This window comes from Aeromonas hydrophila subsp. hydrophila ATCC 7966 (genome assembly GCF_000014805.1).
Taxonomy (GTDB): Bacteria; Pseudomonadota; Gammaproteobacteria; order Enterobacterales; family Aeromonadaceae; genus Aeromonas; species Aeromonas hydrophila.
Genome location: NC_008570.1, coordinates 4,625,086 through 4,681,473, shown reverse-complemented (window position 1 = coordinate 4,681,473; position 56,388 = coordinate 4,625,086). Strand labels below are relative to the sequence as shown.

Genomic DNA, 56,388 nt, shown 5'->3' with positions numbered 1-56,388 from the left:
CCTCGAGCTGGTGTGCAGCCAGCGCAACCAGCTGCTGGCGGCGTCGGTCGCCGGGATCGATGAGTGTCACGTGATCACCCTGAACGACACCCTGTGGTCGTCGAGCATGTGGTGCAAGCTGCGTGAACTCAGGCAACGGCAGTATGATCTGGTGATCAATCTATTTGACGAGCCCGACGATATCGCCATGGCCAAGTTGTTGTTGCTGGCCAACGGGCGCTTGCAGTCGTTGCCCCTGCGCTTCAAGAGTGACGGGCAGCAGAAGTTGCTGCCGCTGTTCAACAAGAAGGCCTGCATAGTGTCGTCACGCCCAGTCAGGGATCACTTCGTCTATCGCATGCTCAGCGTGGCAGGTGATGCGGCTGGCGTGCCGGCCACAGTACCGTCACCCTGCAATGAGCAGCTCGATACCAGCGCGTATGGCCGCTATCTGCTGGTCAACCTGACGGGCAGCCAGGTCGGCAACTCGATGACGGAGGCGCAGATCGACGGGATCCTGACCCAGTTGCCGACCTATCCGGAGATCTCCTACCTGGTATTCTCCAGGCAGCCCGTGGCGTGCCCGCGGCAGGACATGAGAGTGCTGTTTCCCGACACCATTCTCGATGCCGCCAAGATCATCAAGGATGCGCGAGGGGTCATCTCGACCGATACCTCCATCATCCATATCTCCTCTTCCTTCGGGGTGCCCACCCTGGTGTTGATGAACAACGAGCGCTGGCGCGATGCCTTCATTCCGCTGGCGGGTCGCAATATCATCCTGCGCTCGACCACGGACAAGCTGGCGGCCCTATCACCGGCGGAGATCAGCCGCCAGGTCGATGCCCTGATTGCGCTCTAGTCGCGTCAGGCTGTTATCATCCTTTTTCCAACTCAACGGCCCTTCTGGTGGATTCATGTCATTAATCAACGATCTGCAACTCCAGCGTGACATTCTTCGCCGCAAGCTGGGGCAGCTGCTGTTCGATCGCAAACGGCCGGCCCCGCTGCATGAGCGCAAGGGGAAGATAGTGTTGCTGCGCTGGGATGCCAAGCTGGGCGATGCCATCGTCTCATCCTGGGTGGCCCGCGAAATCAAGCGCGCCAGCCCGGAGCGGGAAGTGTGGATCGTCACGACTGCGGCCATGGCTCCCCTGTTTCGCGATCATTTCGGCATGGACAAGGTGATAGAGGTGCCCAAGCGGCCTGGCTATGGCCAACTCAAGCGGCTGGCACACTCGCTGGGGGAGGTGGAGTGTCTGGTGCACTTTGGCAAGATGCTGAAAATGAAGGACATCTACTTCATCAGTCAGGTGAGGGCAGATTGGGTCGCCGGCATGGACGATGCCTTGCAGGCGGTCAACCTCAAGCTGGGCAAGGCCTCCAGCGGCATGCACTTCTCCGACAAGTTTGCCCTGCTGTTGCAGCGGCTCGGCGTGAGCAATCCGGACCAGCAATACATAGTCCCGACCATGAGCCCGCCCGATGCGCTGGCCAGCTGGTGGCCGGCCGAGCCGGTCCTCTGTTTCAACCCTTACGGCAGTGGCAGCTCTCGCCGCCTGCGGACCGAGCTTATCAGCCAGATGCTTGAGCCGACCGGATCGCCTGCTGCTGTCACCGGATGCACCCTCGCTGGCCGGGTTGTTCGCCCAGCTGCGCCAGTGTCAGGGGCTGATCTCGGTGGACACGGCGACGGTGCACATCGCCGCCGGGCTGCACAAGCCCATTCTTGGCCTCTACAACCCGGACATAGGGGGCGGCAACGAGAACTTCCTGGAGTGGCACCCCAACTCCCCGTCAGCCACCGTGCTGTTCTCGACCAATACTCGGGAGCAGGATATCAACTCCCTCGACCTGGCCGAATTCGAGCGTACTTTCAGGGCGTGGCTGCTTGCCAACCAGGCAGCGCTGTCAGCCGCTCAATCACCAGCTCGGGCGTGATGGCGCGCAGCAGGGCTTCGTCGATGAAGTCCTTTTCCGCGTTTTGTGGCAGTTGGAAGTCGGGTCCCTTGGCATCGAACACATCGATGGCCTGATAACGGGGGTGGTTGACCGGGTTGGCGATGATCTTGTCGCCGCCCGGGGCCACTATGGTCAGCAGGGGCAGGTCGATGGCTTGCGCCATGTGACGGGGACCGGTGTCATTGCCGACAAACAGCCGGCAGTGGGCGAACAGCCCCACCAGTTCCCGTACCGAGCGGGTCTTGATGTGGTCGAAGACGCTGGCTTGCAGGGCTGCGGGCAGCAGCGGTTTCAGGCCGCGGTTGTACTCCTCTTCCCCCGGTCCGCAGTAGATCAGGATCTGGGCGTCGTGCTGCTCGATCAGCCACTGGGCGACCTTGGCGAAGCAGTCGATGGGCCAGCGCTTGTAGTGCCCGAGCGAGTTGACGCCCATGGCGATCAGCGGGCGGCTCAGGTCGACGCCGGCGGCCAGCAGGGCATCCTTTCCTTGTTGCTTCTCTTCTTCACTCAGCCAGAGGTAGTAGTTGCGATCCTCGCTGGCCAGCTTGAGCGGCTTGAGCAGCGAGAAGCGATCGTCGACCAGGGTGCTGTTGCCCTGAAATTCGGTGTCTTTGCGAAAATGCACGATGCGGTTGTGGCCGAGCCGCCAGGGGAAGGAGTCAAACCCGATGCGCAGGCGGGCGCCGGAGAAGAGGCAGCTGAGCAGGCCGATCATCTGGCCCTGGCTGTTGACCACCACATCATAGCGCTCGCGGCGAATGGCCAGCAGCAGATCCTTCATGTAGCGCCACTGGTTGCGCCTGGCCTTCTCGATGATGATGAGCCGATCGATATTGGGATTGCCCTGCGCCATACCCGCGCAATAATCCATGACCAGATAGTGAACCTCGCCGCTTGGGTCATTCTGCTTGAGGTTGTTGCACAGTGCGGTGGAGATCAGCACATCCCCTATCTGTTTGGTTTGAACTACAAGGTATTTCATAAGGCAGGCCTCAACAGAGGTCATAGTTGATCGTCAGCGTGACAGCATACCGCACAAGTGAGTCAGATGCTGTCGGTGCAACGTGAAAATCCGATCTGGCGCAGGCCGCCAACCGAGCGCATTGTTAAATGAAAGAAGCCCGTCGTTGACGGGCTTCTTGTATCGATTACTCGATGTTCTGAATTTGTTCGCGCATCTGCTCGATGAGCACCTTCAGCTCGACGGCGGACTGGGTCACCTCGGCGTTGATGGACTTGGAACCGAGGGTGTTCGACTCGCGGTTGAACTCCTGCATCATGAAGTCGAGACGACGGCCACAGGCGCCACCCTTCTTCATGATCTTGTTGGTCTCGCTGATGTGCATCTCCAGGCGATCCAGCTCTTCGGCCACGTCGATCTTCTGGGCAAGCAGCACGATCTCCTGCTCGATACGGGCCGGATCCAGCTCCACCTTGGCTTCGGCCAGCCGGTCGGTGAGCTTCTGGCGCTGCCACTCGATGATCTGCGGCAGGTGCACGCGCACCTTCTTCACTTCTACCTGAATGCCGGCCAGACGCTGTTCGATCAGGGCCTTGAGGTTGGCCCCTTCGCTGGCGCGGGAGGCGAGGAAATCTTCCATGGTCAGGTCAAATCCACCCAGCAGCTCGGTGGCGACCGCATCCATGTCCTGCTCGGCGGCAGCCATCACGCCCGGCCAGCGCAGCACGTCGACCGGGTTGAGCTGACCCTGTCCCGCCTCTTTCATCACCCAGTTGGCGCTGTCGATGATGAGCTTGGCCAGCTCTTCATTGATGTGCAGCTGGCTGGCAGCGGCCTGCGCGGCCTCAAAGCGCAGGTTGCACTCCACCTTGCCGCGCTGCAGCTTGGCGCGGAAGCGCTCACGCAGAACCGGCTCCAGGCTGCGCAGTTGTTCCGGCAGGCGAATGTAGGTCTCCAGATAGCGCTGGTTGACCGAACGAATTTCCCAAACGGCTGTGCCCCAGTCGCCCTTGAGTTCCTTGCGGGCGTAGGCGGTCATGCTGTGAATCATTGATTGTTCCGGGCTTGATGAAGTGTGGGGCCAGTATACTCAGCCAGCCCTGCTCCGTCAGCCGACAGCGTGGTTTTAGCGGCTGATATTTGGGCTGGGATCACTTATACTCCTGCGCCAATTCAGCCAGCCCAGAGGTCCGTCCCATGTCACGTCCCAGCGATCGCACTGCCGCGCAGCTTCGTCCGGTCACCATTACCCGCCACTTCACCAAGCATGCTGAAGGGTCCGTGCTGGTGGAATTCGGCAACACCCGCGTGCTCTGCACCGCCAGCGTCGACACCAGCGTGCCGCGCTTCCTGAAAGGGAAGAATCAGGGCTGGGTGACCGCCGAGTACGGCATGCTGCCGCGCTCCACCCACTCCCGGATGAATCGCGAAGCGGCCTCCGGCAAGCAGAGCGGCCGCACTCTGGAGATCTCCCGGCTGATCGCCCGCTCCCTGCGCGCGGCGGTAGACCTGACCGCGCTGGGCGAACACTCCATCACAGTTGACTGCGACGTGCTGCAGGCCGACGGTGGCACCCGCACCGCCGCCATTACAGGTGCCTGCGTGGCGCTGGTGGATGCGCTGAACTGGATGGTCGAGAAGGGCATGCTCAAGCAGAGCCCGCTCAAGCAGATGATCGCGGCCGTCTCCGTCGGCATGTATCAGGGCGAAGCCATCTGCGATCTGGAGTACATCGAAGACTCCGCCGCCGAGACCGACATGAACGTGGTGATGACCGAAGATGGTCGCATCATCGAGGTGCAGGGCACCGCGGAGGCCGAACCCTTCACCCATGAAGAGCTGCTGGAGATGCTGGCGCTCGCCAAGGGCGGCATCGCCGACATCATTGCGCTGCAGAAGCAGTCACTTGCATGATTTTAAAAACGCGGCATTGACCGCGTTTTTTTATACCCCACGAAAGTAAACGACAAGCCAAGCAAGGAGCCAGAATGAAAGCCTACCAGCGTCAATTTATCGAGTTCGCCCTGGAGAAGCAGGTCCTCAAATTCGGTGAATTTACCCTGAAATCCGGTCGTAAAAGCCCCTACTTCTTCAACGCCGGTCTGTTCAACAGCGGCCGCGATCTGGCCCGTCTCGGCCGCGTCTATGCCGCCGCCCTGATGGATGCCGGCATCGAGTTTGATGTGCTGTTTGGCCCGGCCTACAAGGGGATCCCCATCGCTTCCGCCACCGCGGTACAGCTGGTGGAGCAGCACGACGTGGACGTGCCTTGGTGTTTCAACCGCAAGGAGGCCAAGGATCACGGCGAGGGCGGCAATCTGGTGGGCAGCCCGCTCAAGGGGCGGATCATGCTGGTGGATGACGTCATCACTGCCGGCACCGCCATCCGCGAATCCATGGATCTGATCCAGGCCAACGGCGCCTCCCTGGCCGGCGTACTGATCGCGCTGGACCGTCAGGAGAAGGGCAAGGGCGAGCTTTCCGCCATTCAGGAAGTGGAGCGTGACTACGGCGCCCACATCATCGCCATCATCCAGATGAGCGATCTGATCCAGTATCTGGAAGAGAAGCAGGCCGAGCAGCCGGAGTTGGCGGCGCAACTGGCCGCCATGAAGGCTTACCGCACCCAGTACGGTATCTGAGTCACCGCTCACACCGCACAATCGTTGAAGGCGGTGCCCGTTTGCTCTCTGGCAGCAAACGGGCACCGTTTTTTTCATCCGCAAAAAGTGGATCATGTGGCTTGAGTTTACCCTTACAGTAAAGGTTAGGGTTTGTTGGTCGGCGCTCATTCTGGCCGACTGGTTCCGGGGAGGAACAACATGACCACTCATCTTCAATCACCCATTCATCTGCAGTTGCCGCTCAGCGGCATGAGCTGCGCCAACTGCGCCGGCCGCATCACGACCGCCCTCAACAAGCTCGACGGGGTGCAGGCGACCGTCAACTTCGCACTGGAACAGGCCGCCATCGACCTTGCCAGCCCCGACCGTTTGCCGGCGGTGCTGGAGAGCATCAAAGCGCAGGGTTACGACTACGGCAGCGAGACCATACTGTTTCAAATAACCGGCATGACCTGTGCCGGTTGCTCGGCCCGCCTGAACAAGATGCTGGCGGCGCTGCCCGGCGTCATCTCCGCCGACGTCAACTTCTCCATCGAGCAGGCCCGTATTGTGCTGGTACCCGGGATGCAGACGCCCGCAGGCCTGCGCGAGCAGATCGAGGCGCTCGGCTTTGGCGCCCAGCTGGCGCAGGGCTCGGCCAGCGGCCGCCGTCAGCAGTTGCTGGAGCGGGAAGCGCAGGAGGCCGCCAGCGCCCGTCAGGCGCAGACCCGGGTCATCGTCTCGGCCCTGCTGACCCTGCCGCTGCTGGCGGGCATGCTGGCCATGGCCGGTCTGCTGCCCTGGCATCTGCCTGCCTGGCTGGAGCTGGTGCTCGCCACCCCGGTGCAGTTCTGGATCGGCGCCCGCTTCTATCGCGGTGCCTGGCTCGCCATCAAGAACCGCTCCGCCAACATGGATGTGCTGGTGGCAACCGGTACCAGTGCGGCCTACTTCTACAGCCTCTATCTACTGTTGACCCTGGGGATGGCCGCCAGCGGCCAGCTCTATTTCGAGGCGAGCGCCATCATCATCACCCTGATCTCTCTCGGCAAGTTGCTGGAGGCACGGGCCAGACGCAGCACACAGTCCGCCATTCGCGAACTGATGGCGCTGCGGCCGGAAACGGCCACCGTCTGGCGTGGCGAGAGCTGGCAGAGCGTGGCCATCGACGAGGTGCTGCGCGGCGATCGGTTGCGGGTACTGGTGGGTGAGCGGGTGCCGGTGGATGGCAGAATCGTGAGCGGCGCCAGCGAGCTGGACGAGTCGATCCTCACCGGCGAGAGCCTGCCAGTGCCCCGCGGCGAGGGCGACAAGGTGCTGGGCGGCGCCATCAACCGCTCCGGCGTGCTGGAAATTGAAGCCACTACCGTGGGGGAGGACTCCAGCCTCAGCAAGATCATCGCACTGGTGGAAAACGCCCAGATGGGCAAGGCGCCGCTGCAGCAGCTGGTGGACAAGGTCTCCGCCGTGTTCGTGCCGGTGGTGATGGCCATCGCCCTGTTCACCCTGCTGGTGTGGTACGCCATCAGCAACGACTTCGGTCAGGCGCTGCTGGCGGCGGTGGCTGTGCTGGTGATCGCCTGTCCCTGTGCGCTGGGGTTGGCGACGCCGGCGGCCATTGTCACCGGTACCGGGGTGGCGGCGCGCCACGGCATTCTGATCAAGGATGTCGATACCCTGCAGAAGGCCCACGCCATCAAGGCGCTGATCTTCGACAAGACCGGCACCCTGACCCAGGGCCGGCCGGTGCTGGCCAGCTGGAGCGGCAACGACGAGCAACTGCGCCTCGCCGCCGCCCTGCAGCAGGCGAGCGAACACCCGCTGGCGCTGGCCATGCGCGAGGCAGTCGGCAAGGAGGCTACGCTGCCTCAGCCGGAGGCGGTGGAGGTGCGGGTCGGGGCCGGTATTGTCGGTCAGGTCGCCGGCCACAGGGTCGCCATCGGCAATGGCTCTTTGCTGGCCCAGCTCGGTATTGAACCGCCACAACAGGATGAACAAGCCGCCGACGGCGCGACCCGGGTCTGGGTGGCCATCGACGGCGTGGTGGCCGGCATAGCCGCATTGGCGGATACCCTGCGCCCCGAGAGCCCGGATGCCATCGCCACCCTGCGTCAGCGCGGCATCGCCAGCTGGCTGGTGAGCGGTGATGCGCCGGCACCGGTGGCCCATATCGCCGCCAAGCTGGGGCTGGACGGGGCCTTCGACTCAGTGCTGCCGGCCGGCAAGGTGGAGAAAGTGGAGGCGCTGCGGGCGCAAACCAGCGGGCTGGTCGCCATGGTGGGGGACGGGGTGAACGACGCCCCGGCGCTGGCGGCGGCGGATGTGGGGATCGCCATGGGCTCCGGCTCCGATGTGGCGATGGAGACCGCCTCCATCACCCTGATGCGGTCTGACCCGCGGCTGGTGGCCGATGCCATCGACATCTCGGCAGCCACCTGGCGCACCATCCAGCAGAACCTGTTCTGGGCCTTCGTGTTCAACATTATCGGCATTCCGCTGGCGGCGCTGGGTTACCTCAGCCCCGAGCTGGCGGGGGCGGCCATGGCCTTGAGCAGCATCACAGTATTGAGCAATTCCCTGCTATTGAAACGCTGGCAGCCGCGGGCTCTCGCCCATGTCAGCACAGAATCGAACCGTTAAGGAGTCATCCATGAACATCAGCAAGGTAGCCAAGGCGACGGGACTGACCGCCAAGACCATTCGCTACTACGAGAGCATCGGCCTCATCTCGGCGCCGGTCCGCAGCGACAACGGCTACCGCAGTTACACCGAGGGGGCGCTGCGCGAGCTGCGTTTCGTCAAGCGGGCGCGGGAGACCGGCTTCAACCTGGAGGAGTGCCAGGAGCTGCTGGCGCTCTATCGGGACGAGCACAGAACCAGCGCTCAGGTGAAGAAGCTGGCGCAGGAGAAGATCGTCGATCTGCGCGCCCGCATCGCTGGCTTGCAGGCCATGCTCAGCTCCCTCGAGGGGCTGGTCGGCTGCTGCCACGGGGATGAAAACCCAGAGTGCCCTATCCTCGACGAGCTGGAGCGCGGCTGAGCCGTCTCTGCCGGCAGGCTGGGGCCTGGCATCATCGACTGACTAACCGCTTAATAACGGACGTTTTATTGTTGGCTCCGAAGGGGTAGTGGTAGACTGTGCGGCTCTTGTACAGGGAGTACGCAGTTGACCCAGAGTGTGACACGTCAGGTGAAGCAGGCCATCATGGCCCAGCTCTATACCCACGCCTCATTCAGCCTGCCTTGCTTGGGTCTGCTGGCGCTTGGCTGGAGCCTGCTGTTCCACGACTACCTGCCCGCCGCCGAGGCGCTCGGCTGGCTGGCCGGGGTGTTGCTGCTGCTGATCTGCCGAGGTTGGCACCTGCGCTGGCGCCAGCCCAGGCTGGCCCAGATTCCGCTGCCGGTGCTGGAGCGCGAGCTCTTCATCGGGGTGACCATCACCTCCATCATCTGGGCCCTGGGCGTGCTGCTTTATATGGACAAGCTGCCCGATACCTATCGCGCGGCCATGATGATGCTCTCCAGCCTGATCCTCACCGGCAGCGCCATCATGCTGTTTGGCAGCCGCCGCTCGCTCTACGGCGCCGTCTTGCCGCTCGGGCTGGCCATGCTGTTCGAGCTGGGGGCGGGCAACGAGCAGGAGCGGATCGTCTCCTGCATGCTGGCGGGCTACCTGTTCGTCTTCCTGCCGACCCTGCTGCGCCGCCTGCGGCGGGATCAGGTGGCCTCGCTTTATCACCGTTTCTCCAACGCCGATCTGGTGGCCGAGCTGAAGGCGGTCTCCGAGCACCTCAAGCTCACCTCCCGCTTGGACGGGCTGACCGGCATCGCCAACCGGGCCCACCTCGACTACTGCCTCGAACGCGCCTGGCGTCGCTGTCACCGGGCCCGGGCGCCCCTGTCACTGGTGCTGGTGGATGTGGACTACTTCAAGCAATTCAACGACCTCTATGGCCATCAGCTGGGTGACGAGTGTCTGCAGCAGGTGGCGGGTCTGCTGGCCGAAGTGCAGCGGCGCGAGGACGATCTCGCCGCCCGCTATGGCGGCGAGGAGTTCGCCCTGTTGCTGCCCTGTACCAGCATGCAGGGGGCGCTGCAGATCGCCGAGAACGTGCGGGTGGCGCTGAAGGATTTGAGCATTCCCCATCAGAAATCCCTGGTTTCCGGCCGGGTCAGCTGCAGCTTCGGGGTGGCGACCCTGGTGCCGGATCAGAGCCTCTCCATCAGCGAGCTGATTCAAAAAGCGGATGCGGCCCTCTACCAGGCCAAGCATAATGGGCGGGATCGTATCGAAGTAGCCTTGATGGGTAAGGTTGCCTGAGTTTCACAAGACAGATTAAAGAGGTCGTCTATGCAATGTCATCGTATCGAAGAGCTGCTGGAGTTGTTGCAGCCTGCCTGGATCAAGGAACAGGATCTCAGCCTGGTGCAGTTTGTTGCCAAACTGGCCGAGGAAGCGGGATTTGAAGGTCCTCTGTCCGAGCTGACCGACGACATGCTGATCTATCACCTCAAGATGCGGGAATCCGACAAGCAGGCGATGATCCCCGGCCTGGCCAAGGATCACGTGCCCGACTTCAAGGAAGCCCTGCTCAAGGCTCGCGGCATCAAGTAAAAATTGCTCCAGGTGGAGCCTTTGTTGGTGTTCAAAAGAATCTCTCAAAAAGGCGTTTCGTCAACTGGCGATACGTCTTTTTTGTTGCTTGAAATTGCGACGCCACTCGAACATTAGATACATTTTACCCACACAATTAGCAGGCTGTTTAAGATATAATCCGCTCCATAACAATTAATGAGTGGAGCGAAGTGTTGCAATGGCCGACCAGGACAAGATCGATATCAAGGATGTCACCGGCGATGTAACGGGGACATACAACCCCAATACCTTCAAAGCGAGCGATGACAGGTTCAATCCCGGCAACCGCATCTACGTGAGGGCCCAGACCGGCTACTGGCAGCGGGTGCGCAAGGCCATGGGCTGGTTCTTCGTGGTGCTCTTCGTCGCCATTCCCTGGTTGCGCTATGACGGTCGCCAGGCCGTGCTGTTCGACATCGGTCACCAGCAGTTCCACATCTTCGGTGCCACCATCTGGCCGCAGGATCTGACCCTGCTGGCCTGGATCTTCATGATCGCCGCCTTCGGGCTCTTCTTCGTGACCACCTTCCTCGGCCGGGTCTGGTGTGGCTATCTCTGCCCGCAGACGGTGTGGACCTTCATGTTCATCTGGTTCGAAGAGAAGCTGGAAGGGGCGGCCAACAAGCGCCGCAAGCTGGATGCCTCGCCCTGGAACGCCGAGAAGCTGGCCCGCAAGGGGGCCAAGCATCTGGCCTGGATCCTGCTGTCGCTGGGTACCGGCCTCACCTTCGTCGCCTACTTTCAGGATGTGTTCCAGCTGGTGCCGGACTTCTTCACCCTGCAGGCCAGCGGCTGGGTCATCTTCTGGGTGGTGCTGTTCGCCGCCTGTACCTACGGCAACGCCGGCTGGATGCGCGCCATCATGTGCATTCACATGTGTCCGTATGCTCGCTTCCAGTCCGCCATGTTCGACAAGGACACCTTCATCGTCGGCTATGACGCCAAGCGCGGTGAAACCCGTGGCGCCCGTGCCCGCAAGGCCGATCCCAAGGCGCTGGGGCTGGGGGACTGCATCGACTGCGACCTCTGCGTGCAGGTCTGCCCGACCGGCATCGACATCCGCGACGGCCTGCAATACGAGTGCATCAACTGCGGCGCCTGCGTCGATGCCTGCGATCAGACCATGGAGCGGATGGGCTATCCGAAGGGGCTCATCAGCTACACCACCGAGCACAAGCTGGCCAACGACTCCACCCACGTGGCGCGGCCCAAGCTGATTGGCTATGGCCTGGTGATGGCGGTGATGCTGGGGGTGTTCGTCTACAACGCCATGTCCATCATGCCGATGGGGCTCGATATCCTGCGGGATCGCAACCAGCTGTTCCGCGAGAACAGCGAGGGGCTCATCGAGAACACCTACACCCTCAAGATCCTCAACAAGACCCTGCATCCCCAGACCTATCAGCTGGATGTGGAGGGGCTGCCGGAGCACGAATGGTTCGGCCCGCGCGAGGTGACTCTCAAACCAGGGGAAATCTTCACCCTGCCGGTGAGCGTAGCGGTCGACCCCTTCAATCTGAAGAAGCCGACCCTGGACATCCGTTTCGTGCTCAAACGCGAAGGGGTGGCCGCGGACGACAGCAAGGGGATCCTGCGCCAGCCCAGCAAGTTCATCAGCCGGCTGTGACCGCTGCCGCCATGGCCGGTTTTAGCCGGTCATCGGGCGCGGCAATGATAAGCAGTAGTGATAGAATGGGGCGCAACGGCGCCCCTTTCTCATGGTGGATGACATGCGTTTCAACTATTCCGACCTCAATCCCGATCTCATCATGGATGCGCTGGACCTCAGCGGCCTGCGTATCGACTCCGGTCTCATCGAACTCAACAGCTACGAAAACCGGGTCTACCAGTTTCAGGATGAAGATCGTCGCCGCTACGTGGTGAAGTTCTACCGTCCCGGTCGCTGGAGCCGGGCCCAGATCCTCGAAGAGCACGACTTTGCCGCCCGCCTCAATGAGGCGGAGATCCCGGTTGCCGCCCCCATCGCCTTTGCCGGCGAGACCCTGCTGGAGCATCTGGGCTACCCCTTTGCCATCTGGCAGAGCGTGGGAGGACGCCAGTTCGAGGTGGACAACCTCGACCAGCTGGAGTGGGTGGGGCGCTACCTCGGCCGCATCCACCAGATAGGGGCCAGCCGCCCCTTCCACCACAGAGTCCGGCTCGATGTGGAGAGCATGCTGCACGAGCCGCGTCAGCTGCTGGCGTCCGGCGAGTGGCTGCCGAGCGGGCTGGCCAAGTCCTTCTTCGGGGTACTGGACGAGCTGATCAAGCATGTCAGTGACGCCATGACCCTGGACGTGGCCCAGATCTCCCTGCATGGCGACTGCCATCCGGGCAACATCCTCTGGCGCGATGGCCCGATGTTCGTCGATCTCGATGACTGTCGCAGCGGCCCCGCCATCCAGGATCTCTGGATGATGCTGAGCGGCGAGCGTCACGAGCAATTGATCCAGCTCGATACCCTGCTGGCGGGCTATGAAGAGTTCATGGAGTTCGACCCGCGCGAGCTGGCGCTGATCGAGCCGCTGCGGGCCATGCGCATCGTCCACTACATGGCCTGGCTGGCCCGGCGCTGGGAAGACCCCGCCTTCCCGCGCCACTTCCCCTGGTTCAACACCGATCACTACTGGCGCCAGCAGATCGCGACCCTGCACGACCAGCTGGAAGCGCTCAAGGCACCGCCCCTGACGCTGACGCCTGGCTGGTGATGAGGGAAAGAGAGCGGGCGGCGGGCGGGACTCGCGTACCCAGCTTGACCATTGACTGCGCAGTGGTGACGCAATAGGCTTGGCACTGCTTCGGTTCGCCGGGCGTGCCTCACAGTGATCCCTTAACAGGAAACGTCATGAAAAAAGTACTATTTTTCCTTGCTGCCATGCTGATGATCCCCATGGTTCACGCCGCCCCCGAATTCAAGGAAGGCGTCAACTACGATGTGGTCAAACAGACCGGTAGCGCCCAACCGGAAGTGCTGGAGTTCTTCTCCTACTACTGCCCCCACTGCGCCAAGTTCGAGCCGATTGCCGAGGATCTGAAGAAGAACCTGCCGGAAGGCGTGCCGATGAAGAAAAACCCGGTGGCCTTCCTGGGCCGCGAGATGGGTCCGGAGATGCAGCGTGCCTACGCCGTTGCCAGCCTGCTGAATGTTGAAGGCAAGCTGACCCCGGCCATCTTCGACAAGATCCACACCCAGCGTCAGTACCCGCAGAGCCGTGCCGACGTGAAGCAGATCTTCGTGGACAACGGCGTACCGGCCGAGGAGTTCGACGGTGCCGTCGACAGCTTCGCCGTCTCCGGCATGGTCTCCCAGTTTGACCGCAACACCGAGAGCTACAACATCCGCGGTGTGCCGGCCTTCCTGGTCAACGGCAAGTACATGGTGAAGATCGAATCCATTACTTCCCAGGAGCAGTTCAACCAGCTGGTGAAATTCCTGCTGGCCAAGAAAGACTGATCCCGCCAGACCCGATGAAAAAAGCCCGCCGGTGCAAACCGGCGGGCTTTTTGCTTTTTGGGGCCTGAGCCTGGTCAGCATGACATCGACCAGGAACCCGGCCTCAGATCTGGCAGTCCCGCTGGGAGGGTGCGGGGCGCGGCAACCGGGTGCGTCTGCTGATGGCCTCCGCCAGCCAGACCAGCAGCAGGATGGCCAGGATCAGGGTGGCAGCCTGATCGTAACGGAACAGGCTCAGCGACACATAGAGCTGCTGCCCCAGCCCGCCTGCACCCACCACCCCGAGGATGGTGGCGGCCCTCAGGTTCATCTCGCCGCGATAGAGGCTGTAGGCCAGCCACTGGCGTGACACCAGCGGGAACAGCCCATACCAGAAACTGGCCGTGGGGCCGGCGCCGCTCAACTGCAGGGCGAGGCGAGGGGCCTGATCCGCATTCTCCAGTGTCTCCACGAACAGCCGGGCAAGCACCCCAGTAGTGTGCAGGGTGAGCGCCAGTATGCCCGCCACCGGCCCCAGCCCGACCGCGATCACCAGCAGGCTGGCGAAGATGAGCTCGGGCACGGATCGCAGCAGGTTGAACAACAGCCGCAGCGGCCAGCAGTGGCGGGCGAGGCAGGCCAGCGGTAGCGCCAGCAGGGCGCTCAACAGGGTACTCAGCAGCGCCATCTGCACCGTATCGAGCAGGCCGGTGCCGACCGTCAGCAGGAAGGGGGGTGACCAGTCCGGTTGCAGAAACTCACCGATGAACTGGCCCAGTCCGCCGAGGGAGAAGCTCAGCATGCGCCAGTCGAGCTGATGCAACGCTATGGCGCTGGCCAGTCCCAGGCAGGCCAGCAGTTGCAGACCGGGGGAACGGGTGTGGCGCAGCCAGGCGCTGAGGCCATCCGCCAGGGTCACCAGCAGGATGAAGGCCAGCAGCAGGGTCACCACCTCGCCGCCGGCAAACATGCGCAACGAGAGTTCGAGCTGCTGGCCGAGCCCGCCGGCACCGACGAAACCCATGATGACGGAGGCGCGCAGGGCACACTCCCAGCGATAGACGGTGTAAGAGAGCAGCTCCTGGCGCACCGCAGGTAGCACGCCGTACCAGAGCGCCTGCAGCCGGCTGCTGCCACCGAGCAGCAGGGCGCGGGCCGGTTGCAGGGCGCCGCTCTCCATGATCTCGTTGTAGACCTTGGCCAGCATGCCGCTGTAGCTGACGGCGATGGCCAGGATGGCGGCCAGGGGGCCTAGCCCGGACAGGCGCACGAACAGCAGCGCCCAGATGAGCTCGGGCAGACTGCGCAGCAGGATGGCGAGGAACCGACTGAAGGCGCGCAAGGCGCCGCGCAGCGGGTTGGGGATGGGGCCCAGCTCGGCCAGCGACAGGGCGCGGGAGCCGAGCAGGGCAAACGGGATGCCGAGCAGCAGGGCGCCGGCCAGCCCTAGAGTCGCCACGGCCAGACTCTCCAGGGTGGCGGTCAGGGTCAGGGCGAGAAAGTCCTGATCCAGCCGGGGTGGCCAGCTGGCGGCGAGAAAATTGCCCATCTGTCGCCAGCTCTGGCCTTCGAGCAGGCCGAGCCAGCCGTCGGCCTGCTGCCACAGGCTGTAGCCGACCAGGGCCAGCAGCCAGGGCAGGGGATGGCGCCAGCGGTTCATCAGCCGATGCACGGCAGCGCCTCTTGCTCGCCGGCATAGAGTTCGGCCAGCATGGCCGGGGTGACGGCGGTGGCGGGGCAGTCGAACTGCACCCGCCCCTCGCGCAGACCTATGATGCGGGGAAAGCGATCGAGCGCCAGTTCGACCGCGTGCAGGCTGGCGATCAGGGTGCTGCCACGGGCGCGTGCCTGCGCCAGCAGGGCGTCCAGGCTGCTTTTGGCGAGCACGGGATCGAGGGCGGAGACGGGCTCATCGGCCAGCATCAGGTCCGGCTGCTGATAGAGCACCCGGGCGATGCCGACCCGCTGCAACTGGCCACCTGAGAGCTCGCCGCAGCGCTGCAGCCACTTGTCGGCGAGGCCGAGGCGTGCCAGTTCGGCCCGCGCCCCTGCTGGGTCGCAGGGGCGCAGCAGGGAGAGCAGGGCGCGGCCGAGGGACCACTGGCCGAGCCGACCGGCCAGCACGGCGGTCACCACCGACTGGGAGGCGGGCAGCGGCGGTTGCTGCCAGACCATGCCGATCCGGCTGCGCAGCCGCTGGCGGGCCCGGGTGGAGAGGCTCCAGGGATCCTGCTCCCAGAGGGCGAGCCTGCCTTCACCGCGCAGTTCGGTACCGATCAGCCGCAGCAGGCTGGTCTTGCCTGCGCCGCTCGGCCCTATGATGGCGACACACTCTCCCGCCTCGATCTGCAGGCAAAGCGGATGCAGGATGCGATTCTCGCCGAGCCGCAGCCCTGTCCCGTCCAGCGCAACGGCGATCACTTCAGCAGACCAGCCTGGGTCGCGGCCGCTTCGATGCCCTGGTAGTTCTCTGGTTTGGTCTCGATGAAACGGCTGGCCCGTTGCAGCTTGAGGATCTCGGCCTGGGCCGGGACGGCAGGATCCAGGCTGAGGAAGGCCTGCTTGATCTTCTCCTGCAGGGCCGGGTCCAGGTCGCCGCGCACCGTCCAGTTGTAGTCAAAGTAGGTCGGCGTGGTCCAGATCACCTTGACCTTGGCGGTGTCGACCTTGCCCTCTTCCACCAGCTTGTCCCACACCGAGGCATTGAGCGCGCCGGCCGGTACCTTGCCGGAGGCAACCCAGGCGACGGTGGCATCGTGGGCACCGGAGAAGGCGACGTGGGCGAAGTCACGCTCAGGGTTGATGCCCTGTTCGGCCAGGAAGTGGCGCGGCATCAGGTGGCCCGAGGTGGAGGAGGGGGAACCGAAGGCGAAGTCCTTGCCTTTGGTGCCGGCCAGGGTCTTGATGCCGCTGTCGGCGTTGGCGATGAACTTGGAGGTGAACTGGGCGTCTTCCTGACGCTGTACCAGCGGCACCACCTTGTCGGCCCGGCGATGGGCCTGCACATAGGTGAAGCCCCCGAGCCAGGCCATGTCGAGCTTGCCGGCCGCCAGCGCCTCGACCACGGCGGCATAGTCGTTGACCGGCACGAACACGACCTCGCGGCCGGTCTTCTCGGCCAGGTACTCACCCAGCGGGGCAAACTTGCGCTGCAGTTCGGTGGGGGCTTCGTCCGGGATTGCGGAGACCCGCAGCGGCTCGGCGGCGGTGGCGCCCAGGCAGGTCAGCAGGGTAGTGAGGGCAAATATCCATTTTGAGGTCATAGGCAGTTCCTTGTGGTCTGTCGTGCGGGCAAGAGAAAGGCCCGACACGAGTCGGACCTTGCAAAGGGGTCATGGTAGGGGGCCAGCGGCGCTCTGCGCAAGATGGGCCCCGCAAAAAGGCGCGTTACACCCCGACGTGGAAGGCCTGCTTGAGGTTGCGGATGAAGTCCGCATCCCGGCACAGGGTCTTGCCGGGGCTGTCGGAGATCTTGGCGACCGGGCCGCCGTTGCACTCCATCAGCTTGAAGACGATGTTCATCGGGCTGACGCCGGGCAGATCGCAGGTGAGCTTGGTGCCGATGCCGAAGCTGGTGTTGATGCGGCCGCGGAAGTGACGGAACAACTCGACCGCCTTGTCGAGGTTGAGGCCATCGGAGAACACCAGCGTCTTCTCGGTGGGATCGATGCCGAGCCGCTGATAGTGGCTGATGGCCTTCTCGCCCCACACCACGGGATCGCCGGAGTCGTGGCGCAGCCCCTGATAGCGGCTGGCCAGCTCGAAGTCGAAGTCGCGCAGGAAGGCATCCATGGTGATGCAGTCGGTGAGCGCGATGCCGAGGTGATTGGTGAATTCATCCAGCCAGCTGGTGAGGGCGGCCCGCTGGCTGTGTTCGAGCGGGAAGCCGAGCTGCTGGTGGGCCTGGAACCACTCGTGGGCCTGGGTGCCCACCGCCGGCAGGCCATATTTCTGGGCCAGCAGGTAGTTGCTGGTGCCGCGAAACGCCGGCAGCCGCTCCTTGAGGCGACCCACCACCGCATCCTGCACCGCGAGGGAGAAGCGGCGCCGGGTGCCGAAGTCGATGAGGTTGAACTCGTTCATCTCTTCCCGGCTCAGCTCCCGCTCCAGCTTGTCGATCTTCTGATCGAGCCGCTCCAGCGCCTGAGTGACGCCGAACTGGGGGTAGCGGAAGCGGTTGCGCATCTCGCTGATGATGGCGAGCACCGGGATCTCCCACAGGATCACGTCCTGCCAGGGGCCCTCGACCCGCACGTTGATGCGACCGTCCTGCTCGAACACCTTGAGCAGGGAGGCATCGAGCGGCTTGCGGCGCAGGTGGTCGAGGTAATCGGCGGTAAAGAAGGGGCGCTCGGCCAGGAAGTTGAGCTCGGGCCTGGTCAGCCGCAGCGAGCCGGCAAGGTGCAGCTGCTCCTCGATCTGGCCCATCATGGGCAGCAGATCCTCTTCGTTGCGGCTGTGGAACTCGGCCACCACCTCGGCATCCGGATAGCGATGAAACACCGCCTGCTGCATGTGCAGCTTGTAAGCATCTGTATCGAGCAGGCTGTTGAGTATGGGTGGCATATCAGACTCCCCGCAGGCGGGTGAACGCAAGAGCGCTCCCCTGCCGCTTTTGTAGATTGCAGACGCCGGTATCGGGCAGGCTGATGAGAATGAGGGGCATATCAGGCGTCCAGCAGGCGTTGTACATCGATCAGGCTCTGGGCGAGTTCGGCGCCGGCCTCGATCATCTGGGTGTGGGCGCTGGCAACCGTCTCGGGGGCGATGCCACGACAGGCATCGAGATGGACGATCACCCGGAAGCCGGCGCGGCGCAGCTGCAGCACGCTGGTCTTGACGCAGTAGTCGGTGGCGAGGCCGCCGGCCAGTACGGTAGTGACGCCGCGGGCGTGCAGAAACTCGATGAGTCCGGTGCTGCGGCGCTCGGCCAGATCGTGGAAGCAGGTGCCGTAGGGGTGCAGATCCGGCTCGACCCCCTTCCAGACGAAGAAGTCGTAATCGACCGGGGCCGGCAGGCCGTCGAGCAGTTCGAAGCCGCGGGTACCCGGCACGCAGTGCACCGGCCAGGTGAGGTCGGCGTTGGGCAGGTCCAGCGGCAGCAACATGCCGGCGGGATCGCTGACGGCCCAGGCGGCGTTGGCGGGATGCGAATCCTTGCTGCCGATCCGCAGGCTGGCGAGGGTGGCCTGAGCGTTGAGCGCAGCCACAATATCATCCCCGCCCGCGACGGGCAGTTCGTTCGGGCAGAGGGGGGTAAAGCCCTTCTGCGCATCAATATCCAGGCTGGCGACGGTTCCCATTGAGTGGCTCCTGCACATACTATTCGTGTGATATTATCTACCAAACATTAATCGAAGGCGAGCAGGGCGATCGGCATGTTGAGAATGAGTCTGGATATGGTGGTGCTGCGGTTGAACGAGGAGCGGCTCGAGCTGCTGCTTGAGACCCGCGATCGCCCACCCTTTGCCCACTGCTGGCAACTGCCGGCGCTGCGCATCGACGAGACCCGGGATCGGGATCTGGACGCGGCTCGCCATCGCCTGCTGACCGAGTGGGGGCTGGGCCACTGCTACAGCGAGCAGGTCTGCACCCTCGGCAATCTGGAGCGTGATCCTCGTGGCTGGTCCACCACCCTGGTCTATCTCTGCCTGGTGGACTCCGAGGTCGAAGCCGTGCACGGCTGCTGGCACCCGCTCTGTGATCTGCCGGGGCTCAGCCTCGCCTTCGACCACACCCAGCTGATCGCCCGGGGGCTGGAGCGGCTGCGGATCAAGAGCCGTTACAGCACCTTGCCGCTGCAACTGCTGGGGGCCGAGTTCACTCTCTCCGAGGTGCAGCGCGCTTTCGAGATCATCCTGCAGACGCCGATGAACACGGCGGCCTTTCGCAAGCGGATCCACCGCGCCGGCATCCTGCTGGATACCGGCCGCAAGCGTACCGGCAAGCAGCGCCCCGCCATTCTCTACCGGATGGAGAGCCCCTGCTGCGTGATGTTCGATCAGGTGATGAACGGAGCGGAAGCATGAGTGCGAATCCCATTCGTGTGTTGGTGAGTGCTTGTCTGCTGGGTCCATGTTCGTTGCGCGACGAGGGCCCAGGTTTTAGCCAGCGGGGGAGCAAAGCATGAGTGAGACCAACGTGCACAAGGTGCTGGTCAGCGCCTGTCTGCTGGGCCAGCCGGTGCGCTACGACGGTCAGAGCAAGGGGATCGTCAGCGACTGGCTGCGCGAGCTGGGGGCTGAAGGGCGAGCGCTGGCGTTTTGCCCCGAGGTGGCGGGCGGCCTGCCGACCCCGCGCCCCCCTGCCGAACGGCAAGGCGAGCGGGTGGTGACCGAGAGTGGACTGGATGTGACGGCCGAGTTCGATCACGGCGCCCGGCTGGCGCTGCAACTCTGCCAGGCTCAGGGCATTCGCTTCGCCCTGCTGAAGGAGGGGAGCCCCTCCTGCGGCAGCGGTCGCATCTACAACGGCCGCTTCGAAGGGCAATCCGTGGCGGGCGAGGGCATGACCACGGCCCTGCTGCGCCGCCACGGCATCCGGGTGTTCAGCGAGGATCAGCTGCCCGAGCTGGCCTCGGCGCTCGCCTTGGCTGCCTGTGGCTCGGCCTGAGCCGCTGCATCGGCTGCCTGCCACTGCGCCAGCACGGCGTCCTTCTCCTGCCAGCGCTGGTTCAGCCACTGCTGGAAGCCGCGTTTGAACTGCTTGTCGTTGAAATAATCCCCCACCAGCTGCTCATCAACCGGCAGCTCCTCGATCCGTACCCGGATGCGCTTCATCCGCCCCATCAGGAAATCCTTGAAGGGGGTTTCGGGGTTGTCCGGGTAGCTGATGGTGACGTTGATCAGGCTGTCGAACTGCTCTCCCATGGCCGCCAGGGTGAAGGCTAGCCCTGCCGCCTTGGGTGACATCAGGTGCTGGTAACGGGAGCGGGAGGCGTCGCGCTTCGCCTCGGTGAAGCGGGTCCCCTCCACGAAGTTGATGACGGTGGTGGGGATGTGGCGAAACTTCTCGCAGGCGTTGCGGGTGGTCTCGATGTCCTTGCCGCGCAGATGCGGGTTCCTCAGCAAAAACTCCCGTGAGTAGCGACGCATAAAGGGCATGTCGAGCCCCCAGCAGGCCAGCCCCAGCAGCGGTATGTAGATGAGCTCGTGCTTCATGAAGAACTTGGGCACCGGCAGCCGGTCGCGAAACAGATGACCCAGCACCACGATATCGGTCCAGCTCATGTGGTTGCTGACGATCAGATACCAGCCATCCTTGCGCAGCCGGGTGTCATCCTCCACCTGCCAGTCGATGCGGGTGGTGAGGCGGATCACCAGGGCGTTGCAGGCCAGCCACAGGCGCATGAAACGGTTGTTGAGCCGGCTGCAGGCACGGCCAAAGGCCGGGATCGGCAGCAGCAGCTTGGCCAGTGACACCAGCAGGATCAGGCTGGCGCACAGGGCGGTAAACAGTATGGTCAGGCCGGCGCTGATGAGCAGCACCAGCGGACCCGGGAGCAGGGTTAGCATGGCGTCGTTGAGGGCGTCTTGTCCGCCAGCAGCTGATCCAGGGTCTGGTCTTTCTCGTGCCAGATCCCGTTCAGCCACTGTTGAAACTCTTGTTGGAACTCGGGGTCATTGAAGTAATCCCCCACCAGATTGCGTTCGATCGGCAAAAAGCGGACTCGAACCTTGATCTCCTTGACCCGACCGCACATGAAGTCCCAGTAACTGGGGATGCCGTCGGGATAGGCGATGGTCACATCCACCAGCTTGTGCAGCTGATCCCCCATGGCCGCCAGAGTGAAGGCGATGCCGCCAGCCCGCGGGTGCAGCAGGTGGCGATAGGGTGCTGCCTGTTTGTCGTGTTTGCGGACGGTGAAGCGGGTGCCCTCCACGAAGTTCATCACACTGACCGGAATATGGCGGAACTTGGCACAGGCCTGGCGTGTGGTCTCTATGTCTTTTCCCTTCAGATGCGGCTTCTTTTCCAGCAACTTGCGCGAATATCGCCGCATGAAGGGGAAATCCAGCGCCCACCAGGCCAGGCCGAGAAAAGGTACCCAAATCAGCTCTTTCTTGAGGAAAAACTTCAGGAAGGGGATTTTTTGATTAAAAATCCGCTGCAGTACCAGTATGTCGACCCAGGATTGATGGTTGGCAATCACCATATACCACTCATTCCGGCGCCCTTTGTCCACTCCGACCACATCGAAAGGGGTTCTGATGATGGTTTTCTGGATCAGGTTGTTGAAACCGATCCAGCAGCCGGCACAGCCGTCCAGCAGCGCGTTGCAGAGGGTGCGCCACCCCTTGAGGGGCAGCAACAGCTTGAGCAGGCCCAGCGTGAGGATGGGGATAAACCAGAACAGGGTGTTGAGAAAATAGAGCAGGGTCGAGAGGCTGCCGCGCAGTCGCTCAATCAGCTTGTTGGGCATGGGTCGGGTCCGTCTTGCTGTCGATAAGGGGCCATCAAGTGGTCAGATCTGTGGCCATAATATCAGCCGACGGCCCGCGAGACCATGCAAGGGGCCATCGCGGTCGCTTCCTGCCCCGTATCAGCCGCTGCGCAGCCGCGACAGCAGCCGGTCCATGGCCCGGTAGCCGAGCGCCTCGATCAGGTGTTCCTTCTCGATGGCCTGTCGTCCTGCCAGATCGGCTATGGTGCGCGACACCCGCAGGATGCGGTGCCAGGCCCGGATGCTGAGCCCCAGCTTCTGGATGGCATTCTCCAGAAACTCGGCATCCTGCGGCGATAAGCGGCAAATTTCTTCGATTTCACGGCTATCAAGCAGGTTGTTGAGCTTGCCGTTGCGGCTCAGCATGCGCTCCCGCGCCCCCAGTACCCGCTCGCGGATCTGCTGGCTCGACTCCCCCCGCTCAGCCTTGCCGGTCAGGCTGCCCTTGGGCAGCAGCGGCACCTCCACCGTCAGGTCGAAGCGGTCGAGAAAGGGGCCGGAGAGCTTGCCGAGGTAGCGCAGGATCTGATCCGGGCTGGAGCGGGTCTGGCCATCGCCATAGTGCCCGCAAGGGCTGGGGTTCATGGCGCCGACCAGCTGGAAGCGGGCGGGAAAATCCACCTGCCGGGCGGCCCGGCTGATGGTGATGTGGCCCGTCTCCAGCGGCTCGCGCAGGGAGTCGAGCACCTTGCGCTCGAACTCCGGCAGCTCATCCAGAAACAGTACGCCGTTGTGGGCCAGGGATATTTCACCGGGCCGTGGGTGGCTGCCGCCTCCCACCAGCGCCACGGCCGAGGCGCTGTGGTGCGGCGTGCGATAGGGTCTGTGATGCCAGTGACCGGCGCGCGGGGTGAGGCCGCCGATGGAGTGAATGGCGGCGGTCTGCTGCGCCTCCTGCTCGCTCAGTGGTGGCAGAATGCCGGGCAAGCGGCTCGCCAGCATGCTCTTGCCGGTGCCGGGTGGGCCGATGAACAGCAGGTTGTGGCTGCCGGCGGCGGCGATCTCCAGCGCCCGTTTGGCCTGAGACTGGCCGATCACGTCCTGCAGGTCCGGCACATCGGGCAGGGCCTCCGTGGTCTGGGGATCCGGCAGTGGCAGTTCGTACTGGCCTGCCAGCCAGGCGGTGACGGCCAGCAGCTGATGGGCGGTGCGCACCTCGGCATCCTGAATGAGGGAGGCCTCGGGGCCGTTTTCTCGCGGTACCAGCAGGGTGCGCCCCGCGTCGCGGCAGGCGAGCACGGCGGGCAGTACCCCGAGCACGGGGCGGATCTCGCCGGTCAGGGCCAGTTCGCCTAAAAATTCGTGATCGAGCAGGTATTTTGCGGGTATCTGCTTGGAAGCGGCGAGGATGCCGATGGCGATGGCCAGATCGAAGCGGCCCCCCTCCTTGGGCAGATCGGCTGGGGCCAGATTGACCGTGATGTGTTTGGAAGGGAACTCGAAATTGCCGTTGAGCAGGGCACTGCGCACCCGATCCCGCGACTCCTTCACCGAGGTTTCCGGCAGGCCCACCATGTTGAAGGCGGGCAAACCGTTGGAGAGGTGCACCTCCACCGTCACTTGCGGGGCCGCGACACCCAAGCTGGCACGGCTATAAACCACAGCTAATGACATAAATCCCGTCCTTGGTTTGATGTATGTGCTGGTTAACCGTTTTTTATTAGTTTTTTGTTCCAATCGATGCGTTCGGACTCAGTCAAAATCAGAGTCTTGTCAGGCAAAAAACGCTTGCCCAATAAAAATCACCGTGCTAGTTCTAATAGCCATTCGCGGTAAAAACCGCCCCATTTCACAGGATTTCCGGTTGTAACTATGAACATGGCCTCCCGTTTCGTCAGCATTATTGTGGTCCTAGTGGTGATTATTATCTCACCGCTCGGGGCTCGTTTAGCTGCACGGAACAAGGGATAGACCCACCACCGGACAGAACGAAACAAGCGACCCCCGAGCCTCACAGCTCGGGGGTTTTTTTTCGACCACAGGACAGGATTTTCCAGATGAACGGCGCGCAGTTTTTGGTACAGGCTCTCAAGCAACAAGGTGTGACTCAGGTGTTTGGTTACCCGGGCGGGGCCATCATGCCGGTCTACGATGCCCTGTATGACGGTGGCCTGGCCCATCAGCTCTGTCGCCACGAGCAGGGTGCCGCCATGGCGGCGGTGGGTTATGCCCGCGCTTCCGGTCAGGTGGGGGTCTGCATCGCCACCTCCGGCCCCGGCGCCACCAATCTGGTAACTGGCCTCGCGGAGGCGCTGCTCGATTCGGTGCCGCTGGTGGCCATCAGCGGTCAGGTGCCTTGCGCCGCCGTCGGGACCGATGCGTTTCAGGAGGTCGATGTGCTCGGCATGTCCCTCTCCTGCACCAAGCACTCCTTCATGGTGACCGATGTGGCCGATCTGCCGCAGGTGATCGCCGAAGCCTTCGCCATCGCCAGTGAGGGGCGCCCGGGCCCGGTGCTGATCGACCTGCCCAAGGATGTGCAACTGGCCAAGGTGCCAACCCAGAGCCCGCTGTTTGCGGTGGCAGAGCCCGAGCATCTGAGCCAGGCCGAACTGACGGCTGCCCGTACCCTGCTGGCCGCCGCCGAGCGCCCGGTGCTCTACGTCGGCGGCGGAGTGGGCATGGCCAATGCCGAACAGCAGCTGCGCGAGTTTGCCGCCGCGACCGGCATGCCGGCGGTCACCACCCTCAAGGGGATAGGGGCGCTGGATCCCGACAGCCCCGTTTATCTCGGCATGCTCGGCATGCACGGCACCAAGGCCGCCAACTATGCGGTGCAGCAGTGCGACTTGCTGCTGGTGGTGGGGGCCCGTTTCGATGATCGGGTGACCGGCAAGCTGGAGGAGTTCGCCCCCGAAGCCAAGGTGATCCACCTCGATGTGGACGCCGCCGAGTTCGGCAAGCGCCGCGCCGCCGAGGTGGGCATCACCCAGGATCTCAAACAGGTGCTGCCGCGCCTCGCCATGTCCCTCTCCATCGACCCATGGCGTGAGCACTGCGCGAACATGGCCCGCGAGTATGCCTTTCGCTACGACCATCCCGGTCAGCCCATCTATGCCCCGGCGCTGCTCAAGCAGCTCTCTGCCAGGTTGCCGGAGACCAGCGTGGTGGCCTGCGACGTGGGTCAGCATCAGATGTGGGTGGCCCAGCACATGCGCTTCACCAGCCCGCGCAACCACCTCTCCAGCGCCGGTCTCGGCACCATGGGCTTCGGCCTGCCGGCCGCCATCGGCGCCAAGATGTCGCGCCCGGAGGATGAAGTGGTGCTGGTGAGCGGCGATGGCTCTTTCATGATGAACGTGCAGGAGCTTGGCACCATCCGCCGGGCCCAGCTCAAGGTGAAGATGGTGCTGCTGGACAACCAGCGCCTCGGCATGGTGCGCCAGTGGCAGGAGCTGTTCTTCGACGGCCGCTACAGCGAGACCATCCTCTCCGACAACCCCGATTTCATCGCCCTGGCTGCCGCCTTCGGCATCCCCGGCGAAACCATCACATGCAAGGATCAGATAGCCGGCGCCCTCGATCGCCTGCTGGCCAGCGAGAGTGCCTACCTGCTGCATGTGGCCATTTCAGAGGAAGAAAACGTCTGGCCCCTGGTTCCGCCAGGAGTCGCCAACCACCAGATGATGGAGCTACGCCCATGAGTCAGTTCAATACCTTGCAAATCCATGCCCAGCCCAGACCTGAAGTGATGGAGCGGGTGCTGCGGGTGGTTCGTCACCGCGGTTTCAACCTCTGCGCCCTCAACATGGAGCAGGATTGCCAACAACTGCGGATCACGGTTACTGTCGAGTCGGTGCGTCCCATCCAGCAGTTGTGGAGCCAGCTGGTGAAGCTGGTGGACGTTTCCCGGGTCGATGCACTGGAACAGCAACCCCGGATCAGAGCTTAAGGAGCCAAGCCAATGTCACAGCCTTCCCAATCAGCCACTCACCCGCAATACATCTGGTTCAACGGCACACTGGTGCCCTGGCAGGATGCCCAGGTGCACGTGATGAGCCACGCCCTGCACTATGGCTCCTCGGTGTTTGAGGGGGTGCGCGCCTACGATACCCCCAAGGGGACCTGCATCTTCCGTCTGCAGGAGCACACCCGCCGCCTGTTCGACTCCGCCAAGATCTACTGGATGGATGTTCCCTACAGCGAGGCCGACGTGAATGAAGCCTGCCGCACCGTGGTGCGCGAGAACGGCCTGAAGAGCGGCTATCTGCGCCCGCTGGCCTTTGTCGGCAACGTGGGGCTGGGGCTGCATCCGCCGCTGGATGCCAAGGCCGACCTGATGGTGGCCGCCCTGCCGTGGGGCGCCTATCTGGGGGAAGAGGGGCTGAAAAACGGGGTGGATGTCTGTGTTACCTCCTGGAACCGGCTCGCTCCCAACACCATTCCCACCGGCGCCAAGGCGGGCGGCAACTACCTCTCTTCCCAGCTGATCAGCCGGGAGGCCAAGCGCAACGGCTTCGCCGAGGGGTTGGCGCTGGACGTGAACGGCTACCTGAGCGAAGGGGCGGGGGAGAACCTGTTCCTGGTAAAGAACGGCGTGCTGTTTACCCCGCCCGCTACCGCCGCCATCCTGCCCGGCATCACCCGTGACACCATCATGACGCTGGCCCGCGATCTGGGTTACGAGGTGCGCGAGCAGGCGCTGCCCCGCGAGGCTCTCTATGTCGCAGACGAAATCTTCATGACCGGCACGGCGGCCGAGGTGACCCCGGTGCGCTCCGTCGATCGGATGAAGGTGGGCGCTGGCTGCCGCGGCCCGGTGACCGAGCAGCTGCAAAACGCCTTCTTTGGCCTGTTCAATGGCCAGACCGAGGACAAGTGGGGCTGGCTGACGCCAGTTAACGACTGATTGCAGAGGGGAGGCGCCATGCCTCCCCGAGTCGCTTCCGGTCAGGGCACTGCGCTGTGCCCTCACCAGGATCGATTCCCGATCCGAGAGTCACTTTTCATTTCCAAAGATAATGAGCCCGCTGGGCATTCAGGGAGTAGAGACATGCCGAAGTTGAGATCCGCCACCACCACCCACGGACGTAACATGGCCGGGGCCCGCGCCCTGTGGCGCGCCACCGGAATGACCGATCAGGATTTCGGCAAGCCCATCATCGCCGTGGTCAACTCCTTCACCCAGTTCGTTCCGGGCCACGTTCACCTCAAGGATCTGGGCCAACTGGTGGCCCGCGAGATCGAAGCCGCAGGCGGGGTGGCCAAGGAGTTCAACACCATCGCCGTGGATGACGGCATCGCCATGGGCCACGGCGGCATGCTCTACTCCCTGCCATCGCGCGAGCTGATCGCCGATTCGGTGGAGTACATGGTCAATGCCCACTGCGCCGACGCCATGGTCTGCATCTCCAACTGCGACAAGATCACCCCGGGGATGCTGATGGCCGCCCTGCGCATCAACATCCCGGTGATCTTCGTCTCCGGCGGCCCGATGGAAGCGGGCAAGACCAAACTCTCCGACCAGATCATCAAGCTGGACCTGGTGGACGCCATGATCCAGGGCGCCGACCCCAAGGTTTCCGACGCCCAGAGCGAACAGGTGGAACGCAGCGCCTGCCCCACCTGCGGCTCCTGCTCCGGCATGTTCACCGCCAACTCCATGAACTGTCTGACCGAGGCGCTGGGTCTCTCCCAGCCGGGCAATGGCTCGCTGCTGGCGACCCACAGCGACCGCGAGCAGCTGTTCAAGCTGGCGGGCCAGCGCATCGTGACCCTGGCCAAGCGCTGGTATGAGCAAGACGATGCCTCGGCGCTGCCGCGCAACATCGCCACCAAGGCGGCGTTCGAGAACGCCATGGCGCTCGACATCGCCATGGGCGGCTCCACCAATACCGTGCTGCACCTGCTGGCGGCGGCCCAGGAGGCGGGCGTCGACTTCACCATGGCCGACATCGACCGCATGTCGCGCAAGGTGCCCCAGCTGTGCAAGGTGGCGCCCTCCACCCAGAAATACCACATGGAAGACGTGCACCGTGCCGGCGGCGTGGTCGCCATTCTGGGCCAGCTGGAAAAAGCGGGTCTGGTGCACGGGGATACCCGCAACGTGCTGGGGACCTCGCTGGTGGAGCTGCTGGCCGAATACGACGTCAGCCGCCAGCCCAGTCAGGAGGTGGTGGACTTCTATCGCGCCGGCCCGGCCGGGATCCGCACCACCAAGGCCTTCAGCCAGGATTGCCGCTGGCCGGAGCTGGATCTGGACCGCGCCGAAGGCTGCATCCGCTCGCTGGACAACGCCTACAGCCTGGAAGGGGGCCTGGCCGTGCTCGCCGGCAACCTGGCGCTGAACGGTGCCATCGTCAAGACTGCCGGGGTGGATGAGGAGAACCTCACCTTCCGTGGCCCGGCCCGGGTATTCGAGAGCCAGGACACGGCGGTTGCGGGCATTCTGGATGGCACCGTCAAGGCCGGTGAAGTGGTGGTGATCCGCTACGAAGGCCCGAAAGGGGGCCCTGGCATGCAGGAGATGCTCTACCCCACCACTTATCTCAAGTCCATGGGGCTTGGCAAGGCGTGCGCCCTGATCACCGACGGTCGCTTCTCCGGCGGCACCTCGGGTCTCTCCATCGGCCACGTCTCGCCGGAGGCGGCCTCCGGCGGCACTATCGGTCTGGTGGAGGATGGCGACATCATCAACATCGACATCCCGGCCCGCAGCATGGTGCTGGAGGTGGCCGACAGCGTGCTGGCTGCCCGCCGCGTCGCCGTCGAAGCCCGTGGCTGGAAGCCGCTCGATCGCCAGCGTCAGGTCTCCTTTGCCCTGCGCGCCTACGCCATGTTCGCCACCAGCGCCGATAAAGGTGCGGTGCGCGATCGTTCGATGCTGGGGGAATAAACCATGGTTTCTGCGGCGGATTATCTACGCAAGGTGTTGCTCTCTCCCGTCTATGAGGCGGCACGGGTCACCCCCCTGCAAACCCTGAAGAAACTCTCCGAGCGGCTCGGCAATCACGTCAGCCTGAAGCGGGAGGACCTGCAACCGGTCCACTCCTTCAAGCTGCGCGGCGCCTACCACAAGATCGCCACCCTGACCGAGGAGCAGAAGGCGCGCGGCGTCATCGCCGCCTCTGCTGGCAACCACGCCCAGGGGGTCGCCCTGTCGGCCGCCAAGCTCGGTATCAAGGCGATCATCGTGATGCCCAAGACCACGCCGGACATCAAGATCGACGCGGTGCGCCGTCAGGGCGGCAACGTCATGCTGTTTGGCAACAGCTTCGACGAGGCGTACGGCGAGAGCCGCCGCCTCGCCGAGTTGGAGGGCTACACCCTGATCCCGCCGTTTGACGACGTCGAGGTGATCGCCGGGCAGGGCACCATCGGCAAGGAGCTGCTGGAGCAGGATACCCACCTCACCCACGTGTTCGTGCCGGTGGGCGGCGGCGGCCTGGCTGCCGGGGTGGCGGTCTATATCAAGCAGCTGCTGCCGGATGTGAAGGTGATCGGGGTGGAGGCGGAGGGCTCCGCCTGCCTCAAGGCCGCGCTGGCGGCCGGCGAGCCGGTCAATCTGGAACGGGTCTCGCTGTTTGCGGACGGGGTGGCGGTCAAGCGCATCGGCGAGGAGACCTTCCGCCTGTGCAACCAGTATCTGGATGAGGTGGTGACCGTCTCCAACGACCAGATCTGCGCCGCGCTGAAAGACATCTTCGACGACTGCCGTGCCATCGCCGAGCCGTCGGGGGCCCTGTCGCTGGCCGGCCTCAAGGCCTACAGCGAGCGGGAGCAGGTGAAAGGGGGGCGGATGGCGGCCATTTTGTCCGGCGCCAACGTCAACTTCCACAGCCTGCGCTACGTGTCGGAGCGCTGCGAGATCGGCGAGAAGCGCGAGGGCATGCTGGCGGTGACCATCCCCGAGCGCAAGGGGGCCTTCCTCGACTTCTGCCGTCAGCTCGGGCCGCGCATGGTGACCGAGTTCAACTATCGCTATGCGGATGCCGAGCAGGCGTCGCTGTTCGTCTCGGTGCGCCTCACCGGCGGTGACGAGGAGCTGGGCCAGATCATCGATCAGCTCGGTGGCAACGGCTATCCGGTGGTCAACATGACCGAGAGCGAGCTGGCCAAGAACCACGTGCGCTACATGATTGGCGGCCGCCCGGCCCGGCCCCTCGGTGAACGCCTCTACAGCTTCAAGTTTCCGGAGCAGCCGGGCGCCCTGATGCGCTTTCTGGAGACCCTGGGTTGTCGCTGGAACATCAGCCTGTTCCACTATCGCAACCACGGCGCCGACTACGGCCGGGTGCTCTGTGCTTTCGAGCTGCCGGACGAGGACGTGGCCGCCTTCCACGACTACCTGCACGAGATTGGCTACGGCTGGAAAGAGGTGAGTGACGACCCCGCCTACCGGCTGTTTCTGGCCAGCTAGGTGCGTTGCAAGCAGCAAGAGGGAGGCCATCGGCCTCCCTTTTTCATGGCGCTGGCCGGCACATCCGCGGATACCCCCTGCATGGGGCGTTTTCCTGCCGGGAATGCCGGGTGCTTCACACTCTTGAGTCCCAAGTCATTTGAGGCTGGCAACAGATGGGATAACCTGATGGACGGGGCCGGGTTTGCCCCATCAGGGAAGAGAGGCGCAAGAGCGCCCATCACGACTCATTGCAGAGGCTTTCACCATGAACAAATCGATACTTGCCGTGCTGGTCAGCGGCCTGCTCGTCAGCGGGGCCGTGCAGGCTGCCGCTCAGGACAACACCTGGTACGCCGGCGGCAAGGCCGGCTGGTCCAAGTTCTTCGACGTGGATCAGAAGCAGGTCGTCTCCGACACCCTGGGGGCGCTGCAGAACACCAGCACCAGCAAGGATACGCTCGGGCTGGGCGCCTTTGCCGGCTATCAGCTCAACCCCAACCTGGGCTTCGAATTCGGTTATGACTGGTTCGGCAAGTACACCTCGTCCGGCGAATTGAGCGGGGTGAGGGTGGAAGGGGAAGCCAAGAGCCAGATGATCCAGACCACCATGAAGATAGGGTTCCCGGTCAACGATGCGCTGGATCTCTATGGCCGGATCGGCGGTGGTTACGCCTGGACCAACAGCGAACTGTCGGCCCAGACGGCTACCGACTTCATCAAGGATACCGGCAACAAGCATGGCGCCGTGTTCGTCGGGGCGCTGGGGGCCGAATACGCCATCGACCGTGACTGGGCCGCCCGCCTCGAATACCAGTACACCACCCCGCTCGGGGATACCTCCCTCGATCGTTCCGGCATCGAGATGGACAACGGCATGCTGGCGTTTGCCATGATCTATCGCTTCGGCCAGCAGGGCGGCGAAGTGGCGGCGCCCGCACCGGCCCCGGCTGCGGCGCCTGCTCCCGCCGTGGTGGTGGTGCCCAAGACCTTCAGCCTGAGCTCGGACGTACTGTTCGAATTCAACAAGGCGACCCTGAAGCCGGCTGCCAGCCAGGCGCTCGACAACCTGTTCAGCCAGATCGTGGCGGCCAATCCGAAAGACGGGGTGGCGACCGTGATCGGCCACACCGATCGCATCGGCTCCGACGCCTACAACCAGGCGCTCTCCGAGCAGCGTGCCCGCAGCGTCGCCGACTACCTGATCGCCAAGGGACTGTTTGCCGACAAGGTGCGGGTCGAGGGGCGCGGCAAGTCCTCTCCGATCACCGGCAACAACTGCAGCAGCGGCTCCAAACCGGCGCTGATCGCCTGTCTGGCACCGGATCGGCGGGTGGAAGTGCGGCTGGAAGGGGTTTCCCAACCGGTGCAATGACCACGGTGACAACATGAACGACAAGGGAGGCTCAAGCCTCCCTTTTCATTGCCGCCAGCGGGGGCGGTTATGTGCAGATGCCGATGCCGCAGCCTCCTGATATAGCCAATCGGTGTTAAGCCCCCTTCGGCAGATGGTCGATAACTGACCAGATGTATGGCGCCGAGGGCGAAGATATGCGCATCGATCACTACGACCTCCAGGGGGAGGTACAATACCAGCAGCAACAGGCGCAGTCCCGCAAGGTGCGCCGGCTCGGCCCCGTGCCGGCTGCCAGCCAGGCGCAGTCCCCAGCCACGGCGCCGGCGGACTCGACGCCAGCGGCTGCCGGTGGCAGCCAGCTCACCTTCACCCGCAGCAGCCTGCTGACGCTGCAGATGGCCAGCCGCACTGCTGCCAGCCCGGTGCCAGCGGCCCCCACACCTGCGCCAACCAAGCCTGCCGAGACCGACAAGGGCGAACAGGATGGCATTCCCAACGACGGGCTCGACAACCGCCAGCGGCTCATCAAGCTGATGATCGAGGCGATGCTGGGCCACGAGATAGAGCTGCCGGGCCCGATCAAACCGGCCGACCAGAGCGCGGAGGGAGTCCCCGCGCCGACGGGTGAGGGGACCCCGCCCGCCGCCGAGCCGGATCAGCTGGTGGAGGTGACCGACAGCCTGCTGCAAAAAGAGCAGCTCAACGTGGTGGCTGCGGCGAACTTGCAGACCCAGGATGGCCAGACCTTGCAGCTGGATCTCGGTTTTGTGCTGGACTGGCGCCAGCTCGACATCAGCCAGCGTCGCACCACCCTCAATGCCCTCAAGGATCCGCTGGTGCTCAGCCTGGACGGCAAGATAGCCGGCCTGACCGACGCCCGGGTCAATTTCGACATCGATCAGGATGGCAAGGCGGACAGCCTGCCCGGCCTGAGTGAAGGGAGCGGCTTCGTGGCTCTGGATCGCAATGGCAACGGCACCATAGATGATGGCGGCGAGCTGTTTGGGGCCCGTTCCGGCAACGGTTTTGGCGAGCTGGCGACCCTGGATGAGGATGGCAACGGGGTGCTGGACGAGCGGGACAGCCAGTTCTCGGCGCTGCAGTTCTGGCAGCCGGAACAGTCCCCCATCGCCCTGGTGGAGCTGGGGATCGGCGCCATCCTGCTGCATCCCCTCGACACCCCCTTTAACCATCTGGGGGAAAGCGGCAATCAGGGGGTGCTGCGCCAGTCCGGTCTCTATGTGACCGAGCAAGGCAAGGGAGGCTGGGTGCAGCAGGTCGACCTGCGGGTCTGACCCCTGCACTCGCATGGCAAACCCGGTCGCTGACGAAGCGCGCCAGCGGCCGCTTCACCATCAGCTACTAGAGCCTGACTCAGTTCAGCTCGGTGGGGTCGATGTCGAGGCTCCAGCGTACCCGCTTGGTCTCTGGCCACCCCTCCAGCTCCTTCACCGCCCAGTCCAGTAGCTGGGCCAGTGGTGCCCGGTTTGGCCCCTGCACCAGCAACTGCATGCGGAACTTGCCCGCCTTGCGCTCCATGAAGCCGCTGATGGGCCCGAGCACCTGAACATGGGGATAACGGGCGCTGCGCAGGGTATCGGCGAGGCGGCTGAGGAACAGCTGTACCTCGTCGCGGCCATTGGCCTCGGCCCGAAACAGCCCCTGATAGCTGAACGGTGGCAGCCCCAGCAGGCGGCGCTCTTTCAGCGCCGTGTCGGCGAAGTGGCCATAGCCGTTCTGGGTCAGATCCTGCAGCAGAGCGTGTTCGGGATGGTGGCTCTGCAGCACCACCAGCCCCGGCTTGCTGGCGCGGCCGGCACGGCCCGCCACCTGGGTGTAGAGCTGGGCCAGCTTCTCGGCGGCGCGAAAATCGGCACTGAATAGCGCGCCATCCACATCCAGCAGCCCGACCAACGTCACATCCGGGAAGTGGTGGCCCTTGGCCAGCATCTGGGTGCCGATCAGGATCTTGTACTTGCCCGCCTTGATGTCACCGAGGTGGGTCTCCAGCTCTCCCTTGCGACGGGTGTTGTCCCGATCGATGCGCACCACCGGATAGTGCGGAAACACGGTGCCGAGCAGCTGTTCCAGCTGTTCGGTACCCACACCTGAACCGATGAGCTCGTTGCTGCCACACTCGGGGCAGTGGTGGGGCAGCGGGCGCACGCTGTCGCAGTGGTGGCAGTGCAGCCGCCGTCCGGCCTGGTGCCAGGTGTACCAGGCGTCACAACGCTCGCAGGCGGCGCTCCAGCCGCACTGGTGGCAAATCAGAGCCGGAGCATAGCCACGGCGGTTAAGAAACAGCATCACCTGATTGCCCGCCGCCAGATGTTCCGCCATCAGCTGTTCCAGCTGGGGGGAGAGCCCGGCCTGCAGCCGCACGTTCTTGATGTCCAGGATCACCTGGCGGGCAGTCTGGGCATTGCCGGCGCGGCGAGTCAGGGTGAGATGGTGATACTTGCCACTGCGGGCGTTGTGCAATGTCTCCAGCGACGGGGTGGCCGAGCCCAGCAGGATGGGAATGCCGGCGCGATGGGCCCGCATCACCGCCAGATCCCGCGCATGGTAGCGAAAACCGTCCTGCTGCTTGAAGGAGCCGTCGTGCTCCTCGTCGATGATGATGATGCCGAGGTTGTGAAACGGGGTGAACACCGCAGAACGGGTGCCGATCAGGATGGCCGCGCCGCCGTCACGGCAGGCCAGCCAGGCGTCGAGCCGCTCCCGATCGTTCATGGCGGAGTTCATCGCCACCACCGGCACGTTGAAGCGGCGCCGGAAGCGGTTGATGGTCTGCGGAGTGAGGCCGATCTCGGGCACCATCACCAGTGCCTGCTTGCCTGCCTTGAGCAGGGGCTCGAGGATGCTCAGGTAAACCTCGGTCTTGCCGGAGCCGGTGATGCCATCCAGCAGGAAGGCGCCAAACTGGTCGCTCTGGCTGGTGATGGCGGAGACCGCCAGCGCCTGTTCGCCGTTGAGACGCAGCCCCTCGCCAGGCTCGAAGCGGGCGACCCAGTCGCCGTCGTGGCTCGGCTCCAGCGAACGCTTCTCCAGCAGCCCCTTCTTCTCCAGCGCGGTGAGCGCAGCACTCTGGATCTCCTCCTGCTTGAGGGCGGAGGGGGTCTGCGGCCCCTTGCGCAGCAGGGCGAGCGCCTGCTGCTGCTTGGCCGCCCGCTTGAGCTCGTTGAGATCGACCGCCATGCCGGCCTCGGTGGCAAACCAGAATTCCAGCTCGCGGTAGGCGGCGGGCTCCCCCTTGCGCACCAGCACCGGCAGGGCGTGGGGCAGTACCTCCCCCAGCGGGTGCTGGTAGTAGCTGGCGCTCCAGGCCATCAGCGCCAGAATGTCGGGCCCCAGCACGGGGGCGCTATCAAGCACGCGTTTGATCGGCTTGAGCTTGTTGCACGGCACCTGGCTGTCGGCCGGGTGATCCACCACCAGCCCGACCAGGGTTTGCGGGCCGAACGGGATCTCGACCCGGCAGCCGGGGGCAGGCAAAGGCAGGGGGGAGAGATAGTCGAAGTGACGGCGTAACGGCACCGGCACAGCCACACGAACCAGATCCAGCGTTTGGGAAGAATTCACCAGAGATTGCCTATTTTTTCTGCGAAGCCACTTGCCTGAACTCAGGCATTTCCTATATTATTCGCAGCCTTTGAAACTGTGTTCAACAATCGTGTGGTGTCCGACAGAAGATCGGATAGCGACACGGCCTGATAATTGAGGTTGTCCATGAAAGCTGGTATCCATCCTGACTACGTAGCCATCACCGCCAAGTGCTCTTGCGGTAACGTCATCAACACCTTCTCTACCCTGGGTAAAGATCTGAACCTGGACGTGTGCTCCGAGTGCCACCCGTTCTATACCGGCAAGCAGAAAGAAGTTTCTAGCGGCGGCCGCGTAGACAAGTTCAACAAGCGTTTCGGTGCGATGACCACCAAGAAGTAATTCTACTTCTGAAGAATTCTGAAAAAGGCGCCCAATGGGCGCCTTTTTTATTGGTCGGCGTTCTGTAACGGCCCGCTTTGCCCTATGGTGGGACTCTCCTTTCTCCCTGCGAGGGAGCAGGGGCGAAGATGAGGGGCGGTAACATGGGCAAGACAGGGAGTGTGCAGATGCGTGATTGTCTGGTGATGGGGGCGGCGGGCTACATAGGTTCTTACCTGGTGCCCCATCTGCAAGAACTGGGTTATCGGGTGATTGCCGGGGCGCGGCGCCCCTGCCGTCTGCCACCCGGGGTGGAGTTTCGTCTTGCCGACAGCCTCAAGCCGATCACATTGCTGCCCGCCCTGGCCGGCATCGACACCGTCTTCTATCTGGTGCACGCCATGGGGGCGGGAGCCGACTTCCACCGGCTGGAGCAGCAGGGGGTGAAGAACTTCGCCGCCGCCGCCCGCGCCGCCGGGGTGCGCCGCATCATCTATCTGGGCGCCATCCAGCCGGCGCAGTGCAACAGTCGCCACCTCAACTCCCGCCGTTATTGCGGCGAGCTGTTTCGGGGCGCCGGCGTGCCGACGGTGGAGCTGCGCGCCGGCATCATCATAGGGCCCGGCTCGGCGGCGTTTGAGGTGATGCGGGATCTGGTGTTCAACCTGCCGATGATGGTGACACCTAAGTGGGTGCGCTCGCGCACGCCGCCCATTGCGCTCTCGAACCTGCTGCACTATCTGGGCGGGCTGGTGGAGGCTGAAGGGGTGGACGGCCAGATCTTCAACGCCGCCGGTCCCGAGCTGCTCAGCTATCAGCAGCAGTTGCAGAAGTTCGCCGCCCACATCGGCAAGCGCTGCCCCATTATCCCGCTGCCGTTTCTCAGCCCGCGCCTCTCCGCCTGGTGGCTGCAGTTTGTCACCTCGGTGCCGCAGCCGGTGGCCAAGGCGCTGGTGGGCGGCCTCAAGCACGACATCCCGGCCGACGACGGCCCGCTGCGGGCCCTGCTGCCGCAAACCCTGCTCAGCTTCGACGAGGCGCTGGCCGAGAGCCTCTCTCTGGAGCAGCAGCTGGGCGCCGAGCAGCAGGGGGAGGAGACCCCGCTCGGCCTGCGCTGGCGCCACCCCGAGTACGGCTTCTATGACCGCACCGCCAGCGGCGATGCCATCTGCCTCGCCTCGCCGGAGGTGGTGTGGCAGGTGCTGCAGCAGCTGGGGGGCGAGCAGCGCTACTTCTACATGAACCAGCTGTGGGTGGTGCGCGAATGGATGGATCATCTGATCGGCGGCCCGGCGCTGACCCGCGGTCGCACCAACCCGGATCGCTTCGTGAAGGGGGACATGCTGGACTCCTGGCAGATCCTCGGGGTGGACGAGGGGCGCAGGCTGGATCTGCTGTTCAACATGCGAGCCCCCGGCGTCGGCCGGCTGGAGTTCAACATACTGCCGGAAGAGTCGGGGCTGACCCGGCTCAAGGTGACGGCCCACTGGCATCCACAGGGGGCCTGGGGGCTGGCCTACTGGCTCGCCATGCTGCCGTTCCACCTCTTCATCTTCCAGGGCATGACGGAGGCGATCGCCAGACAGGCGGAGGCGAAAGCCGGCATTCCGGTGATGGGGTGAAACCATATCTATAACTAAATGGGTATTCTTGGTTGGTATGACATGCTAATTACTGGCTTGTCAGTGGCTGGGTGACGATACTTTCCTCTGTGAAAGCCCGATGGTTTTCTTTATGATCCCCAGCCCTCGCCTGTGGGCGAGCCAATGCACCACTCAATTCACTACCGTATCGGGGTCCCCCATGTCCGATCAGCGTCACGATCTTCGTCAACAAGCACTCGATTACCACGCCCAGCCCGTGCCGGGCAAAATCGCCATCGCCCTCACCAAGCCCGCCGAGACCGCCCGCGATCTGGCGCTGGCCTACAGCCCGGGCGTTGCCGAGCCGGTGCGCGAGATCGCCGCCAACCCGGCCGATGCCTACCGCTACACCGGCAAGGGCAACCTGGTGGCCGTCATCTCCAACGGCACCGCCATCCTGGGGCTGGGCAATCTGGGTCCGCTGGCCTCCAAGCCGGTGATGGAGGGCAAGGCCCTGCTGTTCAAGCGCTTTGCCGGCATCGACGCCATCGACATCGAAGTGAAGCACGAGACCAGCGCGCAGTTCATCGACACCGTTGCTGCCATCGCCGACACCTTCGGCGGCATCAACCTGGAAGACATCAAGGCCCCCGAGTGCTTCGAGATCGAGCAGGCGCTGATCGAGCGCTGCGACATCCCGGTGTTCCACGATGATCAGCACGGTACTGCCATCGTCACCGCCGCCGGCCTGCTCAACGCGCTGGAAGTGCAGGGCAAGCAGATTGGTGACAGCCGCATCGTCTGCATGGGCGCCGGGGCTGCCGCCACCGCCTGCATGGAGCTGCTGATCAAGTGTGGTGCCAAGCCCCACAACATCTTCATGCTGGATCGTCAGGGCGTCATCCACAGCGGTCGCACCGATCTCAACCAGTACAAGCAGCGCTTCGCCAATGACACCCCCCTGCGCACCCTGATGGAAGTGATCGACGGGGCGGACGTGTTCGTCGGTGTCTCCGGCCCGGATGTGCTGCCCGCCGAGGCGGTGGCGCTGATGGCGCCCAACCCGGTGATCTTCGCCTGCTCCAACCCGGATCCCGAGATCAAGCCGGCGCTGGCTCATGCAGTGCGCAGGGATCTCATCATGGGCACCGGTCGTTCCGACTATCCGAACCAGATCAACAACGTGCTCTGCTTCCCCTTCATTTTCCGTGGCGCCCTCGACGCCCGTGCCAGCCGCATCAACGATGCCATGAAGATCGCCGCGGTCGAGGCGATCCGTGGTCTGGCCAAAGAGCCGGTACCGGCCGAGGTGCTGACCGCCGCCGGCGTCAGCGAGCTGGCCTTCGGCAAGGACTACGTCATTCCCAAGCCGATGGATGCCCGTCTGCTGCCGCGCGTCGCCCGTGCCGTGGCACTGGCGGCGGTGGAGTCCGGGGTGGCCCGCATCGCCCTGCCGGCGGACTATATGCTGGGCTGAGCCAAGGCAAGCGCGCAGAAAACAGAAGGGGCCCCATGTCGGGGCCCCTTTTTATTACGGGAAGCTTGTTGGTCGATTACTTGGTCTTGGGAGCAACCTTGACGGCCGGCGCCTTGGCGTGGGCAGCCTTGTGGTGTTTTTTCACGACCTTGGTCTGGGTAGCCTGGGGAGCGGCAGCCTTGGTCGGGGTGGCAGCCATGGTGAAGCCGGAGGTCAGGGCGAAGACAGCAGCCAGGCTCAGGGGGATCAGCTTGTTCATATTCCAGTTCCTCATTCGGGTTGATGACATGGAGCGTTTCTCCATGACTTCATCCTAGGGCTGTTCGACCTGCGGTTCAGTGAGTGACTGGTGACGGTTTGTATCCAAATGTACAGGCAGCATCAGGCAGAAACGGGCACCGCTGCTGCTTGGCAGCAGTTGCACCTCGCCGCCGTGGTGGCGGGCGATGCTGCGCACGATGGCCAGCCCCAGCCCGGCGCCGCCGGTGCGTCGGTCGCGGCTCTTATCCAGCCGCACGAAGGGCTCGAAGATCTGCGGCGCCAGCGCCGGATCGATACCGGCGCCGTCGTCGGCCACCTCCAGCAGATAGTGATCCTGCTGACGCGCCATGCTGAGGGTCACCCGGCCGGCGGCGTGGCGCAGGGCGTTGCCGATGAGGTTCTCCAGCGCCCGATCCAGCAGGCGAGTATCGCCGCGCCAGGGCAGGGCCATGGCCGGGCGCACTAAGTCGAGCCGCTTGTCCGGCCGCAGCGCCTGCCAGTCGGCGAGGCGGCTGCCGGCCCAGCTGCCGAGCTCCAGCTCGCTGCACTGCAGTGGCAGCTCGGGGCGATCGAGCCTGGCGTAGGTGAGCATCTCCTCGATGAGGGCGTCCAGCGCGCCGAGATCCCGCTCCAGCCCCTGCTGCTCCTCGGCCGAGGGCGCCGGATCCAGCATGGCGAGCCGGTAGCGCAGCCGCACCAGCGGGGTGCGCAGCTCGTGGGCGATGGCGTCGGTCAGCTGCTTGCGGCTGGCCAGCATGGCCTGCAGCTGCTCGGTCATCTGGTCGAAGGTGCGGCCGACCCTGCTCAGGCTGCTGCCGGGCGGCAAGCGGGTGCGGCAGGAGAGATCGCCGTCACCGACCCGGCGGGCGGTCTGTTCGAGCTGCTGCAGGCCGCGCCAGTGCGGACGCAGCCAGAGCAGGATCGGCAGCCCCAGCGAGAGACCGATGACCAGCAGCAGCCCCACATCGACCCAGTGCAGCTCGTGCAGGTAGGAGAGATAGGGCACGGGGCCGACGATCAGCACCTGATCGGTGCCCGGAATGCGCTGCAGGAAGGTGTCATCCTCCTCGACGATGACGATGTTGCCGGCCTCCAGGAAGGCCTGATCCTCGTTGGCCAACGGCTGGTTGGCGAGGGCGCCGATCTGTAGCGGCAGGGTGAGCTGGCGGCTCTGCTCCGCCATGCGGGCGGGCCAGTGTTCCGGCGGCAAGCGGGCCAGCTCGCCGGTGAGCAGGCCGAGGGAGCCCTGCATCATCCGCTCCAGATAGCGATCTCCTGCCCGCTCGGCGGTGACCTGATAGACCATGCCGACCAGCAGGATGGCCAGGGTGAAACAGCCGATCAGCAGCAGATAGAACTGGATAAACAGGCGGCGCATTGGGTTCTCCTCTTGCCTGGATTGCGTCTGGGCATTGCCTTGTTGCCCCCTCATCCCCAACCCTTCTCCCGCAAGGGGAGAAGGGAGCAGAGAGCATCAAGGTCATTCGGCGGGGCTTATTCCCAGGCGTGGGGCACCAGCAGGTAGCCCTTCTGGCGCACCGTCTTGATGCGGGTCGGGTTGCTGGTATCGTCCCCCAGCTTGCGGCGCAAGCGGGAGATGGCCACGTCCATGCTGCGATCCTGGCCGTCGTAGTCGCGACCGCGCAGGCTGCGAAACAGCGCTTCCCGCCCCAGGATCTGGCCGGCGTGGCAGGCCAGTTCCCACAGGAGATCGAAATCGGCGGTGGAGAGCGGAATGCTGTCGCCGTCGAGGCGCACGTCCCGGCCCGGCCCGTCGATCTGCAATCGGCCGAACTGCAGGCGCTGGGGCGGCGTGCCGGCGACCACGGGCTGCGGAGCCTGTTGCCCCTGCTGGCGGAACTGGACCCGCAGCCGGGCCAGCAGCACGGGGGGCGGCGTGGTCTTGAGGATGTAGTCGTTGGCGCCCAGCTCCAGGCTCAGGATCTGGTTCATGTCGCTGTCCAGCGAGGTGAGCATGACGATGGGGCCGGCAAAGCGCGGGCGCAGATCCCGGCACAGGGAGAGACCATCTTGACCCGGCAGCATGATGTCGAGCAGCACCAGGTCCGGCTGCTCGGCCTCGACCCTGGCCAGCGCCAGATCGCCCCTCGGCTCCAGCAGCACTTCCATGTCGTGGCGGGCCAGCCAGCTGCTGATGAGCTGGCCTATCTCGGGATCATCTTCAACAAAAAGAATGCGTTGCATGGTGGCATGACACCCAGACTGTGGCGCGGATGCGCGTGCCGCCAGCATAGCGGCTCCGGCCGCCCCATGCACAGGGTTAAATAATCAAACAGGGCCCGCGGGCCCTGTCTTGCTGGTCGAGAGGGGAGCTGTGCCCCGGTGGCATCAACCCGCCTTGCGCTTGAGATAGACGCCGGCTTCCATGTGGTGAGTCCAGGGGAACTGATCGAACAGGGCGAAGCGATTTCCCCTGTGACATCAACCCGCTTTGCGCTTGAGATAGACCCCGGCTTCCATATGGTGAGTCCAGGGGAACTGATCGAACAGGGCGAAGCGGGCGATCTCGTGGGTTTCGCCGAGCACCGCCATGTTGGCCTGCAGGGTCTCGGGGTTGCAGGAGATGTAGAGGATGTTGTCGTAATCTTGCACCAGCTTGACGGTGGCGTCGTCGAGGCCGGCCCGGGGCGGGTCGACGAAGATGGTGTTGCACTGGTAAGCGCCCAGATCGACCCCCTTGAGGCGGTTGAACTCCCGCTCGCCGCGCATCGCCATGGTGAACTCTTCGGCCGACATGCGCAGGATGATCAGGTTGTCGACGCCGTTGGCGGCGATGTTGAACTGGGCGGAGTCCACGCTCGGCTTGGCGATCTCGGTGGCCAGCACCTTGCGGAAGTTCTGCGCCAGGGCGATGGAGAAGTTGCCGTTGCCGCAGTAGAGCTCCAGCAGGTCGCCTTCGCTCCCCTTGGTCACGTCCAGCGCCCAGCCCAGCATCTGTTCGTTGATGGCGGCGTTGGGCTGGGTGAAGCTGTTTTCCACCTGCTTGTAGACCAGCTGGCGGCCCTGCACGGTCAGCCGCTCGATGACGAACTCCTCCCCCAGGCAGATCTTCTGCTTGTGGGCGCGGCCAATCAGCTGCAGCTCGAACCCCTTGGCCCGCAGGTCGGCCTGCAGCGCTTCGGCGGCCTGCTGCCACTCGCTCTCCAGCTTGCGATGGTAGAGCAGGCTGACGCAGATCTGGCCGGACTGGGTGGAGAGGTAGTCGATCTGGAACAGCTTGCGGCGCAGCACGGGGTGCGGGCGCAGCCCCTCCAGCAGTACCGGCATCAGCTGGTTGATGAGGCGGCTGGCGGTGGGGAACTGGTCGACCCGGATGATCTCCTTGGTAGCCGGCGCATACATGCAGTGGTACAGGTCGTCACCGTCGTGCCAGATGCGAAACTCGGCGCGCATCCGGTAGTGTTCGGCGGGGGAGGCGTGCACTTCCAGCGCAGGCAGGGTGAAGTCGGCAAACAACCCGCAGAGGCGCTCGCGCTTCTCGTCGAGCTGGGCCTGGTAGTCGGCCGGGGTTCGAAGGGGCGCCGGGTCGGCGGAAACCTGCTGGGATTGGGTCATGATTTACCTCACATGCACACCGGTCTGGCCGGGTCGAAATCGGGGGAAGCCTGCAGCCACCCAAAGGGGCCCGATTTTAAAAGGCCGCCGCAGATTGTCCAGTATTTTGTGGTCAAGAAGTGTTCAGTCAGGCCGATAGCTGATCTACAGGCATGGTGGGAGGACACATTATGCAGATCGACGGAGTGGGCGCGGCCCAACCCAAGGGAGTGGGTGTTGCTCCCAAATCGCCCCAGCAGGCGGACTCGAAGCCGGTAAACAACGAGGACGAAGTCTCGTTGCACAAGGCGCCGAAATGGGCGCAGGTGCTGGTGCAGCAGGCGCTGCAGTTCGCGCTGGAGATCAATGGTCAGGGCTACAAGGCGCCCAAGGCACAGGATCAGCCGGAGGCGGTGACCCCGGATACCCTGTTCGACTTTCAGTCGGTGGCCGACAACGTGCTGCAGTTCGTCACCGGCCGGCTGGGGGCTGCCCGGGCCGACGGCAAGTCGGACGACAGCCTGACCGGCATGATGGAGCAGGCTCGCAAGGGGGTGGACAAGGGCTTTGGCGATGCCAGGAAGCAGCTCGGCGACTGGGCGGACAATTCCGACATCAAGACCGGCATGGATCAGAGCTACAAGCTGATCCAGGAGGGGCTCGATCAGTTCGAGAAGGAGTTCTTCGGCAAGGTCTCCACCACCGACATGGGGCAGGCCGAAATGGCCAGTCGCCAGCAGGGTTCGCTGGAGATCCAGACCAAGGATGGCGACAAGGTGGTGCTGCGCTTCAACGACAGCTGGCAGACCAAGTCCCAGAAGGATGACAGCGGCAGCCAGTTCAGCCTCAAGTCGAGCCAGAGCTTCAGCTTCTCGCTGGAGGGCAACCTGAGCAGCGAGGAGATGGACTCCATCGGCAAGCTGGTCAAGGGGATCGACGATCTGGCCGGCAACTTCTTCTCCGGCAATTTCGACGACCTGTTGAAGAAGGCGGGCGAACTGAAGCTGGATGACAGCCAGCTGGCCTCCTATTCGCTCAAGCTCAAGCAGAGTCTCAAGCTGAGCCAGACCTATCAGGGGGCGCACTCCCTGCAGGAGATGCTCAAGCCGCTGGCCGACTACCTGCCCAAGCTGGATCAGGTGCAGCAGCAGGCGGATTCTCTGCTGCCTGCATCCCAGCAGCAGGCGCTGACGCCGGCGGTGCTGGCGGCCCGTGGCCAGAGCGATCCGGCCCAGGTGGGCAGTTTCACCAGCTTCAACCAGCGGATGCTGGATGCGCTGCGGATGATCGGCCAGTTCCAGCCGGCGACGGATGCCAGCAGCAAGAGCGTCTGAACCGTTTCGAATCGAGGACCATGACCGGCTGTTTGCCAGCTCCTGCGGGGGCTGGCAAACTGGCCTTTTTCCCGATCCGGCCAGCCCATGAACCCGAAAAAGCCCAGAGACAAGCGCGAGCTTTGCTACCCCTTCATCTTCGAAACCCAGTTCCAGTGTGACTACGAGATCGCCACCGACGAGCTCTGCTGTCAGGTGGGCGCCGTATTGTCACACCTTGCTCCGGAGGCCGAGATTGCGCCCATGCAGGCGGATCTCGCGGCGCTGCAGCGGCTTATCTACAACCTCAACGGCTCGGTGCGCGGCAGGCTCGGCATCTTCGAGGAGGATCTGGCGTGGCTGAAGGGGCGTTACGATCACTACAACGAGGCGAGCCGCGGCCGGGTCACCGGTTTCGTGCTGCCGCAAGGGCCGCAGCCGATCCCGACCCTGCACCTGTGCCGCTGCGGCAGCAAGAAGGTGGTGCGGCTGCTGGTGCGGCTGGAAGAGAGCGGAGTGCGCTTCGATCCCATCCTCTATCGGTTCGCCAACCTGCTGGCCAACTTCTTCTTCGTGCTGACCGTCTACCTCAAGCAGCTGTGGCAGGTGGACGAGGTACCCTACGTCAGCATCAACTACTGAATACGGCCAAAAAAGCTTTTGTTTTTCATGAAGATCAAACACGATCATCCCATTTGTCGGTCGCCGGGATGGTTCCGGTAGCGCAGTGGGGAAGGTGATGACCATGCTTCATCTCAGTGGCAGTTCGTTCTTGATGCCGGGCAATCTCGCCTGGCGACCCCTGGCTGAATACGGCGAAGTGCAGGTGGCCCCCCACGGCCAGTGGTTGCAGACCCTGATGCACCAGAGCGTCGATGCCGCGGCCGGGACCCACATCATCATCTGGCTGTGGGAAGATCTGGTGCCTGCCCGGACCCTGCAGGAGTGGGGCCGTCTGGCGCAGGACGATCAGCAGCTGGCGGTTGCCGCCTTCGTCGACGCGCTCTGCCAGCCTCTGTTGCAGTATCTGCAGCGCCGCCCGCAGGATCATCTGCTGGTGGGGGCCTGCAGCCATGCCCCGCTCTGTGTCTATGGCCCGGCCCCTGCCGTGCTCGCCGCGCTGGCCAGTGCGTTCGAGCAGCAGATGGCCCGCCTGCGCCTGCAGCAACCCGGCCTGGACGACCTGCACCTGCCGCTCTGGCTGCAACAGCATGGCCGCCAGCACTGCTTCGATCGGCGCAACCTCTATCTGATGTCCTGCCCCTTCTCCATGGCCGGTCTGGCCAGCCTGGCGCAGTGGATTCTCCCCTTGCTGCAGCGGTTGCAGCAACCCGCCCACAAGGTGCTGGTGCTCGACTGCGACAATACCCTGTGGGGCGGCGTGGTCGGCGAAGACGGTGTCGGCGGCGTCCTGCTGGGACAGGACGGGATGGGCCGGCTCTACCAGGCCTTCCAGCAGGCGGCCAGCCATTGGCACGGGCAGGGCATAGTGCTGGCGCTCTGCTCCAAGAATCTGGCGGACGATGTGTGGCGGCTGTTTGACGAGCATCCGGGCATGGTGCTGACACGAGCGCAGATCGCCGCCGCCGAAATCGGCTGGGAGCCCAAATCCCAGGGGCTGCGGCGGCTGGCCGCCCGCCTCAATGTCGGGCTGGACAGCCTGGTCTTCTGGGATGACAGCGAGCTGGAGCGGGCCGAGGTGCGGGCCAACTGCCCCGAGGTGATGGTGATGACCCCGCCGGCCGATCTCTGGAGCTGGCCGGATGCCCTGCTGACGCTGCCAGCTCTGTGCAGTCGCCACCAGAGCCGGGATGACGGCCTGCGGCAGCACTCCTATCAGGCCCAGGCCGAGGCCGAGGCAGTGCGCCGGCAACTGGGCGACGAGCACGTCTTCCTGCGGCAATTGGCGCTGCAGGCCGACTGGCAGCCGCTCTCGCCGGGCAACCAGTTGCGAGCCGAACAGCTCAGCCAGAAGACCAATCAGTTCAACCTCTCCGGCCGCCGTTATCAGGCGGCGGAACTGGCCCGGCTGGCCGCCGAGGGGGGCGATGTCTGGCTGGCCGGCCTGCGAGACCGATTCGCCGATCACGGCATGACGGCGCTGCTGGTGGTGCGCCCGCTCGAGGAGGGCAGGGCGCTGCTGGATACCCTGGCCATCAGCTGCCGGGTACTGGGGCGCGGCTTTGAATACTGGCTGCTGGCGCAACTGGCAAACCATCTGCGGGCGCAAGGCGTAACCGAGCTGGTCATCAGCCTGATTGCCACCACCCGCAACCAGCCGGCACGGGATTTTCTGGCGAGCCTGCCAACCCGGCCGATAACCACTCCAGCGGGGTTGCTGCCGCTGGCGGACGAGCTGTTCCTCAGTCTGGATCTCTGCTCTCTTTCTCTCCCGTTTTTGGAGTTCTATGCCAATGAATGACCTTATCGCGCTGGCACACCAGCAGTTCCCCCAGGCCAGCGTCAATGCGCAGTCTGCCCTCGACAGTTTTCCCGAGTGGGATTCTCTGGGTCACTTCAACCTGCTGTTGCTGGTGGAACAGCACTATGCCGTGCGGTTCGAGCCGCACGAGCTGGCCGAGTTGAAGAGTCTGGCCGACATTCAGCAAGCCCTGCTGCGCAAAGGGGTTGCCGTGTGAAACAGGCACTCGAGCAGGCGCTGACCGAGCTGGGGATCCCCAGAGGCGGCGCCCTGATGGTGCACTCGGATGCCATGGTGGTGGCCCAGTTTGCCGGCATGGGCAACGCCGCGGGTATCGCGGCCTTCTGGACATGCCTCGAGCAGTGGCTGGGCGGACACCTGCTGGTGCCGACCTTCAGTTACAGCCCGATGGCGGACGAGTGCTTCGACCCCGCGCAGACCCCGAGCAAGGTGGGCTTGATGACGGAGCTGTTCCGCCAGCGTGAAGGGGTGGTGCGCACGCGGGATCCCGTCTTCAGCATGGCGATCAGCGGCCCGCAGGGGCCTGCGCTGGTCGAGCGGGAGTGTCACGACTGTTTCGGTCAGGAGAGCCCGTTCGGCTGGCTGGCGGAGCAGGATGGCTGGCTGCTGGGGCTGGGTTGCCACCCCGACCGCATCACCTTCACCCACTACGTGGAGCAGCGGCTGGCCGTCTCTTATCGCTATCACAAGATGTTTGCGGGCCAGGTGCGCGTCGATGGCCGCGTGCGGGAGTGGCAGGCGGATTACTATGTGCGCGACCTGTCGCTGGCCAGCGAAATCGACCTCTCCCGACTGGTGGCCCTGCTGCAGGAGCGGGGTGCCTGGCGCCAGACGCTGTGCCAGCGGGTGCCGGTCTGGGCGGTGTCGTGCCGCGACTTCATCCTGGCTGCCAGCGAGTTGCTGGCGGCGGCCCCATACGCCCTGATCCGGGCGGGAGGAGAACCCCATGCAGTTTGATCACATCGGACTGGTGGTGCCGGACCTGGCTAGCGGTGTGGCCTATTGCCGCGACGTGCTGGGGCTGAGCCGCTTCTCGGTTGCGGTGGAAGATCCGCTGCAACGGGTCTGGGTGCAGTTCGTGCATGACGACCATGGCCTCTGCTACGAGCTGGTCGCCCCGGCCGGCGAAGAGAGCCCGGTCGCCCAGGTGCTCAAGACCCGGCGCAACGTCATCAACCACCTTGCCTATCGGGTGAGCAACCTGCAGGAGAGCGCCGAACGGCTGCGCACACAGCGCCACCTGCCCCTCGGGCCCAGCCAGCCTGCCATCGCGTTTGGCGGCGCCCACGTCCAGTTTTTCCTGAGCCCCCTTGGCCACATTGTCGAATTGATCGAGGCATCCACCCCATGAGTTTTTCACCCAAGAGTGGCTATCTGCCCACTGACTGGGACGACCAGGCACAAGTCGGTGAGCAACTGCATCGACTGCTCACCCTGCTGTTTCCGCTCAACCGCAGCCTGACCGGGGACGGGGTACGGCAGTCGCTGGCCCTGTGGCGCGAGCACTGCCTGCCCGAGCTGCAGATCCATGAAGTGGCCAGCGGCACCGAGTGCTTCGACTGGACCGTGCCTGACGAGTGGAACGTGCGGGAGGCCTACATAGTGGGGCCGGATGGACGCAGGGTGGTGGACTTCCAGGATCACAACCTGCATCTGGTCGGTTACTCGGAGCCGGTGCGCTGCACCCTCTCACTGGCCGAGCTGCAGCCCCATCTTCACTCTCTGCCCGAGCAGCCGGACGCCATTCCCTATGTGACCTCCTATTACAAGCGCCGCTGGGGCTTCTGTCTGCCCCATCGGCTGCGTGAGGCGCTGCCGGAGGGAGAATATCAGGTGGTGATCGATGCCACCCTGGCACCGGGCTCGCTCACCTATGGCGACTGGGTGTTACCGGGGGAGAGCGAGCAGGAGATCCTGCTGTCGAGCTACACCTGTCACCCCTCCATGGCCAACAACGAGCTTTCCGGCCCCTGTGTCGGCGTCTTCCTGATGGCCTGGCTGGCCTCCCTGCCAAAGCGCCGTTACAGCTATCGATTGATGCTGGTGCCCGAAACCCTGGGGGCCATCGTCTACCTCTCCCGCCATCTGGACCACCTCAAGCAGCACACCCTGGCCGGCTTCAACCTGACCTGCCTGGGCGATGAGCGCAGCTACTCCTTCCTCCCTTCCCGCCAGGGCAACAGCCTGGCCGATCGCATCGGTCGGCATGTGCTTGGCCACCTGGCGCCGGGTTACAAGGCTTACAGCTTCCTGGAGCGAGGCTCCAACGAGCGTCAGCTGTGCGCCCCCGGCATCGATCTACCGGTCACCTCGGTGATGCGCAGCCGATATGGCTGTTATGCCGAATACCACACCTCGCTCGATGACCTCTCACTGGTGACGCCGGCCGGTCTGGCGGGCGGCTTCATGGCGCTGCGCCGTGCTATCGAATGTCTGGAGCTGGACGAGCGCTGCGAGGTCACCGTGCTGGGCGAACCCCAGCTCGGCAAGCGGGGGCTCTACCCGGATTTGTCGACCCGCTATTCGGGCTGGCAGGTGCGGGAGATGATGAATCTGCTGGCCTACAGCGACGGCAAGCTGACCCTGTTCGAGATCGCCGAGACCATAGGAGCGCCGTTCTGGCGGGTGGAGCCGCTGGCGCGGATGCTGCTGGAGGCCGGGCTGCTGCGTCGCCTCAGCCCGCAACCGGACTACTCGATCACCAGATAGGCCGGCTCTGGGTAATCACCAGCTCGGCCGCGGGCAGCGGGCTGGCGTGCAGCAGCTCGCTGAAGGTCTGGCGGCGTGACAACTCCTACTCGGAGGCGTTGGACATGGCCTTGATCATCAATGGTCTCCTGTGGGGGGGGCGCCGGCCGGGGTCGACAGGCAGTGCACCACTTCATATTCGAGGTAGTCGGCCAGTCCCAGCCAGTCCTGGCGTTCCTGGCACTGCAGCAGGGCGGCTACCAGTCCGGGTGGCAGCTTGCCCTGTTCGGTGAGCACCTCTTGCAGCAGTTCCGGCAATGCCTGACTCGCGGCGACCGACTGCCCCAGCCGAAACTGGTGCGCCAGGGTGGTGAGGCGGGTGATCTGGCCGTCTTTCATTGCACGTACTCCGGGTGATAGTGGCAGCCGGCGATCTCAGCCCCCTCCCTGCTGCAGTTCCAGAACTGCACCTCGGGGTGGCGCGCTATGTAGCGCTCGAGCTCGGTGCGGTAGGCGGAAAAGTTCGGATTGGTCTTGACCCGCCGGCCATGGCCGTCGAGGGCCCAGCTGAGGGCCAGCGCGGCGCTGGGGCCGAGCGCACCGTCGGCCCAGCCCGAGTGGGTGAGCTCGCCGGGAAAGGCGAAGTCGGTGCCCAGCAGGATGACCTGGCGGCAACCCATCTGCACGGCGAGATCCACGGCGGGATGAATGACGCTGCCGCCCGAGTGCAGCACGCCCTTGGGGAGCGTCTGCCGCAGCGGCTGATACATGGGGCTGCGGGAGTAGGCTGTCTTGCGCGGCCCCTGCCAGGCCAGCAGGGCTGCCGTGGGAACCGTGGGGTAGTAGACCAGGGTGGTCTGGGCCGACTGGGCGGCGGGCAGCCGGTTGCCGTCGATGGCGTCATCTATGGTGACGACGATGTCGGGCCGGATGCCGTGGCCAAGCAAGAAGGCCAGCGCGGTATCGACGCTAATCAGCAGGTAGTCCTGCCGACGACTCTGCAGCTGGGCCTGCAGGGTGGCCAGGTTGTGTTGCAGGGTCGGGCCGCTCGCCACGATCAGGGCCTGCTTGCCCTGGGCCAGACCGAACAGGGACGCCACATCGCCGTCGCCGGCTACCAGTTCACGGTTTTCGGCCAGCCGCCGGGTGACGCCGGGGTGCTCGGCGTCGAACCTGGCCCGGGCGAACGGCAAGTCGATTTCACTCACCAGCCGGTCGCGGATGCGGGCGGCGGCATCCTCCACCAGCAGCAGCTCGGGCGGCAGGGCGAAGAAGGGCAGCCGCACCTCCCCCTCGTCGCCGGCCATCATCAGCTCGACCCTGGGATCCGTCAGCCAGTCCTGCTGGTCCAGCAGCCGCAGCACCAGGGCAAACAGGGCGCCATTCATGATCTTCACTTCCAGCCGCTTGAGGCTGCTGCGCCCCAGCAGGGCGCGCGGCAGATCGCCGAGCCCGGTGCCGTAGAGGTGCAGCACAGCTTGCTCGGGCAGGCTGGCGGCCTGCAGTTCGGCCTCTTTCACCCGATCGTGCCGGCTGGTGAGCTGGATGCCATGGAGGCTGAGGGTGGAGCCGAGCCCCTCGGTCAGCTCGGCAGGCAGGCTTTCCACATCCTGTGCCAGCAGGCGGGGCCAGAGGGCGGGCCAGCGCTGGCTGATGAGTCTGCCGTGCTGGTTGAAGAGATCATCACTCATCGTTGTCTATCCACTCCCAGCTCAGCGGTTGGTTGGCGCTCAGGCTGCGGTTGACCCGCTTGCCGATGAGCCGATCGTAATCGGCCGGGGGCAGGCCGAGGGCGGGGCGCACTGACTTGATATGCGCTGCGGTGAGCACCTCGCCGGCTGCCATCTCCTTGACCAGATAGAGGGAGCGGCGAAACGCACGGTTGCCCTGTTCACTGGCGGTGAGCTGGTAATCGGCCACCCCGAGGGCGGCATGAGCGGTATTGACCGAGGCTACCAGCTCGGTGAGTTCGGCCGGTTCCATGGAGAAGGCGCAATCCGGCCCGCCGTCGGCGCGGGCCAGGGTGAAGTGTTTCTCGATGAGGGTGGCCCCGAGCGCAGTGGCGGCGATGGCCGTGGCCGATCCCAGGGTGTGATCGGAGAGCCCCACCTCGACCCCGAAGCGCTGGCGCAACATGGGGATGGTACGCAGGTTGTATTCGGCCGCCGGCGCCGGATAGCCGCTGACGCAGTGCAGCAGGGCCAGCTGGCCGTTGCCGTGCTTGAGCGCCATCTCGACCGCGGCGGCGATCTCGGCCTCGTTCGCCATGCCGGTGGACATGATGAGCGGCTTGCCGGTCTGGGCGGCGTAGCGGATAAGGGGCAAGTCCACCAGCTCGAAGGAGGCGATCTTGTAGGCCGGGCAGTCGAGGGATTCCAGCAGATCCACCGCGCTGAAGTCGAACGGGCTGCTGAACACCGTCAGTCCCAGCTCGCGCCCCTTGGCAAACAGGGCCTGATGCCATTCCCAGGGGGTGTGTGCCCACTGGTAGAGATCGTACAGGTTGTGGCCATCCCAGAGGCCGCCATGGATCTGGAACTCGGGCCTGTCGCTGTTGAGGGTGATGGTGTCGGGCCGGTAGGTCTGCAGCTTGACCGCACTGGCCCCGGCCTCCTTGGCGGCGGTCATGATGGCCAATGCGCGATCCAGGTTGCCGTTGTGGTTGGCCGACAGCTCGGCGATCACATAGGGAGCCTGCGCCGGGCCGATGGATTGATGGGCGATCTGCATCTGTGTTCAGACTCCTGTGCCAAGTTGCCAGCCTTGCGGCGCCGGCTGCCAGGGGGCAGGGGGCGCTATCTGCGGTGGCTCGGCAAGATAGAGGGGAAATTGGGAGAAAATTGTCTGCAAGCGATGTGCCAGCTCTTGCCACTCTGTGGGCTGAAGTGGCCGGGTGGCCTGCCATGTCAGCTGCTGGCCGCTCAGGGTCAGGGTGAGTAGCGGCTGGTCATCATGGCGTAGTTGCCACTGTTGGCCATCTGGTAACAACTGATAATCCGATTGTTGCAGCAACCGGGCGGTGAGCCGATCCAGCCCCAGCCCGTCCACCTGCTGCTGGCCACGGCGGCGGTAGTCGTCTGACTGTTGCTCCAGCCGTTGCAGAGCCTGCAGCAGCCGCTCAGGCTCGGCCAGCTCGCTCAGGGTCAGCCGCTCGGCCAGCTGAAAGCGGGCGATCACCTGGTCGTTGAACTGCTGGTTGTCGACGATGGGCACTGCCAGGGTCGGCAGGCCGAGACAGGCCCGCTCCCAGGTCATGCCGCCGGCGGCGCCGATGGCGAAGTCGTGCCGGCTCATCAGGTCGGCCATCTGGTCGCTCTGGCGCAGCAGCGCCAGGTCGAGGTCGGCCAGCTCGGCCACTCTCTGCTCCAGCTCGGGCCAGAAGGGATTGGCGCCGCCCGCCACCAGGGTCCACTGGATGGTGCGGGCCCAGGGCAGCCGGGCCAGGCTGTTGAGGGTGACGAGGCAGGCGCCGGCCGGGTCGGCACCGCCAAAGCAGACAAGGCCCCGTTGCCACTGACTGGCGTGTGGCCGCGCCAGCTGGCGATAGGCGGGGCGCAGCAGGGCATAGTCGGTGCCCAGCAGCAGCTGGCAATCTGCGGGGGTGAGCGGCTGGTAATCGGCGGCGCGGCGCAAGGGGCCCTGATCCAGCAGCAGCTGGCAGTGGTGCGGTCGGTCGGCCAGATCATCGATTACCAGCACGCGGCGGCAGTGGGCGGCCAGCTGGGTTTCGAGCCGCCGGTCAATCCGGTAGTGGTCGACGATCAGCCAGTCGGGCTGCAGGCGGGGCAGGGCGCCGGCGTCATCGAGCACGCTCAGGGGATGATGGTGATGGGGCCGCAGCAACGACAGCAGGTGCGCCGGTAGATCGTGGCAGAGGAAGTGGCACTCGGCCCCGGCGGCGTGCAGCCGATCGGCGATGGCCAGGCAACGCATCAGGTGGCCCAGCCCGATCTCGGCGCCGGCGTCGAGCCGGAAGGCAACTTTAAACGTCATCTTGGGCCAGTACTTGATAGAGCAGTTCGGCCAGGTGCCAATCTTCCGGCGTGTCGATGTCGACCACCCTGTGCCTTGGCAGTATGTGGCCAATCCCTTCTCCTCCCACCGGGCTGATCCCTCCCAGCCAGGCCGCGCGGCTGCCCCAGTAGAACTGGCCGGCATCCTGATAGGCGGATTCCAGATCCTGGGAGCGTTTCGCCATCTGCTCCGGCCAGAACGGCGTGACCCTGCCTTGCGCGTCCATGCGTACCGCCCGCTGGATCGGGAAGCCGAATTCGGCCACCGTGTAGACGAAGGGAGCCTGGCTGGCGAGCAGGCGAGCGTGGGCGGCGCGCAGGTCGGCAGCCTGGATCAACGGCACGGTGGCATAGATGCAGCAGTAGTGCTCTGCCTGGATGCCGAGCTGGTCGAGCCGCTGGATGGTGTCGATCACCACAGGGGTGGTGCCGGTATGGTCATCGGCCAGCGCGGTGCCCCGCAGGAAGGGCACGTCAGCCCCGAGGCGACGGGCCACCTCGGCGATCTCCGGGTCATCGGTGGAGACCACCACCCGACTGAAACAGCCCGAGTCTCTGGCCGCCTCAATGGCGTAGGCAATCATGGGCAAGCCGCAGAAGGGACGGATGTTCTTGCGGGGAATGCGCTTGCTGCCGCCCCGTGCCGGGATGATGGCGATGGCCATGATGCTCTCTCCCTGAGGAGCCCGACGTGGTCGCCGGGCCGGATAATTGATGACAACTCGTTGATTATTTTTGAGATTATACCGAGTTTTCATCTTATATTATTGAGCTTTGCTACGGAATTGCCCGGCGATGGTCGATAACATGGGCAAGTGATGGGACGTCATTGGTATTGAACATGAGTTATGGTGTCGAATTGCGCCCGCTCCAGCCTTGGGATCTGCCCACTCTGCGACGCTGGCGCAACCAGGACGAGGTGCGGTTGCAGATGGTGGAGCAGGCGCTCATCTCCCCCCGCCAGCAACGGCAGTGGTTCGTCAGCAGCCTGGAACGGCCTGACCAGCAGCACTGGGTGCTCTGGTGCCGTGGCCTGCGGGCCGGCTACGTCAACCTGAAAGGGGAGACGAGGCAATCGCTGCAGGGGCAGCCGGTGGCCGATGCCGGCCTCTATCTGGGCCGCTCCAGCGTGCGCCACCCCATGTTGGCCGTCGCCGCCGCCCTGTCACAGCTCGATCAGGGCTTCGATACCTTTGAGCTCGGCTGCATCCGCACTCTGGTGCGCACCGGCAATGACGCCGCTTTGCGACTCAATGCGCAGCTCGGCTATCGCCAACAGGGGCAACAGGGCGACTTCATCGCCCTCGAACTGCAGCCCGCCGACTATTATGCCGCCCGAGAACGGCTACGGAGATTTTTCAGATGACTACAGCGTTGGAACAGGTTTTTGCCGATGCCCTCGGCATCGACGTCGGCAGTATCAGCGACCAGCTGGCCTACAACAGCATTCCCCAGTGGGACTCTGTCGCCCACATGGGCCTGATCGCCCAGCTGGAGGACTGCTACGGCGTGCTGCTCGATACCGATGACATCATCGACATGAGCTCGGTCGCCAAGGCGCGGGAGATCCTCGCCAAGTACGGGGTCGCCCTCTGATGCAGGGGCTGCTGCAAGGCAAGCGGGTGTTGATCACCGGCGCCGGGCGCGGCATCGGGCTCGCCATTGCCCGGTTGTTTGCCGCGCAGGGGGCCGAGCTGTGGCTGGCGGGGCGTGACGAGGCGGCCCTGAGCCGGCTGGCCGATGAACTCGGCGCCGAGTTCGGCGTGCCTTGTCACTATCTCTGTGTCGACGTGGCGCAGCCGCAGGCAGTCAAGCAGGCCTTTCAGCAGCTGTTTGCCCAGACGCGCCAGCTGGACGTGCTGGTCAACAATGCCGGCATTCTGGAAGAGGGGCTGCTCGGTATGGTCAACCAGGCCCAGCTGGAGCAGACCTTCAGTCACAACACCTTCAGCGTGGTCTATTGCAGCCAGTATACCGCCCGCCTGATGCAGCGCAGCGGTGGCGGCAGCATCATCAATTTGGCCTCCCTGATGGGGCGGGTCGGTGCCGCCGGCCTTTGCAGCTATGCCGGCAGCAAGGCGGCGGTGATCGGCATCACCCAGTCGCTGGCCAAGGAGCTGGCCGCCAGCCGGATCCGGGTCAATGCCATCGCCCCCGGCTTCATCGACACCGAGATGGCCCACGCCATCCCGGACGACAAGTTTGCCGAGCGGCTCGCCAGCATTGCCATGGGGCGCATCGGCACGCCGGACGAAGTGGCCAAGGTCGCGCTGTTTCTCGCCTCCGACCTGGCAAGCTATGTGACCGGTCAGGTCATCGGCGTGGATGGAGGCATGACGGTCTGATGGATCACGCACACGCACTGCTCGCCCACCTGCGGGAAGACAACCCGGCGCCGGCCTGGCGCGACCCGCAAGAGGGCTGGCTCTCCTACGGCGAGCTGGCACGGCGGGTGGCGCGGCTGGCGGCCAGCTATCCGGACGAGCGCAGCCTGGTCTATCTGCCCTTTTTCACCCGCACCGCCCACCTGCTGCACTATCTTGCCGCGCTCAAGCTGGGGCATGTCGTGATGCTGGCAGACCCGGCCCTCCCAACGAGTCAGCGCGATGCCAGCTGCCGGCAGTTTGACGTGAGCTGGCGGGTCAATGACGCCGGTCAGCTGGAGCGGCTCGCCGCGACGACGCCCACCCTGCACCCGGAACTGTCAGTATTGCTGCCGACCTCGGGCAGCACCGGCAGCGCCAAGTGGGTGCGGCTGTCGGGACGCAATCTGGCTGCCAACGCCACCTCCATCGCCGACTATCTGGCGCTGATGGCGGCTGAGCGAGCCATCACCAGCCTGCCGCTGTACTACTCCTACGGCCTGTCGGTGCTCAACAGCCATCTGCTGGTGGGCGCCTCCCTGGTGCAGCACGAAGGGAGCGTGCTGGAGCGCGACTTCTGGCAGCAGGTCGACTTGCACGAGGTGAGCAGCTTTGCCGGGGTGCCCTTTACCTATCAGATGCTGGCCCGACTGCGCTTTGACTGGGCCCGTTACCCCTCGTTGCAGACCCTGACTCAGGCGGGCGGGCGTTTAGAACCCGCGCTGGCGCAGCAGTTTGCCGAGCAGGCCTTGCGGCTGGATCGGCGCTTCTTCGTCATGTACGGCCAGACCGAGGCCACCGCCCGCATGGCCTGGCTGGCGGCGCCCGAGGTGGCCGCTCATCCGGATGCCATCGGTCGTGCCATTCCCGGCGGCCAGTTCGCCTTGCGCGCGCTGGAGGGGGGCAAGCCCGGGGAGGGGGAGCTGGTCTATCGCGGTGACAACGTCATGCTGGGTTACGCCGTTACGGCCGAGGATCTGGCGCTGGGCGCCCAGCTGCAGGAGCTGGCCACCGGCGATCTGGCCCGTTGCGATGAGGCGGGCCGCTACTACATCT

Annotated in this window: 52 protein-coding genes and 2 pseudogenes (2 of these 54 cut by a window edge); 34 read left to right on the top strand and 20 right to left on the bottom strand. The window is 64.5% G+C overall.

Annotation, left to right across the window (positions count from 1 at the left end; translation table 11 throughout):
• Both AHA_RS21350 and AHA_RS22015 read left to right on the top strand, forming a co-directional pair.
• A protein-coding gene (locus AHA_RS21350) for a glycosyltransferase family 9 protein (protein ID WP_164927774.1) crosses the window boundary here: on the top strand, positions 1–841 show its 3' portion. 188 nt of this gene lie to the left of the window's left edge; 841 of the gene's 1,029 nt are visible here — the last part of the coding sequence; the start codon falls outside the window, past its left edge; the stop codon is at positions 839–841.
• A gap of 55 nt (positions 842–896) precedes the next feature.
• Positions 897–1,920: pseudogene (locus AHA_RS22015) on the top strand (glycosyltransferase family 9 protein).
• On the opposite strand, the gene AHA_RS21340 reads toward AHA_RS22015, so the two are convergent.
• Together AHA_RS21340 and AHA_RS21335 are read right to left on the bottom strand one after the other, a co-directional pair.
• A complete protein-coding gene (locus tag AHA_RS21340; protein ID WP_011707880.1) occupies positions 1,856–2,923 on the bottom strand; it encodes a glycosyltransferase family 9 protein in 1,068 nt (355 codons plus the stop codon). The pseudogene AHA_RS22015 and the gene AHA_RS21340 overlap by 65 nt on opposite strands.
• A 166-nt stretch (positions 2,924–3,089) precedes the next feature.
• The gene (locus AHA_RS21335; RefSeq protein ID WP_011707879.1) at positions 3,090–3,953 is read right to left on the bottom strand and encodes a YicC/YloC family endoribonuclease; all 864 of its coding nucleotides are present in this window, start codon (positions 3,951–3,953) and stop codon (positions 3,090–3,092) included.
• Positions 3,954–4,099: 146 nt separating this feature from the next.
• Between AHA_RS21335 and rph the strand changes: the two genes are divergently transcribed.
• The 9 genes from rph (at position 4,100) to AHA_RS21290 (ending at position 13,595) form a co-directional block, all read left to right on the top strand.
• Positions 4,100–4,816 carry a ribonuclease PH gene (gene rph / locus AHA_RS21330; protein ID WP_077392316.1) on the top strand — a complete coding sequence of 239 codons (717 nt, stop codon included), beginning with the start codon at positions 4,100–4,102 and terminating at the stop codon, positions 4,814–4,816.
• Between the two features lie 74 nt (positions 4,817–4,890).
• Positions 4,891–5,544, top strand: coding sequence for an orotate phosphoribosyltransferase (gene pyrE / locus AHA_RS21325; RefSeq protein WP_011707877.1), 654 nt, complete (start codon positions 4,891–4,893; stop codon positions 5,542–5,544).
• A gap of 180 nt (positions 5,545–5,724) precedes the next feature.
• The gene (locus tag AHA_RS21320) at positions 5,725–8,145 is read left to right on the top strand and encodes a heavy metal translocating P-type ATPase (protein WP_011707876.1); all 2,421 of its coding nucleotides are present in this window, start codon (positions 5,725–5,727) and stop codon (positions 8,143–8,145) included.
• Positions 8,146–8,155: 10 nt separating this feature from the next.
• On the top strand, positions 8,156–8,545 hold the full coding sequence (gene cueR / locus AHA_RS21315; RefSeq protein ID WP_010635698.1) for a Cu(I)-responsive transcriptional regulator: 390 nt from the start codon (positions 8,156–8,158) through the stop codon (positions 8,543–8,545).
• 126 nt (positions 8,546–8,671) lie between these two features.
• Positions 8,672–9,826: a GGDEF domain-containing protein gene (locus AHA_RS21310; protein WP_017409683.1), complete on the top strand. Its 1,155-nt coding sequence runs from the start codon at positions 8,672–8,674 to the stop codon at positions 9,824–9,826.
• Between the two features lie 30 nt (positions 9,827–9,856).
• Complete coding sequence (locus AHA_RS21305) at positions 9,857–10,120, top strand: YihD family protein (protein ID WP_005306857.1); 264 nt, start codon at positions 9,857–9,859, stop codon at positions 10,118–10,120.
• 199 nt (positions 10,121–10,319) lie between these two features.
• Complete coding sequence (gene ccoG / locus AHA_RS21300) at positions 10,320–11,768, top strand: cytochrome c oxidase accessory protein CcoG (RefSeq protein ID WP_011707874.1); 1,449 nt, start codon at positions 10,320–10,322, stop codon at positions 11,766–11,768.
• A gap of 91 nt (positions 11,769–11,859) precedes the next feature.
• Positions 11,860–12,849: a serine/threonine protein kinase gene (locus tag AHA_RS21295; protein ID WP_011707873.1), complete on the top strand. Its 990-nt coding sequence runs from the start codon at positions 11,860–11,862 to the stop codon at positions 12,847–12,849.
• Between the two features lie 137 nt (positions 12,850–12,986).
• Complete coding sequence (locus AHA_RS21290) at positions 12,987–13,595, top strand: thiol:disulfide interchange protein DsbA/DsbL (RefSeq protein ID WP_011707872.1); 609 nt, start codon at positions 12,987–12,989, stop codon at positions 13,593–13,595.
• 103 nt (positions 13,596–13,698) lie between these two features.
• On the opposite strand, the gene phnE is transcribed toward AHA_RS21290, so the two are convergent.
• The 5 genes from phnE to AHA_RS21265 all read right to left on the bottom strand — a co-directional run bounded on the left by phnE (position 13,699) and on the right by AHA_RS21265 (position 18,877).
• Positions 13,699–15,234 carry a phosphonate ABC transporter, permease protein PhnE gene (phnE, locus tag AHA_RS21285; RefSeq protein WP_011707871.1) on the bottom strand — a complete coding sequence of 512 codons (1,536 nt, stop codon included), beginning with the start codon at positions 15,232–15,234 and terminating at the stop codon, positions 13,699–13,701.
• Complete coding sequence (locus AHA_RS21280; protein WP_011707870.1) at positions 15,234–15,995, bottom strand: phosphonate ABC transporter ATP-binding protein; 762 nt, start codon at positions 15,993–15,995, stop codon at positions 15,234–15,236. The genes phnE and AHA_RS21280 overlap by 1 nt, the downstream gene beginning before the upstream one ends.
• A complete protein-coding gene (locus AHA_RS21275; RefSeq protein WP_011707869.1) occupies positions 15,992–16,837 on the bottom strand; it encodes a putative selenate ABC transporter substrate-binding protein in 846 nt (281 codons plus the stop codon). Before AHA_RS21275 ends, AHA_RS21280 begins: the two co-directional genes overlap by 4 nt.
• Positions 16,838–16,961: 124 nt before the next feature.
• Positions 16,962–18,140: a nicotinate phosphoribosyltransferase gene (pncB, locus tag AHA_RS21270; RefSeq protein WP_011707868.1), complete on the bottom strand. Its 1,179-nt coding sequence runs from the start codon at positions 18,138–18,140 to the stop codon at positions 16,962–16,964.
• A 101-nt stretch (positions 18,141–18,241) separates the two neighbouring features.
• On the bottom strand, positions 18,242–18,877 hold the full coding sequence (locus tag AHA_RS21265; RefSeq protein WP_011707867.1) for a nicotinamidase: 636 nt from the start codon (positions 18,875–18,877) through the stop codon (positions 18,242–18,244).
• Positions 18,878–18,952: 75 nt separating this feature from the next.
• Between AHA_RS21265 and AHA_RS21260 the strand changes: the two genes are divergently transcribed.
• Complete coding sequence (locus AHA_RS21260) at positions 18,953–19,603, top strand: NUDIX hydrolase (protein ID WP_011707866.1); 651 nt, start codon at positions 18,953–18,955, stop codon at positions 19,601–19,603.
• 97 nt (positions 19,604–19,700) lie between these two features.
• Positions 19,701–20,186: a DUF523 domain-containing protein gene (locus tag AHA_RS21255; RefSeq protein WP_011707865.1), complete on the top strand. Its 486-nt coding sequence runs from the start codon at positions 19,701–19,703 to the stop codon at positions 20,184–20,186.
• Here the strand turns inward: AHA_RS21255 and AHA_RS21250 are convergent.
• The 3 genes from AHA_RS21250 to AHA_RS21240 form a co-directional block, all read right to left on the bottom strand.
• The gene (locus tag AHA_RS21250) at positions 20,132–21,088 is read right to left on the bottom strand and encodes an acyltransferase (protein ID WP_016352357.1); all 957 of its coding nucleotides are present in this window, start codon (positions 21,086–21,088) and stop codon (positions 20,132–20,134) included. The genes AHA_RS21255 and AHA_RS21250 overlap by 55 nt on opposite strands.
• Positions 21,082–21,996 carry an acyltransferase gene (locus AHA_RS21245; protein WP_011707863.1) on the bottom strand — a complete coding sequence of 305 codons (915 nt, stop codon included), beginning with the start codon at positions 21,994–21,996 and terminating at the stop codon, positions 21,082–21,084. The genes AHA_RS21250 and AHA_RS21245 overlap by 7 nt, the downstream gene beginning before the upstream one ends.
• A 120-nt stretch (positions 21,997–22,116) precedes the next feature.
• Positions 22,117–23,631 carry a YifB family Mg chelatase-like AAA ATPase gene (locus AHA_RS21240; RefSeq protein WP_011707862.1) on the bottom strand — a complete coding sequence of 505 codons (1,515 nt, stop codon included), beginning with the start codon at positions 23,629–23,631 and terminating at the stop codon, positions 22,117–22,119.
• 383 nt (positions 23,632–24,014) lie between these two features.
• Between AHA_RS21240 and ilvG the strand changes: the two genes are divergently transcribed.
• From ilvG to AHA_RS21205, 7 genes are all read left to right on the top strand, one after another.
• Positions 24,015–25,661, top strand: coding sequence for an acetolactate synthase 2 catalytic subunit (ilvG, locus tag AHA_RS21235; protein WP_011707860.1), 1,647 nt, complete (start codon positions 24,015–24,017; stop codon positions 25,659–25,661).
• Entirely contained in the window at positions 25,658–25,909 is a 252-nt protein-coding gene (gene ilvM, locus AHA_RS21230) for an acetolactate synthase 2 small subunit (protein WP_005306810.1), read from the top strand. The genes ilvG and ilvM overlap by 4 nt, the downstream gene beginning before the upstream one ends.
• Positions 25,910–25,921: 12 nt before the next feature.
• On the top strand, positions 25,922–26,866 hold the full coding sequence (locus AHA_RS21225; RefSeq protein ID WP_011707859.1) for a branched-chain amino acid transaminase: 945 nt from the start codon (positions 25,922–25,924) through the stop codon (positions 26,864–26,866).
• A gap of 144 nt (positions 26,867–27,010) precedes the next feature.
• Positions 27,011–28,852: a dihydroxy-acid dehydratase gene (gene ilvD / locus AHA_RS21220; RefSeq protein WP_024945527.1), complete on the top strand. Its 1,842-nt coding sequence runs from the start codon at positions 27,011–27,013 to the stop codon at positions 28,850–28,852.
• 3 nt (positions 28,853–28,855) lie between these two features.
• The gene (gene ilvA / locus AHA_RS21215; RefSeq protein ID WP_011707857.1) at positions 28,856–30,376 is read left to right on the top strand and encodes a threonine ammonia-lyase, biosynthetic; all 1,521 of its coding nucleotides are present in this window, start codon (positions 28,856–28,858) and stop codon (positions 30,374–30,376) included.
• A 247-nt stretch (positions 30,377–30,623) separates the two neighbouring features.
• Positions 30,624–31,730, top strand: a complete 1,107-nt coding sequence (gene ompA / locus AHA_RS21210) for a porin OmpA (protein WP_011707856.1) — start codon at positions 30,624–30,626, stop codon at positions 31,728–31,730.
• A 152-nt stretch (positions 31,731–31,882) separates the two neighbouring features.
• On the top strand, positions 31,883–33,007 hold the full coding sequence (locus AHA_RS21205; RefSeq protein ID WP_164927773.1) for a hypothetical protein: 1,125 nt from the start codon (positions 31,883–31,885) through the stop codon (positions 33,005–33,007).
• Positions 33,008–33,086: 79 nt separating this feature from the next.
• Here the strand turns inward: AHA_RS21205 and priA are convergent, their stop codons facing one another.
• Positions 33,087–35,294 (bottom strand): primosomal protein N', encoded by a 2,208-nt coding sequence (gene priA, locus AHA_RS21200; protein ID WP_011707854.1) that lies wholly within the window; start codon positions 35,292–35,294, stop codon positions 33,087–33,089.
• A gap of 147 nt (positions 35,295–35,441) precedes the next feature.
• Here priA and rpmE point away from each other — a divergent pair, with 147 nt between their 5' ends.
• The 3 genes from rpmE to AHA_RS21185 all read left to right on the top strand — a co-directional run bounded on the left by rpmE (position 35,442) and on the right by AHA_RS21185 (position 38,696).
• Positions 35,442–35,657, top strand: a complete 216-nt coding sequence (gene rpmE, locus AHA_RS21195; RefSeq protein ID WP_016352348.1) for a 50S ribosomal protein L31 — start codon at positions 35,442–35,444, stop codon at positions 35,655–35,657.
• Positions 35,658–35,824: 167 nt separating this feature from the next.
• Complete coding sequence (locus tag AHA_RS21190; protein WP_049048120.1) at positions 35,825–37,258, top strand: DUF2867 domain-containing protein; 1,434 nt, start codon at positions 35,825–35,827, stop codon at positions 37,256–37,258.
• Between the two features lie 181 nt (positions 37,259–37,439).
• Positions 37,440–38,696: a malic enzyme-like NAD(P)-binding protein gene (locus tag AHA_RS21185; protein ID WP_011707851.1), complete on the top strand. Its 1,257-nt coding sequence runs from the start codon at positions 37,440–37,442 to the stop codon at positions 38,694–38,696.
• Between the two features lie 76 nt (positions 38,697–38,772).
• On the opposite strand, the gene AHA_RS21180 is transcribed toward AHA_RS21185, so the two are convergent.
• From AHA_RS21180 to trmA, 4 genes and pseudogenes are all read right to left on the bottom strand, one after another.
• Positions 38,773–38,955: a hypothetical protein gene (locus tag AHA_RS21180; protein ID WP_010635722.1), complete on the bottom strand. Its 183-nt coding sequence runs from the start codon at positions 38,953–38,955 to the stop codon at positions 38,773–38,775.
• A 54-nt stretch (positions 38,956–39,009) separates the two neighbouring features.
• Positions 39,010–40,335 carry a two-component system sensor histidine kinase RstB gene (gene rstB, locus AHA_RS21175; RefSeq protein ID WP_011707850.1) on the bottom strand — a complete coding sequence of 442 codons (1,326 nt, stop codon included), beginning with the start codon at positions 40,333–40,335 and terminating at the stop codon, positions 39,010–39,012.
• A 116-nt stretch (positions 40,336–40,451) separates the two neighbouring features.
• Positions 40,452–41,162, bottom strand: coding sequence for a two-component system response regulator RstA (gene rstA, locus AHA_RS21170; RefSeq protein WP_042050134.1), 711 nt, complete (start codon positions 41,160–41,162; stop codon positions 40,452–40,454).
• Positions 41,163–41,306: 144 nt separating this feature from the next.
• Positions 41,307–42,533, bottom strand: a pseudogene (trmA, locus tag AHA_RS21160) (tRNA (uridine(54)-C5)-methyltransferase TrmA).
• Positions 42,534–42,703: 170 nt separating this feature from the next.
• On the opposite strand from trmA, the gene AHA_RS21155 reads away from it, so the two are divergent.
• The 7 genes from AHA_RS21155 (at position 42,704) to AHA_RS21125 (ending at position 48,977) form a co-directional block, all read left to right on the top strand.
• A complete protein-coding gene (locus AHA_RS21155) occupies positions 42,704–43,846 on the top strand; it encodes a DUF5610 domain-containing protein (protein ID WP_011707847.1) in 1,143 nt (380 codons plus the stop codon).
• Between the two features lie 87 nt (positions 43,847–43,933).
• Positions 43,934–44,467 carry an ATP--cob(I)alamin adenosyltransferase gene (locus AHA_RS21150; RefSeq protein ID WP_011707846.1) on the top strand — a complete coding sequence of 178 codons (534 nt, stop codon included), beginning with the start codon at positions 43,934–43,936 and terminating at the stop codon, positions 44,465–44,467.
• Between the two features lie 97 nt (positions 44,468–44,564).
• Complete coding sequence (locus AHA_RS21145; RefSeq protein WP_164927772.1) at positions 44,565–46,247, top strand: HAD-IIIC family phosphatase; 1,683 nt, start codon at positions 44,565–44,567, stop codon at positions 46,245–46,247.
• Positions 46,240–46,464: an acyl carrier protein gene (locus AHA_RS21140; RefSeq protein ID WP_011707844.1), complete on the top strand. Its 225-nt coding sequence runs from the start codon at positions 46,240–46,242 to the stop codon at positions 46,462–46,464. Before AHA_RS21145 ends, AHA_RS21140 begins: the two co-directional genes overlap by 8 nt.
• Positions 46,461–47,225, top strand: a complete 765-nt coding sequence (locus AHA_RS21135) for an AAC(3) family N-acetyltransferase (RefSeq protein WP_011707843.1) — start codon at positions 46,461–46,463, stop codon at positions 47,223–47,225. The genes AHA_RS21140 and AHA_RS21135 overlap by 4 nt, the downstream gene beginning before the upstream one ends.
• On the top strand, positions 47,215–47,619 hold the full coding sequence (locus tag AHA_RS21130) for a VOC family protein (RefSeq protein WP_011707842.1): 405 nt from the start codon (positions 47,215–47,217) through the stop codon (positions 47,617–47,619). Before AHA_RS21135 ends, AHA_RS21130 begins: the two co-directional genes overlap by 11 nt.
• Positions 47,616–48,977 (top strand): DUF4910 domain-containing protein, encoded by a 1,362-nt coding sequence (locus AHA_RS21125; protein WP_011707841.1) that lies wholly within the window; start codon positions 47,616–47,618, stop codon positions 48,975–48,977. The genes AHA_RS21130 and AHA_RS21125 overlap by 4 nt, the downstream gene beginning before the upstream one ends.
• 117 nt (positions 48,978–49,094) lie before the next feature.
• Here the strand turns inward: AHA_RS21125 and AHA_RS21120 are convergent, their stop codons facing one another.
• From AHA_RS21120 to pseF, 5 genes are read right to left on the bottom strand one after another with little or no spacing between them, the layout of a single operon-like run.
• Positions 49,095–49,355, bottom strand: a complete 261-nt coding sequence (locus tag AHA_RS21120; RefSeq protein WP_011707839.1) for a hypothetical protein — start codon at positions 49,353–49,355, stop codon at positions 49,095–49,097.
• Positions 49,352–50,647 carry a motility associated factor glycosyltransferase family protein gene (locus AHA_RS21115; RefSeq protein ID WP_011707838.1) on the bottom strand — a complete coding sequence of 432 codons (1,296 nt, stop codon included), beginning with the start codon at positions 50,645–50,647 and terminating at the stop codon, positions 49,352–49,354. The genes AHA_RS21120 and AHA_RS21115 overlap by 4 nt, the downstream gene beginning before the upstream one ends.
• Positions 50,640–51,686: a pseudaminic acid synthase gene (pseI, locus tag AHA_RS21110; RefSeq protein WP_011707837.1), complete on the bottom strand. Its 1,047-nt coding sequence runs from the start codon at positions 51,684–51,686 to the stop codon at positions 50,640–50,642. Before pseI ends, AHA_RS21115 begins: the two co-directional genes overlap by 8 nt.
• A gap of 6 nt (positions 51,687–51,692) precedes the next feature.
• Positions 51,693–52,949, bottom strand: a complete 1,257-nt coding sequence (gene pseG, locus AHA_RS21105; RefSeq protein ID WP_011707836.1) for a UDP-2,4-diacetamido-2,4,6-trideoxy-beta-L-altropyranose hydrolase — start codon at positions 52,947–52,949, stop codon at positions 51,693–51,695.
• Positions 52,939–53,634 (bottom strand): pseudaminic acid cytidylyltransferase, encoded by a 696-nt coding sequence (gene pseF, locus AHA_RS21100; protein WP_011707835.1) that lies wholly within the window; start codon positions 53,632–53,634, stop codon positions 52,939–52,941. The genes pseG and pseF overlap by 11 nt, the downstream gene beginning before the upstream one ends.
• A gap of 164 nt (positions 53,635–53,798) precedes the next feature.
• Between pseF and AHA_RS21095 the strand changes: the two genes are divergently transcribed.
• The 4 genes in view from AHA_RS21095 to AHA_RS21080 are tightly spaced (each overlapping or abutting the next) and all read left to right on the top strand, a layout consistent with a single transcriptional unit that may run on beyond the window.
• Positions 53,799–54,335, top strand: coding sequence for a GNAT family N-acetyltransferase (locus AHA_RS21095; protein WP_011707834.1), 537 nt, complete (start codon positions 53,799–53,801; stop codon positions 54,333–54,335).
• Positions 54,332–54,565, top strand: a complete 234-nt coding sequence (locus tag AHA_RS21090; protein ID WP_011707833.1) for an acyl carrier protein — start codon at positions 54,332–54,334, stop codon at positions 54,563–54,565. Before AHA_RS21095 ends, AHA_RS21090 begins: the two co-directional genes overlap by 4 nt.
• Positions 54,565–55,314: an SDR family NAD(P)-dependent oxidoreductase gene (locus AHA_RS21085; RefSeq protein WP_011707832.1), complete on the top strand. Its 750-nt coding sequence runs from the start codon at positions 54,565–54,567 to the stop codon at positions 55,312–55,314. Before AHA_RS21090 ends, AHA_RS21085 begins: the two co-directional genes overlap by 1 nt.
• On the top strand, positions 55,314–56,388 hold the 5' portion of the coding sequence (locus AHA_RS21080; protein ID WP_011707831.1) for an AMP-binding protein. The gene runs 296 nt beyond the window's last position; only the first 1,075 of its 1,371 coding nucleotides appear in the window; its start codon is at positions 55,314–55,316; its stop codon lies off the right edge, out of view. The genes AHA_RS21085 and AHA_RS21080 overlap by 1 nt, the downstream gene beginning before the upstream one ends.

Coding starts and splice junctions, on each gene's coding strand:
- AHA_RS21190 (WP_049048120.1), top strand. CDS start 35,825: ATGCGTGATTGTCTGGTGATGGGGGCGGCGGGCTACATAGGTTCTTAC.
- AHA_RS21150 (WP_011707846.1), top strand. CDS start 43,934: ATGAACCCGAAAAAGCCCAGAGACAAGCGCGAGCTTTGCTACCCCTTC.
- AHA_RS21295 (WP_011707873.1), top strand. CDS start 11,860: ATGGTGGATGACATGCGTTTCAACTATTCCGACCTCAATCCCGATCTC.
- AHA_RS21225 (WP_011707859.1), top strand. CDS start 25,922: ATGTCACAGCCTTCCCAATCAGCCACTCACCCGCAATACATCTGGTTC.
- AHA_RS21305 (WP_005306857.1), top strand. CDS start 9,857: ATGCAATGTCATCGTATCGAAGAGCTGCTGGAGTTGTTGCAGCCTGCC.
- ilvD (WP_024945527.1), top strand. CDS start 27,011: ATGCCGAAGTTGAGATCCGCCACCACCACCCACGGACGTAACATGGCC.
- AHA_RS21275 (WP_011707869.1), bottom strand. CDS start 16,837: ATGACCTCAAAATGGATATTTGCCCTCACTACCCTGCTGACCTGCCTG.
- ilvM (WP_005306810.1), top strand. CDS start 25,658: ATGAGTCAGTTCAATACCTTGCAAATCCATGCCCAGCCCAGACCTGAA.
- AHA_RS21290 (WP_011707872.1), top strand. CDS start 12,987: ATGAAAAAAGTACTATTTTTCCTTGCTGCCATGCTGATGATCCCCATG.
- AHA_RS21130 (WP_011707842.1), top strand. CDS start 47,215: ATGCAGTTTGATCACATCGGACTGGTGGTGCCGGACCTGGCTAGCGGT.
- cueR (WP_010635698.1), top strand. CDS start 8,156: ATGAACATCAGCAAGGTAGCCAAGGCGACGGGACTGACCGCCAAGACC.
- rstB (WP_011707850.1), bottom strand. CDS start 40,335: ATGCGCCGCCTGTTTATCCAGTTCTATCTGCTGCTGATCGGCTGTTTC.
- AHA_RS21085 (WP_011707832.1), top strand. CDS start 54,565: ATGCAGGGGCTGCTGCAAGGCAAGCGGGTGTTGATCACCGGCGCCGGG.
- AHA_RS21180 (WP_010635722.1), bottom strand. CDS start 38,955: ATGAACAAGCTGATCCCCCTGAGCCTGGCTGCTGTCTTCGCCCTGACC.
- AHA_RS21255 (WP_011707865.1), top strand. CDS start 19,701: ATGAGTGAGACCAACGTGCACAAGGTGCTGGTCAGCGCCTGTCTGCTG.
- rpmE (WP_016352348.1), top strand. CDS start 35,442: ATGAAAGCTGGTATCCATCCTGACTACGTAGCCATCACCGCCAAGTGC.
- AHA_RS21245 (WP_011707863.1), bottom strand. CDS start 21,996: ATGCCCAACAAGCTGATTGAGCGACTGCGCGGCAGCCTCTCGACCCTG.
- AHA_RS21120 (WP_011707839.1), bottom strand. CDS start 49,355: ATGAAAGACGGCCAGATCACCCGCCTCACCACCCTGGCGCACCAGTTT.
- AHA_RS21260 (WP_011707866.1), top strand. CDS start 18,953: ATGTTGAGAATGAGTCTGGATATGGTGGTGCTGCGGTTGAACGAGGAG.
- ilvA (WP_011707857.1), top strand. CDS start 28,856: ATGGTTTCTGCGGCGGATTATCTACGCAAGGTGTTGCTCTCTCCCGTC.
- ccoG (WP_011707874.1), top strand. CDS start 10,320: ATGGCCGACCAGGACAAGATCGATATCAAGGATGTCACCGGCGATGTA.
- AHA_RS21320 (WP_011707876.1), top strand. CDS start 5,725: ATGACCACTCATCTTCAATCACCCATTCATCTGCAGTTGCCGCTCAGC.
- rstA (WP_042050134.1), bottom strand. CDS start 41,162: ATGCAACGCATTCTTTTTGTTGAAGATGATCCCGAGATAGGCCAGCTC.
- AHA_RS21115 (WP_011707838.1), bottom strand. CDS start 50,647: ATGAGTGATGATCTCTTCAACCAGCACGGCAGACTCATCAGCCAGCGC.
- AHA_RS21265 (WP_011707867.1), bottom strand. CDS start 18,877: ATGGGAACCGTCGCCAGCCTGGATATTGATGCGCAGAAGGGCTTTACC.
- rph (WP_077392316.1), top strand. CDS start 4,100: ATGTCACGTCCCAGCGATCGCACTGCCGCGCAGCTTCGTCCGGTCACC.
- AHA_RS21335 (WP_011707879.1), bottom strand. CDS start 3,953: ATGATTCACAGCATGACCGCCTACGCCCGCAAGGAACTCAAGGGCGAC.
- AHA_RS21125 (WP_011707841.1), top strand. CDS start 47,616: ATGAGTTTTTCACCCAAGAGTGGCTATCTGCCCACTGACTGGGACGAC.
- pseF (WP_011707835.1), bottom strand. CDS start 53,634: ATGGCCATCGCCATCATCCCGGCACGGGGCGGCAGCAAGCGCATTCCC.
- pseI (WP_011707837.1), bottom strand. CDS start 51,686: ATGCAGATCGCCCATCAATCCATCGGCCCGGCGCAGGCTCCCTATGTG.
- AHA_RS21250 (WP_016352357.1), bottom strand. CDS start 21,088: ATGCTAACCCTGCTCCCGGGTCCGCTGGTGCTGCTCATCAGCGCCGGC.
- AHA_RS21240 (WP_011707862.1), bottom strand. CDS start 23,631: ATGTCATTAGCTGTGGTTTATAGCCGTGCCAGCTTGGGTGTCGCGGCC.
- pncB (WP_011707868.1), bottom strand. CDS start 18,140: ATGCCACCCATACTCAACAGCCTGCTCGATACAGATGCTTACAAGCTG.
- pyrE (WP_011707877.1), top strand. CDS start 4,891: ATGAAAGCCTACCAGCGTCAATTTATCGAGTTCGCCCTGGAGAAGCAG.
- pseG (WP_011707836.1), bottom strand. CDS start 52,949: ATGACGTTTAAAGTTGCCTTCCGGCTCGACGCCGGCGCCGAGATCGGG.
- AHA_RS21185 (WP_011707851.1), top strand. CDS start 37,440: ATGTCCGATCAGCGTCACGATCTTCGTCAACAAGCACTCGATTACCAC.
- AHA_RS21145 (WP_164927772.1), top strand. CDS start 44,565: ATGACCATGCTTCATCTCAGTGGCAGTTCGTTCTTGATGCCGGGCAAT.
- AHA_RS21340 (WP_011707880.1), bottom strand. CDS start 2,923: ATGAAATACCTTGTAGTTCAAACCAAACAGATAGGGGATGTGCTGATC.
- AHA_RS21155 (WP_011707847.1), top strand. CDS start 42,704: ATGCAGATCGACGGAGTGGGCGCGGCCCAACCCAAGGGAGTGGGTGTT.
- phnE (WP_011707871.1), bottom strand. CDS start 15,234: ATGAACCGCTGGCGCCATCCCCTGCCCTGGCTGCTGGCCCTGGTCGGC.
- AHA_RS21205 (WP_164927773.1), top strand. CDS start 31,883: ATGTATGGCGCCGAGGGCGAAGATATGCGCATCGATCACTACGACCTC.
- ompA (WP_011707856.1), top strand. CDS start 30,624: ATGAACAAATCGATACTTGCCGTGCTGGTCAGCGGCCTGCTCGTCAGC.
- ilvG (WP_011707860.1), top strand. CDS start 24,015: ATGAACGGCGCGCAGTTTTTGGTACAGGCTCTCAAGCAACAAGGTGTG.
- AHA_RS21140 (WP_011707844.1), top strand. CDS start 46,240: ATGAATGACCTTATCGCGCTGGCACACCAGCAGTTCCCCCAGGCCAGC.
- AHA_RS21090 (WP_011707833.1), top strand. CDS start 54,332: ATGACTACAGCGTTGGAACAGGTTTTTGCCGATGCCCTCGGCATCGAC.